This is a genomic window from Agrilactobacillus fermenti (genome assembly GCF_021030645.1).
GTDB lineage: Bacteria > Bacillota > Bacilli > Lactobacillales > Lactobacillaceae > Agrilactobacillus > Agrilactobacillus fermenti.
The window spans coordinates 1-55,289 of sequence record NZ_JACGCJ010000019.1 but is presented as its reverse complement, the minus strand read 5'-3'; the positions used below and the strand labels follow the sequence as shown (position 1 = coordinate 55,289).

At 38.7% G+C, this 55,289-nt stretch carries 56 protein-coding genes and 1 other annotated feature; of the genes, 12 read left to right on the top strand and 44 right to left on the bottom strand.

Annotated features, from left to right (window positions below; all coding sequences use genetic code 11):
* Positions 1–196: 196 nt before the first annotated feature.
* The 7 genes from greA to FHQ08_RS08130 all read right to left on the bottom strand — a co-directional run bounded on the left by greA (position 197) and on the right by FHQ08_RS08130 (position 7,630).
* A complete protein-coding gene (gene greA, locus FHQ08_RS08160) occupies positions 197–670 on the bottom strand; it encodes a transcription elongation factor GreA (RefSeq protein ID WP_230913907.1) in 474 nt (157 codons plus the stop codon).
* 112 nt (positions 671–782) lie between these two features.
* Positions 783–1,928, bottom strand: a complete 1,146-nt coding sequence (gene mltG, locus FHQ08_RS08155) for an endolytic transglycosylase MltG (RefSeq protein ID WP_230913906.1) — start codon at positions 1,926–1,928, stop codon at positions 783–785.
* A gap of 84 nt (positions 1,929–2,012) precedes the next feature.
* Entirely contained in the window at positions 2,013–4,433 is a 2,421-nt protein-coding gene (gene pheT, locus FHQ08_RS08150; RefSeq protein WP_230913905.1) for a phenylalanine--tRNA ligase subunit beta, read from the bottom strand.
* Between the two features lie 6 nt (positions 4,434–4,439).
* Positions 4,440–5,486 carry a phenylalanine--tRNA ligase subunit alpha gene (gene pheS, locus FHQ08_RS08145; protein WP_230913904.1) on the bottom strand — a complete coding sequence of 349 codons (1,047 nt, stop codon included), beginning with the start codon at positions 5,484–5,486 and terminating at the stop codon, positions 4,440–4,442.
* Positions 5,487–5,538: 52 nt separating this feature from the next.
* Positions 5,539–5,760: a binding site (T-box leader), on the bottom strand.
* A 46-nt stretch (positions 5,761–5,806) separates the two neighbouring features.
* The gene (locus tag FHQ08_RS08140; protein WP_407929195.1) at positions 5,807–6,172 is read right to left on the bottom strand and encodes a winged helix-turn-helix transcriptional regulator; all 366 of its coding nucleotides are present in this window, start codon (positions 6,170–6,172) and stop codon (positions 5,807–5,809) included.
* Between the two features lie 76 nt (positions 6,173–6,248).
* Positions 6,249–6,755 (bottom strand): HD domain-containing protein, encoded by a 507-nt coding sequence (locus FHQ08_RS08135; RefSeq protein ID WP_230913903.1) that lies wholly within the window; start codon positions 6,753–6,755, stop codon positions 6,249–6,251.
* Positions 6,756–6,868: 113 nt separating this feature from the next.
* Entirely contained in the window at positions 6,869–7,630 is a 762-nt protein-coding gene (locus FHQ08_RS08130) for a TrmH family RNA methyltransferase (protein ID WP_230913902.1), read from the bottom strand.
* Positions 7,631–7,696: 66 nt separating this feature from the next.
* On the opposite strand from FHQ08_RS08130, the gene FHQ08_RS08125 reads away from it, so the two are divergent.
* Together FHQ08_RS08125 and yidC are read left to right on the top strand one after the other, a co-directional pair.
* Entirely contained in the window at positions 7,697–7,975 is a 279-nt protein-coding gene (locus FHQ08_RS08125; RefSeq protein WP_230913901.1) for an acylphosphatase, read from the top strand.
* A gap of 57 nt (positions 7,976–8,032) precedes the next feature.
* Positions 8,033–9,022, top strand: coding sequence for a membrane protein insertase YidC (yidC, locus tag FHQ08_RS08120; RefSeq protein ID WP_230913900.1), 990 nt, complete (start codon positions 8,033–8,035; stop codon positions 9,020–9,022).
* Between the two features lie 64 nt (positions 9,023–9,086).
* On the opposite strand, the gene FHQ08_RS08115 is transcribed toward yidC, so the two are convergent.
* The 12 genes from FHQ08_RS08115 to FHQ08_RS08060 all read right to left on the bottom strand — a co-directional run bounded on the left by FHQ08_RS08115 (position 9,087) and on the right by FHQ08_RS08060 (position 19,173).
* The gene (locus FHQ08_RS08115; RefSeq protein ID WP_230913914.1) at positions 9,087–10,628 is read right to left on the bottom strand and encodes a HAMP domain-containing sensor histidine kinase; all 1,542 of its coding nucleotides are present in this window, start codon (positions 10,626–10,628) and stop codon (positions 9,087–9,089) included.
* A 25-nt stretch (positions 10,629–10,653) separates the two neighbouring features.
* Entirely contained in the window at positions 10,654–11,340 is a 687-nt protein-coding gene (locus FHQ08_RS08110) for a response regulator transcription factor (RefSeq protein WP_230913899.1), read from the bottom strand.
* A gap of 213 nt (positions 11,341–11,553) precedes the next feature.
* Complete coding sequence (gene gndA, locus FHQ08_RS08105) at positions 11,554–12,975, bottom strand: NADP-dependent phosphogluconate dehydrogenase (protein ID WP_230913898.1); 1,422 nt, start codon at positions 12,973–12,975, stop codon at positions 11,554–11,556.
* A 62-nt stretch (positions 12,976–13,037) separates the two neighbouring features.
* Entirely contained in the window at positions 13,038–13,598 is a 561-nt protein-coding gene (locus FHQ08_RS08100) for a DUF177 domain-containing protein (protein ID WP_230913897.1), read from the bottom strand.
* A gap of 4 nt (positions 13,599–13,602) precedes the next feature.
* Complete coding sequence (locus FHQ08_RS08095) at positions 13,603–14,769, bottom strand: nucleotidyltransferase (protein ID WP_230913896.1); 1,167 nt, start codon at positions 14,767–14,769, stop codon at positions 13,603–13,605.
* Complete coding sequence (locus FHQ08_RS08090; RefSeq protein WP_230913895.1) at positions 14,751–15,503, bottom strand: class I SAM-dependent methyltransferase; 753 nt, start codon at positions 15,501–15,503, stop codon at positions 14,751–14,753. The genes FHQ08_RS08095 and FHQ08_RS08090 overlap by 19 nt, the downstream gene beginning before the upstream one ends.
* Entirely contained in the window at positions 15,500–15,841 is a 342-nt protein-coding gene (gene rsfS / locus FHQ08_RS08085) for a ribosome silencing factor (RefSeq protein ID WP_230913913.1), read from the bottom strand. The genes FHQ08_RS08090 and rsfS overlap by 4 nt, the downstream gene beginning before the upstream one ends.
* Positions 15,842–15,874: 33 nt before the next feature.
* On the bottom strand, positions 15,875–16,474 hold the full coding sequence (gene yqeK, locus FHQ08_RS08080; protein WP_407929194.1) for a bis(5'-nucleosyl)-tetraphosphatase (symmetrical) YqeK: 600 nt from the start codon (positions 16,472–16,474) through the stop codon (positions 15,875–15,877).
* Entirely contained in the window at positions 16,452–17,117 is a 666-nt protein-coding gene (locus FHQ08_RS08075; protein WP_407929196.1) for a nicotinate-nucleotide adenylyltransferase, read from the bottom strand. Before FHQ08_RS08075 ends, yqeK begins: the two co-directional genes overlap by 23 nt.
* Positions 17,118–17,138: 21 nt before the next feature.
* Positions 17,139–17,450 carry a YhbY family RNA-binding protein gene (locus FHQ08_RS08070; RefSeq protein WP_230913893.1) on the bottom strand — a complete coding sequence of 104 codons (312 nt, stop codon included), beginning with the start codon at positions 17,448–17,450 and terminating at the stop codon, positions 17,139–17,141.
* An 11-nt stretch (positions 17,451–17,461) separates the two neighbouring features.
* A complete protein-coding gene (yqeH, locus tag FHQ08_RS08065; RefSeq protein ID WP_230913892.1) occupies positions 17,462–18,583 on the bottom strand; it encodes a ribosome biogenesis GTPase YqeH in 1,122 nt (373 codons plus the stop codon).
* 17 nt (positions 18,584–18,600) lie between these two features.
* Complete coding sequence (locus FHQ08_RS08060; RefSeq protein WP_269073910.1) at positions 18,601–19,173, bottom strand: YqeG family HAD IIIA-type phosphatase; 573 nt, start codon at positions 19,171–19,173, stop codon at positions 18,601–18,603.
* A gap of 126 nt (positions 19,174–19,299) precedes the next feature.
* On the opposite strand from FHQ08_RS08060, the gene FHQ08_RS08055 reads away from it, so the two are divergent.
* From FHQ08_RS08055 to FHQ08_RS08035, 5 genes are read left to right on the top strand one after another with little or no spacing between them, the layout of a single operon-like run.
* Complete coding sequence (locus tag FHQ08_RS08055) at positions 19,300–20,199, top strand: VOC family protein (protein WP_230913890.1); 900 nt, start codon at positions 19,300–19,302, stop codon at positions 20,197–20,199.
* On the top strand, positions 20,192–21,154 hold the full coding sequence (locus tag FHQ08_RS08050; protein ID WP_230913889.1) for a ring-cleaving dioxygenase: 963 nt from the start codon (positions 20,192–20,194) through the stop codon (positions 21,152–21,154). The genes FHQ08_RS08055 and FHQ08_RS08050 overlap by 8 nt, the downstream gene beginning before the upstream one ends.
* Positions 21,155–21,157: 3 nt before the next feature.
* Positions 21,158–21,781 (top strand): alpha/beta hydrolase, encoded by a 624-nt coding sequence (locus FHQ08_RS08045; RefSeq protein WP_230913888.1) that lies wholly within the window; start codon positions 21,158–21,160, stop codon positions 21,779–21,781.
* Entirely contained in the window at positions 21,778–22,398 is a 621-nt protein-coding gene (locus FHQ08_RS08040) for a flavin reductase family protein (RefSeq protein WP_230913887.1), read from the top strand. The genes FHQ08_RS08045 and FHQ08_RS08040 overlap by 4 nt, the downstream gene beginning before the upstream one ends.
* Positions 22,399–22,449: 51 nt before the next feature.
* Positions 22,450–23,430, top strand: coding sequence for an NADP-dependent oxidoreductase (locus FHQ08_RS08035; RefSeq protein WP_230913886.1), 981 nt, complete (start codon positions 22,450–22,452; stop codon positions 23,428–23,430).
* Between the two features lie 61 nt (positions 23,431–23,491).
* On the opposite strand, the gene rplT is transcribed toward FHQ08_RS08035, so the two are convergent.
* The 15 genes from rplT to FHQ08_RS07960 form a co-directional block, all read right to left on the bottom strand.
* Complete coding sequence (gene rplT / locus FHQ08_RS08030; RefSeq protein ID WP_230913885.1) at positions 23,492–23,851, bottom strand: 50S ribosomal protein L20; 360 nt, start codon at positions 23,849–23,851, stop codon at positions 23,492–23,494.
* A 59-nt stretch (positions 23,852–23,910) separates the two neighbouring features.
* Complete coding sequence (gene rpmI, locus FHQ08_RS08025) at positions 23,911–24,111, bottom strand: 50S ribosomal protein L35 (protein ID WP_230913884.1); 201 nt, start codon at positions 24,109–24,111, stop codon at positions 23,911–23,913.
* Between the two features lie 71 nt (positions 24,112–24,182).
* A complete protein-coding gene (gene infC / locus FHQ08_RS08020) occupies positions 24,183–24,692 on the bottom strand; it encodes a translation initiation factor IF-3 (protein ID WP_230913911.1) in 510 nt (169 codons plus the stop codon).
* Positions 24,693–24,884: 192 nt separating this feature from the next.
* On the bottom strand, positions 24,885–26,855 hold the full coding sequence (gene thrS, locus FHQ08_RS08015; protein ID WP_230913883.1) for a threonine--tRNA ligase: 1,971 nt from the start codon (positions 26,853–26,855) through the stop codon (positions 24,885–24,887).
* Positions 26,856–27,212: 357 nt separating this feature from the next.
* Entirely contained in the window at positions 27,213–28,127 is a 915-nt protein-coding gene (gene dnaI, locus FHQ08_RS08010) for a primosomal protein DnaI (RefSeq protein WP_407929193.1), read from the bottom strand.
* On the bottom strand, positions 28,114–29,577 hold the full coding sequence (locus FHQ08_RS08005) for a DnaD domain protein (RefSeq protein WP_230913882.1): 1,464 nt from the start codon (positions 29,575–29,577) through the stop codon (positions 28,114–28,116). Before FHQ08_RS08005 ends, dnaI begins: the two co-directional genes overlap by 14 nt.
* A gap of 14 nt (positions 29,578–29,591) precedes the next feature.
* Positions 29,592–30,071, bottom strand: a complete 480-nt coding sequence (gene nrdR / locus FHQ08_RS08000) for a transcriptional regulator NrdR (RefSeq protein WP_230913881.1) — start codon at positions 30,069–30,071, stop codon at positions 29,592–29,594.
* Between the two features lie 114 nt (positions 30,072–30,185).
* Entirely contained in the window at positions 30,186–30,791 is a 606-nt protein-coding gene (coaE, locus tag FHQ08_RS07995; RefSeq protein ID WP_230913880.1) for a dephospho-CoA kinase, read from the bottom strand.
* Entirely contained in the window at positions 30,788–31,642 is an 855-nt protein-coding gene (gene mutM, locus FHQ08_RS07990; protein ID WP_230913879.1) for a DNA-formamidopyrimidine glycosylase, read from the bottom strand. Before mutM ends, coaE begins: the two co-directional genes overlap by 4 nt.
* A gap of 24 nt (positions 31,643–31,666) precedes the next feature.
* Positions 31,667–34,330, bottom strand: coding sequence for a DNA polymerase I (gene polA, locus FHQ08_RS07985; protein WP_230913878.1), 2,664 nt, complete (start codon positions 34,328–34,330; stop codon positions 31,667–31,669).
* A gap of 143 nt (positions 34,331–34,473) precedes the next feature.
* Positions 34,474–35,199, bottom strand: a complete 726-nt coding sequence (locus tag FHQ08_RS07980; protein WP_230913877.1) for a Bax inhibitor-1/YccA family protein — start codon at positions 35,197–35,199, stop codon at positions 34,474–34,476.
* 76 nt (positions 35,200–35,275) lie between these two features.
* Positions 35,276–36,604: a UDP-N-acetylmuramate--L-alanine ligase gene (murC, locus tag FHQ08_RS07975; protein ID WP_230913876.1), complete on the bottom strand. Its 1,329-nt coding sequence runs from the start codon at positions 36,602–36,604 to the stop codon at positions 35,276–35,278.
* A gap of 29 nt (positions 36,605–36,633) precedes the next feature.
* Positions 36,634–38,952 (bottom strand): DNA translocase FtsK, encoded by a 2,319-nt coding sequence (locus tag FHQ08_RS07970; RefSeq protein WP_230913875.1) that lies wholly within the window; start codon positions 38,950–38,952, stop codon positions 36,634–36,636.
* Between the two features lie 280 nt (positions 38,953–39,232).
* Positions 39,233–39,868, bottom strand: coding sequence for a YtpR family tRNA-binding protein (gene ytpR, locus FHQ08_RS07965; protein ID WP_230913874.1), 636 nt, complete (start codon positions 39,866–39,868; stop codon positions 39,233–39,235).
* 23 nt (positions 39,869–39,891) lie between these two features.
* Complete coding sequence (locus tag FHQ08_RS07960; protein ID WP_230913873.1) at positions 39,892–40,215, bottom strand: thioredoxin family protein; 324 nt, start codon at positions 40,213–40,215, stop codon at positions 39,892–39,894.
* 118 nt (positions 40,216–40,333) lie between these two features.
* Between FHQ08_RS07960 and FHQ08_RS07955 the strand changes: the two genes are divergently transcribed.
* Entirely contained in the window at positions 40,334–40,663 is a 330-nt protein-coding gene (locus tag FHQ08_RS07955; RefSeq protein ID WP_230913872.1) for a hypothetical protein, read from the top strand.
* A gap of 105 nt (positions 40,664–40,768) precedes the next feature.
* On the opposite strand, the gene trmB is transcribed toward FHQ08_RS07955, so the two are convergent.
* The 4 genes from trmB to FHQ08_RS07935 form a co-directional block, all read right to left on the bottom strand.
* Positions 40,769–41,416: a tRNA (guanosine(46)-N7)-methyltransferase TrmB gene (gene trmB, locus FHQ08_RS07950; RefSeq protein WP_230913871.1), complete on the bottom strand. Its 648-nt coding sequence runs from the start codon at positions 41,414–41,416 to the stop codon at positions 40,769–40,771.
* Between the two features lie 15 nt (positions 41,417–41,431).
* Positions 41,432–42,205: a phosphotransferase family protein gene (locus FHQ08_RS07945; protein WP_230913870.1), complete on the bottom strand. Its 774-nt coding sequence runs from the start codon at positions 42,203–42,205 to the stop codon at positions 41,432–41,434.
* 196 nt (positions 42,206–42,401) lie between these two features.
* Positions 42,402–43,622, bottom strand: a complete 1,221-nt coding sequence (locus FHQ08_RS07940; RefSeq protein WP_269073909.1) for an ABC transporter permease — start codon at positions 43,620–43,622, stop codon at positions 42,402–42,404.
* Positions 43,615–44,358: an ABC transporter ATP-binding protein gene (locus FHQ08_RS07935; protein ID WP_230913868.1), complete on the bottom strand. Its 744-nt coding sequence runs from the start codon at positions 44,356–44,358 to the stop codon at positions 43,615–43,617. Before FHQ08_RS07935 ends, FHQ08_RS07940 begins: the two co-directional genes overlap by 8 nt.
* A 116-nt stretch (positions 44,359–44,474) precedes the next feature.
* Here FHQ08_RS07935 and FHQ08_RS07930 point away from each other — a divergent pair, with 116 nt between their 5' ends.
* The 3 genes from FHQ08_RS07930 to FHQ08_RS07920 all read left to right on the top strand — a co-directional run bounded on the left by FHQ08_RS07930 (position 44,475) and on the right by FHQ08_RS07920 (position 46,290).
* Complete coding sequence (locus FHQ08_RS07930) at positions 44,475–44,903, top strand: HIT family protein (protein ID WP_230913867.1); 429 nt, start codon at positions 44,475–44,477, stop codon at positions 44,901–44,903.
* Between the two features lie 2 nt (positions 44,904–44,905).
* Positions 44,906–45,244, top strand: coding sequence for a YtxH domain-containing protein (locus tag FHQ08_RS07925; protein ID WP_230913866.1), 339 nt, complete (start codon positions 44,906–44,908; stop codon positions 45,242–45,244).
* 140 nt (positions 45,245–45,384) lie between these two features.
* On the top strand, positions 45,385–46,290 hold the full coding sequence (locus FHQ08_RS07920; RefSeq protein ID WP_269073908.1) for a peptidylprolyl isomerase PrsA: 906 nt from the start codon (positions 45,385–45,387) through the stop codon (positions 46,288–46,290).
* A gap of 216 nt (positions 46,291–46,506) precedes the next feature.
* On the opposite strand, the gene FHQ08_RS07915 is transcribed toward FHQ08_RS07920, so the two are convergent.
* The 5 genes from FHQ08_RS07915 to FHQ08_RS07895 form a co-directional block, all read right to left on the bottom strand.
* A complete protein-coding gene (locus FHQ08_RS07915; RefSeq protein WP_230913865.1) occupies positions 46,507–47,445 on the bottom strand; it encodes a 3'-5' exoribonuclease YhaM family protein in 939 nt (312 codons plus the stop codon).
* 4 nt (positions 47,446–47,449) lie between these two features.
* Positions 47,450–50,167, bottom strand: coding sequence for an ATP-binding protein (locus tag FHQ08_RS07910; RefSeq protein WP_230913864.1), 2,718 nt, complete (start codon positions 50,165–50,167; stop codon positions 47,450–47,452).
* 25 nt (positions 50,168–50,192) lie between these two features.
* Entirely contained in the window at positions 50,193–51,392 is a 1,200-nt protein-coding gene (locus FHQ08_RS07905; protein WP_230913863.1) for a metallophosphoesterase family protein, read from the bottom strand.
* 179 nt (positions 51,393–51,571) lie between these two features.
* On the bottom strand, positions 51,572–51,922 hold the full coding sequence (locus tag FHQ08_RS07900) for a YlbF family regulator (protein ID WP_230913862.1): 351 nt from the start codon (positions 51,920–51,922) through the stop codon (positions 51,572–51,574).
* Between the two features lie 21 nt (positions 51,923–51,943).
* Complete coding sequence (locus tag FHQ08_RS07895; RefSeq protein WP_230913861.1) at positions 51,944–54,064, bottom strand: PBP1A family penicillin-binding protein; 2,121 nt, start codon at positions 54,062–54,064, stop codon at positions 51,944–51,946.
* A 129-nt stretch (positions 54,065–54,193) separates the two neighbouring features.
* On the opposite strand from FHQ08_RS07895, the gene FHQ08_RS07890 reads away from it, so the two are divergent.
* The gene (locus tag FHQ08_RS07890; RefSeq protein ID WP_230913860.1) at positions 54,194–55,075 is read left to right on the top strand and encodes an RluA family pseudouridine synthase; all 882 of its coding nucleotides are present in this window, start codon (positions 54,194–54,196) and stop codon (positions 55,073–55,075) included.
* A gap of 75 nt (positions 55,076–55,150) precedes the next feature.
* Here FHQ08_RS07890 and FHQ08_RS07885 read toward each other — a convergent pair.
* Positions 55,151–55,289, bottom strand: a 139-nt coding sequence (locus FHQ08_RS07885; protein ID WP_269073911.1) for an IS3 family transposase, incomplete at its 5' end; no start/stop codon positions are given.

Sequence of the window (55,289 nt, the reverse complement as noted above, 5' to 3'; positions counted from 1 at the left end):
GCTTTAGACTTCCTTCAGATTCCACCTCACGGTGGACACCCTTGTCCTCAACTAATAGTTCCGACTACTACGGTCTATAGTGGACTTTCACCACCAAGTTAGCGCCCATGCCGGGCGCACTAAAAAAGCAACCGGTCAAGACTAAATCTTACCAGTTGCTCTTCATTGAACCCTGAGCTATTAAACCTAAATCGGGCTATTCAACCGCTTTAATGGTCACATCCATAGTGCCACCCGGTGTCTGGATCTGAACCTTGTCACCGACGTGCTTACCTAACAAAGCCTGTGCAATCGGCGAATCATTGGAAATTTTTCCAGCAAAGGGATCTGATTCAGCTGCACCAACGATTTGATATTCTTCGGTATCATCTTCACCGTCTTCCAGAAAAGTTACGGTTTTACCAACTGAAACCTCATCTTCATCGACAGCACTTGCATCGACAACGTCGGCAAAACGAATCATCTCTTCAATTTGTGAAATACGCGATTCAACCACGCTTTGTTCATCTTTAGCAGATTCATACTCGGAGTTTTCAGATAAATCACCAAAGCCACGTGCTACTTTGATTCGTTCAATTACTTCGGGTCTTTTTACGGTTTTTAATTCTTCTAACTCTTGTTCGAGTTTGGCTTTTCCTTCAGCGGTCATTGGAAACGACTTTTGAGCCATTATTACACCTCCACATATAATGTGAAATTTAAATATTACAAGTAAACATCATATTTATTTATGAATCGTTTGTCAATGCTGATTTTAAAAAACCACCCACAAGGGGTGATTTTTATTGACCTAAGTTTGAATTCGTATTTAAATGCTCATCGTAGGAATGCGTATAATACACCTTACCCGTCTTTAGATCAGCAACAAAATAGAGATAATCCTGATCTCGATCAGCTGGATTTAAAACAGCTTGAATTGATTCAAGACTCGGTGAATTGAAAGGCCCCGGTCCAAATCCTTTATTCTTATATAAATTATAAGGCGATTTAACTGCTGTATCTTTGTTAGTCAAATGCGTTTTATGTGTATTCAAAGCGTACATGACCGAAATATCTGATTGAATCGGCATATCAATTTCAAGTCGGTTGAAAAATACACCAGCAATTTTACGCCTATCAGTATTTGTCACACCTTCACGTTCAACCAAAGAAGCCAATGTCAATGTTTGCTGCACTGTCAAATCTTTATTTTTAATAGTTTGATAATACGGCGCCATGACTTGATTCATCTTAAGCACCATGCTATCAACCAATTGGCGCAAAGTATCACCTTGATAGATATCATAACGTGCTGGGAATAAGTAACCTTCTAAATGATAACGTACATTTTTTTCAGCCATCGTTGAATTCAACAACTTAGGATACTTCTTTTGTAAAGCCTTAAGATAGGCTTCATTTTTCATCAATTTAAGAAAGTCTGCTTTTTTAAACTTAGTTTCTTTTTCAATTGCATCGCCGATTTGTTCGACAGTAACGCCTTCTTTGACAGTTACACGACTGGCAACTTTCTTAACCGGTCCTTTTTGTAATTCACCAGTGATTTGATCCAACGTTTGTGCTGGCGAAAAAATATAGGTTCCAGCTTGGAAATCAGAGAAATTGTGTGCTTTGACATAATAATTGAAAACGGTGGCACTCTTAATAATATTTTTGTCTTCCAATTTTGCAGCAACTTCTTTAGTTGTCGAGCCGATTGGAATTTTAACAGAAACTTCTGCTTTACTATTACGATCATATGGTTTGAGAGAGCTACTAATGTAGTGATATGTCATCAAACCCAACACAACAACTAAAACAGCTAAAACGGCTAAAATCCAAGTAACAATGCGATTAGCTGCTTTTTTTTCAGTTTGACGTTGCTGTTTACGTTTTTGCGCGGCAGCTTTTAATTCCGTTTTGGAATCTTGATTGTGGTTATTCTCACGCAAAGTTAGCCCCCCTGAATGCTTAATCTTCACAATTATACAAAATTTAGCACGTTTTTGCACGAGCTTAATGAACTTTTAAGAAAATTAACGAATTTCAGCATTCAGTTCAGATTTCAAGTAGTCCAAAATATGAGTCATTTGTTCATTGATCACACCTTCAGTTAAGGTATCCTCAGGATTTTGAAATTGTAAACTATAAGCCATTGATTTATAACCAGTTGCAATATTCTTGCCTTGATAGACATCAAAAAGTTTGATTCGTTGCAGATATTGACCACCGCGTCTACGGATCACAGCATCAATTTGAGCATTCGTGGTATTTTCAGGAACAACTAAAGCTATATCCCGAGAAACAGCAGGATATTTAGGTGCCGGCTGAGAAACAATGCGTTGATTTGGCATTTCAAGTAGCTTTGTTAAATCTAGTTGAAAAACATAAGTTTCGTGAATGTCATATTGTTTGGCAATCAGTGGATGGACTTGCCCAATAAAACCAACAAACTGATCCCCAATGTAAATGTCAGCTGTACGTCCCGGATGCATTTCTGAATACCGATCAGTGGCTCGATAGACCACCGCATCTTTTAATGCCAAAGTCGCCAAGTAATTTGTCACAATGCCCTTCAAAGTATAGAAATCAGCGGCTTGTTTAGGTTCGAGCCAATTTGGAGATTGTGTTAGCCCAGTAATGGCCCCAGCTAAATATTCGACTTCATTTGGTCGAACTTGCTGTTCAGGTTTCGGAAAGACACGACCTTGTTCATAGATTGCTAGATCCGTCTGTTTTCGAGCAACATTATAAGCAATATCATTTAATAGCCCACTTACTAGATTTAATCGTAAATAAGCATGGTCTTCAGTCATTGGCCAATTCAACTTCGTCAATTGATCTAATTGCGTCATTTTAAACTGTGTTGCTTTTACTTCTGTCGTCAATGCATAGCTGATCACTTCTGATAGACCTGCGCTCTGAAGTTGTCGTTTAGCATGTCGAATGAACTTTTGTTGGGGATTAAATTCACCTGGTGTCATGGCAACTTTAGGTAACGAAACTGGTAAACGATCGTAACCATACATACGTGCGATTTCTTCAACCAAATCAGCTTCAATATGTATATCCCAGCGGCGTGGTGGCACGGTTACTTTGATCAGTTCACCATCAGTGACTGCGGTACCAAAGCCTAAGTTATGAAAAATTTCAATAACTTGATCTAATGTTAAACTGGTTCCCAAAATATGATTAATTCGATCTAACTTAATCGGGATAGTAACGGCCTGAGGTTTTATTGCTTGACCGGTCAAATAGCCTTGATCAACTGTAGCTGCTGCATATTTGACTAACAAAGCGGCGGCCGCATTTAAGGCTTCAATGATCGCACTTGTATCAACTCCCTTTTCAAACCGGGTGGAAGCATCCGTCCGTAAATTCTGACGTTGTGCCGTTTTTCGAATTGCTGCCCCATCAAAGACGGCTGATTCTAAAATAACATCAGTCGTGTTGCCATCAATCTCGCTTTGTTTGCCACCCATGATACCGGCTAAAGCAATTGGTGTTTGGCTATCATCAGTAATCACAATGTCATCAGTACTTAATTGACGTGTCACTTCATCAAGTGTTTCCAATGTTTCTTTCTTTTGTGCTTGCCGTACGACAATATGGTCACTGGTTAATTTGTTAGCATCAAACGCATGCAATGGCTGCCCGTAAGTGATCATAACGTAGTTGGTAATGTCAACGACATTATTGATTGGCCGAATACCAGCATTCCAAAGACGTGTTTGCAACCACATCGGACTTGGTTGCAGTTTAACGTTATGAATTCTACGTAAATAATAGGCTGGTACCAAATTTTTATTTGTCACATCAACGCTTAATTCATTGGCAATTGACTGCCCAGTTTCAACTAAATCGTTGGTTTCAAATTTAGGTTTTTCAGCATACATCGCACCAACTTCCCATGCAGCACCATGCATACCCAACGTATCTGCTCGATTTGGTGTAATATCAAAATCCAAAATAATGTCATCCATACCTAAATACTTAAATACCGGTGCACCCACAGTAACTGGCTCTTGAAAGACGTAAATGCCGTTTGCAAATTCTTTAGGTACAACATTTTCGGAAAAACCGATCTCTTGAAGACTGCAAATCATGCCCATGGATTGCACACCACGCATTTTTGACTTTTTAATTTTAGTATTGCCGGCAATACGTGAATTAGGCAAAGCCACGATGACATTCTGGCCAGGTGCGACATTAGGTGCGCCACAAACGATTTGATAATCTTCAGCTTCACCAACATCAACTTGGCAGATATTTAGATGATCTGAATCTGGGTGTGGTGCCATTGCATTAATATGCCCAACGACGATTTTTTTCAAGCCAGTCTCTGGTCGAATGACACTTGCAACCTCGATCCCAGTTCGAGAAACCTTATCGGCTAAGACATCAGGATCTTCAGATAGTGGGATATAATCTTGTAACCATTTATAAGAAATTTTCATTTTGTCTTATCCTTCCGTATTAAATTGATGTAAGAAACGAATATCATTTAGATAGAATTCACGAATATCATCAATACCATATTTCAACATCGCAAAGCGATCAGGTCCTAACCCAAAGGCAAAGCCGCCATAGACATCAGGATCGATTCCAGCATTTTTGATAACATTTGGATGAACCATTCCGGCACCAAGAACCTCGATCCATCCGGTATATTTACAAACAGCACAGCCTTTACCGCCACAGGCAAAACATGAAACATCTACTTCAACTGAAGGCTCAGTAAATGGGAAATAGCTTGGGCGTAAACGAATCGTTCTTTCAGCACCGAAGACATGCTTCGCCAAAACTTCCAATGTTCCCTTTAAATCAGCCATTGTAATATGTTTATCAACAACTAGGCCTTCAATTTGATGGAATTGATGTGAATGGGTGGCATCATCTGTGTCACGACGGAAAACCCGGCCTGGACTGATCATTTTTAGAGGGCCCTGAGAAAAGTCATGTTTTTCTAATGTTCGTGCCTGAACTGGAGAAGTATGTGTCCGCATCAGCAATTCATTTGTAATATAAAACGTATCTTGCATATCACGAGCGGGATGATTCTTAGGAATATTCATCATTTCAAAATTGTAATGATCTTCTTCAACTTCAGGCCCGTCCACAACTTGATAGCCCATACCAATAAATAATTCTTCAATATCATCCATGGTCTGTGTGAGGATGTGGCTCGTGCCCACATGAACCTGCCGACCTGGTAAGGTAACATCGATTGTTTCCGCCGCAAGTTGCTTATTTAGAGCTTCTGCTTCTAAACTATTTTTCCGTGTTTCAATTGCTGTCGTTAATGTATCCCGAATCTCATTAGCAAAAGCACCAACTTTTGGCCGTTCCTCTGGAGATAAGTCTTTCATCCCCCGGAGAACATTCGTAATTGGCCCCTTTTTCCCCAATAATTTGACACGAATATCATTTAGATCTTTCATTGACTCAGTGGCTTTAATTTGGGTTAAGCCCTGATCACGCAATACTTCTAAATCATTTTTTAAACTCATAAGCAATTCCTTTCTTGGGTCATATTAATCACAAAAAAAAGACCTCATCCAACAAAGGGACGAGGTCTACACGCGGTACCACCCTAATTTACAACGTCAAAAACGCTATACACTTCATGTTTAACGGTCACTCAACCGGAGCACCTTCAGCAAGAAAGCCTAAGTGTCAACTCAGGAAGCGAATTCGTACAACCAAACATCGGATAATATTTCAGAAAACGATTATCTCTCTAACCCGCCTAGTTGTATTACTATTTTCCTTCAACGTTTTTCAATATAGCTATCATACCGCAAGCTTGCAGAAAGTCAATACAGAATCACTAAGCGTCACATTCAGCTTCGGTAATGTATTCGTCAGCCCAAGCATGCACTGATGCCATGACTGGTGCTAAAGCCTTGCCTTTTTCAGTTAAATGATATTCTACAAGATTGCTATCATAAAATGAGACACGACTAACAATATTTTCTCGTTCAAGTTCTTTTAAGCGTTCAACTAAGACACGATCACTGCACTTTTCAATTGAATGTGCTAAATCACGAAATCTTAATGTGCCATTCTCGACCAATACATCAATGATCAGGCCGTTCCATTTTTTCCCTAAAATAGAAAAAGTCTTTTGAAAACGTGGACACAATTCAATTTGTTTCTTTTGACATGCTTCAACATTGGTTGTTTTTTGCATCATTCCGATCACCCCTCGCTTACTTAAAATAAGTATACACAAAAAGGCTGCTTAACGCAACCTTTGTTTGATTTTTAAATTATTGTTCTATAGAAACGCCAAAATGCTTTTTAATTCTTGCTGCAGCTCGATGGTATAAAGGATCTCCGACTTCTTCAAGGGCGCAATAGTCATCAACCAGTGTAACAACCCAACTCTCTTTGTACTTTGGTAAAGCCAAGGTAGCACCAAACATATGCTTGATGATAATGTCTTTTTCCATTGGAGATAGATCGGTAATTTTTTCAGCATTTCTTAAGGCGATTCTTGGATGGACATAAGCATGTGTACCCATATCAAACTTCGTATTACGCCAATCGTAATAAAATAAGTCGTGTAAAAGGCCAGCTCTTGCTAAAGCACGCGTATTTAATCCAAGTTTTTTCCCAATCAGATAACTCCGATATGAAACATGAATCGAATGTTCCAATCGGTTAGAATAATAATGTTGGGTAAATTCTGCTAATCTTAATACTTCATCTCTTTGTAATAAATCCGAAACTAATGCGACGTATTCAGAATCATGTTGCCAACTATTTACGGTCATTCACAAACTCCTTTGACAAAGTCACATATTCAAAAACTAACGACATAATATCATTTAAAGTATTTAAGTGCAATGATTTACTTCTAAAAAATTAGTAAATTTATTAAAATAATCTATCCTTGTGAAAAATGGTACATTATAATTGCAGCTGCAACTGCCGCATTCAGTGATTCTGCTTTACCTCTGATCGGAATTACAATATTTTGAGTTGTCTGCGCAAGAATAGCGTCCGAAACACCGTTGCCCTCATTACCGATCACGACGGCGAAATTCGATGTAGCGGGTATTTGCTCAATACCGACCGCATTTGGTGTTAACGCAGTGCCAAAAACCGGAATTTGTTGTTGCTTCAGCGCAGTTAATACAGTCAGTAATGATTGGGTCACTATTTGTAAATGAAACTGACTGCCTTGAAGTGCACGCAATACTTTTGGATTGTATACTGATACTGTACCTTCGCCTAAAATAACACCTTTCAAACCCAAAGCATCTGCTGTTCGAATAATGGTGCCAAGATTTCCTGGATCCTGCAAGGCATCCAGCAAAATCCAACCTCCCGCTAAATCAGTTGGTAAGGTTTGTTCGGCTATTTTGATAACGGCAAAAATACCTTGTGTTGCTTTCGTGTCGGATAAGTAAGCACTGACGCTAGGCTCAATTTGAATCATATCAATTTCAGTTGCTTCAGTCGCAAAGCTCAACTGAATGCCCTCAGTAATCAATAAGTGTTTAATTGGCGCATGTGCCTGAATCGCTTCTTGCACTTCATGAGGGCCTTCCAATAAATAAGCCCCAAATTTTTTTTGATACTTAGTTTGTTTTAATTTATGAATTTGCTTAATCTGATCGTTTTGAGTTGAACGAATTATCTTCATAGTTTCACCTTATTCTATTTCTATCTATTCCATCGTATTATAACATGTTCTCTAGGAGGTCATGTGATGCAAAAGGCATTAGCATTAACTGTTTTTGGTCGTGTTCAAGGTGTTGGCTTTCGTTATACGACTAAAATGTTAGCAGATGAATATCATTTAGCAGGTACCGTCGCAAATAAAAGTGATGGCTCTGTCTATATTGAAGTGGTTGGTCCAAAACAAGCTGTAGATCAGTTTGTAGCCGCAATTAAGGCTTCTCCCACCCCGTTTAGTAAAGTACAAAAAGTTATCGTGCAATCACTCAGTCCTACGCCCGATTTTTCAAAATTTCGCGTGATTGGTTGAATATTGGCTTCCCTTCACGTATAGTAATTTTGTATTCTTATCGGAAGGGAAGCTAACATGAAGCAAAAAAAAATTAAATACTTACTTTTGATTTGTTCAGCCTTTGCACTAATGTTTATTTTAAGCGGTTGTTCATTTCAGAATTTCTACAAGCCAGGGCAAAAACCACCCTCAGGATTCTTTTATGGCACACTTTATAATGGTTTAGCCGTACCAATGCAGCATCTAATCAATTGGACGGCTGATAAGATTGGAGGCCCTAGTGGTTATGGCTGGGGTATCTTGATTATTACTTTTGTGGTCCGTTTGATTATTTTACCGTTGATGTTAGTTCAATCTAAGAAGTCCACCATTCAACAAGAAAAAGTTCAACGGATCCAGCCTCAGTTACAGTTGATTCAAAAGCAAATGAAAAAGAATAATTCTCAAGCAGCGCAAGCAAAGCTTGGTCAACTGCAAATGGATGTTTATAAGAAAAATGATCTTAGTTTGACTGGTGGCATGGGTTGTTTACCCCTGATCATTCAATTTCCAATTATGATCGGGATTTTTCAAGCTGTTATGTACTCACCTGAAATTTCTTCTGCGCATTTCCTGGGTATTAATTTAGGCCGCTCCAACTTGGTTGTTGTAATCGTTGCAACTTTATTTTATGCCTTGCAAAGTTACCTCATGCTTTTATCTGTTCCAGAAGCGCAAAAACAAGCAATGCGTGTTTCTGCGATGATGGGACCAATTACGACATTTATTTTTGCTTTGATTGCACCAGCTGGTTTAGGCCTATATTTCCTAGTCGGTGGTCTAATCGTTGTCATCCAACAAATTATCGTTACATTTTGGATGACCCCACGTATTAAAAAACAAATTGATACAGAACTTAAAAATAAACCAATTGTAGAAGTTGTCAATGAACAAGTCATTGAGTCACTAGATGACAATCCAGCCGCAACTACTCAAACGAATAGTTCTGAAACGGCGGAATCGCTTAAAGCAATTCATGAGCGCAATCGTCAACGTAACGCTGGTAAACAGAATCGACCAAGATAGTAAAAAAAAGAGGTGCCGTAATGGCCCTCTTTTTTGTTATCCTTTGATAAAAAATGTCACAAACTTATTGTTCCTTTTTAGCCAGTTTTTCTTCTTCTTTCTCAGCTTCTGGTACAAATAAAGGCACGTCTATCCGAAAAATCGACCCTGAACCAACGGTACTTTCTACTGAAATGCTACCATGGTAGCTTTCAATCAAGCGTTGAGCAATCGAAAGTCCCAATCCATTACCGCCTTTGTCCCGACTGCGAGCCTTATCAACGCGGTAGAATCGATTGAAAATATTTTTACGATCATTTTCAGGTATACCTGCGCCAAAATCTTGAACTGCAATATTTACAAAACGAGAATCTTGTGAGGCTGATAAGTGAATTTCTTTTCGATTTTCAGAATATTTAACGGCATTATCCATTAAGATGACTAAAATTTGTTCAAGATGATTACGATAAATTCTTACGAAAGTATCCGCCTTTAAATCTAAATCCAAAACAATTGAAAATTCTGGATGTAACATTTTAAAGTTATTATAAATTTGATCGACCAATGGGACTACCTCTGTAGTTTCTTGGCCATAAAGTTCCTCAACCTGATCGGCGCGTGATAGATCTAACATTTCTTGAATCAAATATTTCATCCGTTGTAATTCTTGGATAGAAGCATTTAATGATTCATCCAAAACTTCTGGATCATCCTTGCCCCAGCGATTCAACAATTGTAGATGCCCTTCTAAAACAGCGACAGGCGTCCTTAGTTCGTGAGATACATCTTGGACAAAATTATTTTGAGCATCTACAAAACGTTGGGTTTTATCTAACATATGATTGAATTCATCAGTTAGTTCGGCTAATTCATCGTCACTATTAATTTCTGGCACACGCATTTGAGTATTGGGCTCGACTTTAACCAATTCAATGGCATCACTCAACTTGCGAATCGGCCTAAGAAAATGTCGAATAATCAGAAATGAAGCCAAACCGCCTAGCAGGACAGCTATGGCTGTAAATAGAACCATAAATAAGCGCAAACGCTCCATATTGCGATGATAGCTTACCATACCGTCAACAACTTGAATATAGCCAATCAAACGATTATTGCGCTGTGAATGTATCGCAGCTTTGCCTTGCATCACCGTTTGGTGCTTATATTCGCGCAAAAACACCCCTAAGTCACGCGTATTCTTTAACGGCAAAGAAGTAGCTTTAGTTGTAAAAATTTGTGTACCACGACTATTATAAACACCAACATTAATATCATTCCGTGATAACTTTTGTATGACCGAATCTTGAAAAACATCGGTCTGATCCCAATTCGGTGAGGCTGGATAAAGCGCATTTTTATCTCGTTCAATATTTAAACGCGGCAACACATTATCTGCAGACAATTCATGTGTTTCAGAATCTAATCGATGTTTAACAGCCGTAATTGTTTCTTGAACTGTAATTTTTTCCTGATCCAATAAGACGTTTCGAACCGTATAATAAATCACAAATGAGAACAAGAGTAGCGTTCCCAGTATAATAACAGACATCCCTAAAGTCCATTTGGCCTTTAAAGATGTCTTTAAACTACGGGTGCGCTTTTGTGGTTGAGCAACTTGTTCTTCCATCAAATCAGCATTCCCCCTTCACAGTCTAGGAGCGCATAACGTATCCTGTACCACGAACTGTTTGAATATAGCTTGGCTTGCCAGCAACATCGATTTTATTACGTAAATAGCGAATATAAACATCCACAACGTTTGTTTCAGCGTTGGAATCATAACCCCATACTTTACGCAATAAAAGTTCCCGAGATAAAACGACATTAACGTTTTCCATCAATGTCAAAAGCAATTCATACTCGCGCTTGGTAAGTTCAATGATATCCTCGCCCCGACGCACAACTCGATTTTCTTTTTCAATCGTCAGATCGCGATACGTAATGGTGTGTTGCTTATTTGCATTATGTTCGCCTTCAATGTCGATTCTGCGTAAAAGTGCGCGCAACCGTGCTAAAAGTTCTTCAATAGCAAAAGGTTTGACAATATAGTCATCAGCGCCATGATCTAGTCCAGAAACACGATCAATGACTGAATCCCGAGCTGTCATAATAATAATCGGTGTATTTTTGACTTGGCGAACACGACGAGCAACTTCCAAACCATTCAACTCTGGCAGCATTAAATCTAGTAAAATAGCATCCCAATCCTCATTAAGTGCCGCATCTAATCCAGTACGCCCATTAAAGTAAACTTCAGCGTCATAACCTTCATGTTTTAGCTCCAATTCAACGAATCGTGCTAAATTTTTTTCATCCTCAATTACTAATATTCTACTCATTAAAAAAAGCAGCTCCTTATAATAATCCACTTAGTTGGGCTTAATCATATTATATAAATTAAAAAGTGAAACTTTTCCACATGCCATTTTACCATAAGAACCAACTTAATACAGCAAAACTTCATAAATTATGAGCGAATCGTATTAAATTAGGATAACAAAAAACTGAGATACAAAAGTATCTCAGTCTAATCTCATAAATAATAATTATAATTATTGTTCTTTATACCAAGTATAATGAAAAATACCATCCTTATCGACACGTTGATACGTGTGGGCACCAAAATAATCCCGTTGTGCTTGAATCAAATTAGCTGGTAAAACCTCGCTGCGATAAGAATCATAATAGGAAATAGCTGCACTAAAAGCGGGAACAGGAATACCTGCTTGCGCTGCCAAAGCAACGACATCACGAGTGGCTTGCTGATAGTTTTTAGCAATGTCTAAGAAATAATCATCCAATAACAAGTTTTGAAGGTCTGCTTTGCGGTCGTAAGCATCAGTAATTTTTTGTAAGAACTGAGCACGAATAATACAACCTGCACGCCAGATTTTGGCGATTTCACCATATTGTAAATCCCAATTGTATTTTTCGGAAGCAAAACGCATTTGTTCAAACCCTTGGGCATAACTCATAATTTTACTGAAATAAAGGGCTTGTCGAACCTTGTCAATTGTTGCTTTGACATCAGAGATTTCAGGCATCTTATCTGGACCCGGCAAAACTTTGCTGGCGGCAACCCGTTCTGTCTTTAAAGCAGAAATATAACGCGCATAAACAGCTTCGGTGATAAGTGACTGTGGCACACCTAATTCTAAGGCATTTTGTGAACTCCACTTACCGGTACCTTTATTACCAGCAGCGTCTAGAATCATATCAACGATCGGATCATCAGTGCCTTCGTCATCTTTGCGTGTTAAAATTTCGGCTGTGATCTCAATCAGATAACTTTCAAGTTCACCCTTATTCCACTCATTGAAGACACCTGCAAGATCTTCAACGGAATAATGCAACACATTACGCATAATGTTATAACTTTCAGCGATCAATTCCATATCGCCGTACTCGATACCGTTATGTACCATTTTGACATAATGGCCTGCGCCATTTGGGCCAATATAAGTGACACAGGGTGCGCCATCGTTAGCTTTAGCAGAAATTTGTTCTAGAATAGGCGCTACTAGATCATAAGCCTCTTTTTGACCACCAGGCATCATCGAAGGCCCTTCAAGGGCACCAAGCTCACCACCAGAAACGCCCATACCAATGAAATTAATGCCAGATTGATCTAATTTTTCATTGCGACGCATGGTATCTTCAAAGAAGGTATTACCACCATCGATCAATACATCGCCTTTATCAAGCAAAGGCAATAACTCATCGATCACTGCGTCAGTACCCGCACCAGCCTTGACCATCATTAAAATTCGACGAGGCTTTTCGAGTGATTTAACGAAATCCTCAATTGTGTAACTTGGTACTAATTTCTTTTCACTGTGTTCTTTCATAACAGCTTCTGTTTTAGCGGCAGTCCGATTAAAAATTGCGACTGTGTAGCCCCTGCTTTCAATATTCAAAGCTAAGTTTTTGCCCATTACGGCCATGCCGATAACACCAATTTGTGGTTGATCCATGAAATATACCCTCCTATTTAAATTCTTTGTTTATCCTAGCATATCTACTTCCCAAACTTCAATTAATCTGTGTTTTTTCTGTCTTGCCCAGAGAATAAGTCTTTTAATTTCTCGAATTCAGGGTTGGGTGTGCCCTCTTCTTCAGACTGAGCAGTTTGATAATCTGCTTCGGAAACGACATGCCACCCCTGGCCTTTAGGCATGATATCTGCTGCCTTTTCTTCGGGCGTCAACACTTGTGATGGAATGCTCAAAATAATATTATCTTCGATAGATTGCTGAAGATCTATTTTTTTGTCTTCAATTTCAATGACTACCTCATCTTCAAAATTCTCATCATCAGCATTTTCACTCGTCACATAAACTTCGGAAACGTAACGATCAATTGGTAGAGATACCGGTGCCAAGCTTCGTGTTGACGGCACTGTAATCGTACCAACAAGATGCATATCTAAAATCCAAGCATCATGGTCAAAAGTCAAACTACCCTTAACAGTAAACGGCTGGGCATCGCTAATCTCACTTAATCTCTGATGCAATGCCTGCTTTAAATCCAAAGTTTCATTAAATTGCAACGGTTTTTGCTGAAACTTTGCAAGCTCAGCTAGCGTCCATTGTAACAATATACTACCTCCTGATATAAATCGGTTGACGACCATAATTTTGACTGACATGCGTTAATAATTCAACGAATTGATCTACCCGGTTTTGTAAATAAAAAAGACCATCTGATTTAGTATTCTTTGAATTGGCGCGAGTAATAATTGGTAACGTGATTTGCTTTTTTACCTGATTTAAATAAGCTCGACCACACTCATTAAATCCCAGGGGATGAACAAAATCTTTGGCTAAATGCATTTCAGATTTTGTAACGCCTAATAAAATATAAGTCAATACGCGTTGTAGTCGTGCAAAAGTGTAACGCTTAGTCTTAATAGCATGAAGAAAGTCCGTAAAAGAATCGCAATCTCGGATATGTTGCAGTATTCGATATTCTAGACCTTCGTTGATCTGATAGATTTTTGCCAACCGCTCTAAATCTGTGGACAACAAACGATACTTCAAAAATTCAAAACAGTTGGTCCAATTCAAAAATTTAGGTGCTTGTTTCAATTCAAAGACACTCGTTTGTGGCAAAAAAGCCGTCAATGCTTCTGGCAACACACCCGCTAATAATTGATTGCGTAACGCACTTGCACTTTGATATTTTCCAGTCTTAACAGAACTGTCATGTTCGACACCTACGCGCTGAATTGGTACTAATGACAGCGGCATTGCCAAATCAGCATTAGCCCGAGCATAACTCGCAGCCAATAGCATATTAGGTTGATCAAAACTCAGCCCCAGCTCATTTTGAAAGAACTCATTAATTTGGGTGGCATAAGTTTTCCGATAATCAACAAAATAATCATTTCGGTTTGGTAACTGCCGCAATTTAAAGCCCAGTTGTTGATAATTTATCTCGGCAACTTCAGTGCCAAAAGCCAGATGCTCACATTGCAACGCACTTAAAATTGTCAATGCACCTTTTGCAAACAAGTCTGCTGGTTGGACACTATTAGAAAACGGTAACTCCACAACAAGGTCTGCCCCATTTGCCAAGGCCATCGCCGTTCGTTGATACTTATCGACAATGGCAATCTCACCACGTTGAACAAAATTACCACTCATTACAACGACCAAAACATCCGCGTGCGTTTTGATTCGAGCCATTTTTAACTGATATGCATGTCCAGTATGAAAAGGATTATACTCAGCAATTACCCCACACGCAGTCAATTTTTTTTGTTGCACTTAAAAAAATACCTCTCTGAATCTGATTGAATTTCTGTACGACCGAAATCAGCAGTAGCTACAATATTGACAAAGCCAGCAGCCGTCAATAATTGCTTAAAATCAGATACTGCGTAAGTCCGTTCATGGTGAATTTCTTCAATAGCTTGATAGCCTTGAATACCTTCATCCCAAACAAAAAAAGTCAGTTCATGCACCACAGCATGTGCGCGTTGGTCATCCGCATAACTAGACCACATAAAAGCTAAATCTTCAAATTTAGCATTATACATGTATCCTGGAAAAATATGGTCCATTTGATAAAGCGAATGAACATCAAATAAAAATATGCCGCCAGGTTTTAAGGCACGATAGACGTTGCTAAAGGTCTGTGCCACCGCCTTAGAATCGCGTAAATAACAAAGTGAGTCATCAAAACAAGTGACCACATCAAAATTTGCTGGAAAATCCAGGTCTAACATATCTCCTTGAATTAAAGGAACTTTCAATTGAGCTTCAGAAATTTTCTGATCGGCTAGTGCCAACATTTCTTCAGAAATATCCAGCCCCGTTACCTGATAACCGTGTTGTTGTAAACGAACTGCCAAGTCACCAGTCCCACAGGCCAACTCTAATAGTTTAGGATGGACACCCGTCTCACGTAGTACAGATTGATTGACGTAAGTAGCCCACTCGTCATACATTGCCTCGTCCATGAGTCGATCATAGACGCTAGCAAAGGTTGTATAAATCATTCTGTAACCCACTGTGAAACATTAACTAACGGTGCATCAGACCATAATTTTTCAAGATTGTAGAAATCGCGTTCTTCTTTTAAGAAGACGTGCACGACAATATCGCCTAAATCGATCAAAAACCAGCGAGAGCCCTTCTTGCCTTCCATATGTTTGATTTCAAAACCATGTTTTTCTTCCTTATCGACAATTTCACTAACAATAGCTTCAACTTGCCGTTCGGAATTTCCATGCATGATCAAAAAATAATCTGCCAGGAGACTAACTTCTTGCATATCTAACGCCACAATATCTTCTGCATGCTTGCCGTCAGCGGCCTTAACTGCTACTTCTAACATCTGTTGACTATCCAAGTATTCAAAACCCCTTTATTAATTTTCTAAATATTCCCGCCATGTATTATAACTTATAATTGTTTTCGGATAAATCTTAGCGCCTTGCGTCACCAAATACCTTAAAGTATGTTGCAATTCAAAAGCAACACCGATTGCTAACGATTTTTGAGCTGCTTTTCGAGCTGCGTCAATACCCGGGAAATTGCGGTTTGGTTCAATATAATCAGCAATAAAAATAATTTGATCCAACGCTGACATTTCGACATCAGCTGTCGTATGCTTAGCAACGGCCGATAAAATGGCAGTATCAAAAATACGTAAATCACGTTTGATAAAATAGGTGCCGACGACACCGTGCCAAATCCCGTTGTTATAGCCTAATAACTCTGGCGCTAATTTTTGAGACATAATGACTTGCTTAAACGCTTCGTCTGGAAATTGCTTGGCATAATCATGAACAATCCCAGCAATTCGTGCTTTCACCGGATCAGCTGAATACTGTTGTGCCAATGCTTCAGCCGTATCCGCTACTCGCAAAACATGATTATAGCGGCTATCGGTTAATTTGGCATGAACCTTTTGTAATAATACCTCATAATCATATGGTAGTACTTCATTTATTTTTGTCATGAACATACAGACCCTTATCATAAATATAGTCTTCAACTGCATTTGGTACTAAATAATGAATCGAACGATTGGTACGAACACGTTGCCGAACATTACTAGATGAAATATCAATCAGTGGTGCATCCACCCAGATCACTGGATAGGGTGAATGGACAGCATAGTCTTGACGACGAACCCCTACGAAATGAACCATTTTTATTAATGACTCAATTTTATACCACTTTGGTAAATAGGCTACCATATCGCCGCCGATAATAAAATAATAATCTGTATCCGGATGACGCAGCTTTAGCTCACGAATCGTGTCATAAGTGTAACTTTTACCACCGCGTTCCAATTCAAGCGTTTCTAATTCAAAATTCAAATTATCCAGAATCGCTAAATTGACCATATCTTTTCGAAAAGTGCTTGGGATCGTTTGTTTCTGATCAACATGGGGCGGTTGATTGTCTAGCATAAAAAGAACTTTCTCCAAACCAAGTTGTTTTAAAACTTGATCTGCCATGATTAAATGACCTAAATGTGGTGGGTTAAAAGTCCCCCCGAGAATACCGACCTGTCTTCTCTGATTCAGATAAACCAACTTGCGTTTAACTTCAGTGGATATGACTGGTTGTCGCAGTGTGACTGTCTTTTGCTGCACATTAATCTCTTCCTTATCAATTAAATATTATAATTCAGCAATCGATTTGGAAATGTCTTGAAACTTTTCTTTAGTTGATGGGCGAAAAACTAAAATCGTCCGACCAATAATCTGAGCAATCTCAATTTTATGATCCTGAGCAACTAACCACTCAGCCGTATCCTGAGGTGTTACAGCTGCTGCTTGCAATAAAGATATCTTAATCAGTTCACGTCGTTCTAAAGTCGCGTCGACTTGTGCAAACAAATGCTGTGAGAATTCATTTTTACCGATTTGCATGATTGGCCGCATCGTTTGACCCTTTGAACGTAAGAAACGCTTTTGTTTTCCTGTTAGCATAATAACTCCTTTTAAATAATTGCTGGTCGAACTGCAACATTGACACCTTCAGGTACATAAGCGGCCACTAGTCCTGGATGTTTGACTGTGATCCATCCTAACCCGGCATAAACAATGTCACTCGGTTCTTGAATCGAAAATTCTTGACGAACAAGTTTGGGAAAGTTCTTGAGATCCTCAGTACGGGGTGGTGTTAATAATTGCCCAATCTGTCTCGTATAAAATACATCCGCATTCTCTAGCTTGGTGCGATGGAGATACAGTTGATTATCAGCATAGACGGTAATTCCTTGACGTGCACCTTGTATATAATCAAAACGTGCAATACCCGCCAAAAACAATGTCTGTCTAGCATTTAACTGAAACGTTTTCGGCTTGATTTCTTTTTGCGGTGCGATCAAATTCAAATCTTTGTCATTTAAATAATGCGCCATTTGATGTTCATGAATAATACCTGGCGTATCAATTAGGTAGCGACCATCTTCAAAGGGAATTTCGATTTTATCCAAAGTTGTACCTGGAAATCTTGAAGTTGTGATCAAATCTTTGATGGTCATATTCTGACGAATCACTTGATTGATCAGTGTTGATTTACCTACGTTCGTAGTTCCAACCACATAAACATCTTTATCTTCACGATAACGATCGATCACTTTTAAAAGTCCTTCAACATTTTCACCGGTTTTAGAAGATACCAAAACTGTTTTGATTGGCCGTAGACCTTGAGCATGACTTTGCACTTCTAACCAGTGCCGAATCTTTGGCCTTGAAACTTCTTTGGGTAAAACATCTACCTTATTGCCGACAATAATCACAGGGTTTTGACCCACGAAGCGATGTAAACCTGGGATCACACTACCATCAAAGTCAAAAATGTCAATCACGTTAATGATCAGTGCATCTTTAGTACCAAGTTCATTTAGCAATTTAATAAATTCATCATTTGCAACAGATACTGGCACAATCTCATTATAGTGTCTTAACCTAAAACACCGTTGACAATAAATCGTTTCTGCGTTTTGTGTCAGCTGTTTTTGCAAAGCACTATTAGGAATATACCCTGGAGCAGATTTATCCAAAGTTTGGATCTTAGCACCACAGCCAATACAATATATATCTTCAGTTAAGTCCATGCATACCTCCAAAAAAATTAGCGGTCCGTCAATTTTTGATGCCAAATTAAAGGACCGTTTTGATAACGTAACTTCATAAAAATAAATTGCTCTAAAAAGCGATTAATGCTTGTGTTCCAACCATCAGTTGCTACCAGCGGTTTGACTAGAACTGTACGAATACCTGCAGCATTACCGGCAAAAATATCCGTCATCAACTGATCGCCAACCATTACAGTTTCACTGGGGCGCAAGTTAAATTGTTGAATCGCATGACGAATCCCTTTTGTAGTTGGTTTTAAAGCTCGTGAAATAAATGGTACATCAATATCCTTGAGTGCCAGTTTAACACGCTGATGGTTATTATTAGAAACCACAATAACTTTGATTCCCGCTTGAGTTAAGTGTGCCAACCAATGTTTGAGCTCATCGGTTGCGCGCTTATCATTCCATGGTAATAATGTATTATCTAAATCTGTCAGAATATTTTTAATATCTAATTGTTTAAGTTGATCAGCATCGATATTAAAAATGGACTCAATCATAAATGTTGGCGTAAAACTCACAGAACTTTCTCCTATTTTTCGTTTTATACATATACATTTATACATTATAGTAGATTTTAGCATTTAATGCATGTTTTATGGTAACCTTGTTTTGTAAGCGATTTATTAAGTCCAAAGTTATTGCTTACTTTGTGTAAGTAATATACAATAACTTAAAAGGGAGGATCTAACATGTCAAAATTGCATCACGTCTCCTTATTAACTAAAGATGCTAAAAAGAATATTGCATTCTATACACAAGTCCTTGGCTTTCGTTTCGTTAAAAATACGGTAAATCAAGAAAATATTCATATGCGGCACCTGTTCTATGGTGATTATTTAGGCACACCAGGTACTGTTACTACTTTTTTTGAAGTGCCTAATATCGGTCATCGTTATGACGGCAAAAGCTATTTGAATGGCATCCATTATGCAATCCCCGAAGCTAGCTTATCATTCTGGTATGACCGTTTGAATCATTATCACATTATGACCACACAGGTTGATGATAATTTACAATTCAATGATCCAGATGGTGTCACAATTACGCTCCATCCAAGCTTTAAAGCGCTGGCACCACAACAATATGTTTCTAATAATATTCCGGGCAACTACCAAATCGTCGGCCTTTTAGGTACTGAACTACACGTGCCAGAAATAGCACCGACACTTGACTTTTTTGAACGTTTTTTAAATTTACATTTTGAAGATGATCAATTGCTGCTGGATGATGGTAACTTTTTAAAGATTATGTTTTCTAATTCAACCGATAAGCACCGCTTTGGCCGCGGTAGTATGGACCATGTTGCATTAACGGTAACAGACATTAAATCACTGCAGGCCATGATTCAAAAAGCTCAAGATCAAGGTTGGTCAATTGAAGAGGTCCGCGATCGTGGCTGGTTCACCAGTCTCTATATTCGTGAGCCGAACCATAACCGAATTGAATTTGCAACGATGACACCAGGATTTACCTTAGATGAACCCTTAGCAACGTTAGGCGAAAGCTTAGGCTTGCCCCCTAAATTTGAAAGCAAACGTTCCGAAATTGAAGCATATTTTAAACAAAGGAGTGTCGTTTTTAATGGATAATGAAAATTTACTAGGTTTACATCATGTGACTGCGATTACATCGGACGCACAAAAAATATTTAATTTCATGTCTAAATTATTGGGCTTACATTTAATAAAAAAAACAGTCAACCAGGATGATGTCTCAGCCTACCATCTTTATTTTACGGACGATATGGGCACTGCTGGTACAGATATCACCTTTTTTGAATTTCCCCATCTAGCCAAGGGTAAAAAGGGAACCAATCTAATTTCACGAATTGGCTTTCGTGTGCCTAACGATGCAGCTCTAACTTATTGGACCAAGCGATTCGAAGTAAATCACATTACGCACTCAGAAATCAAAACACAATTCAGAGATAAAATTATCCAATTTGAAGATTTCGATGGTCAACAATATCAGTTGGTATCCGATGAACATAATAGCGGTATTTCTGGCGGTACACCCTTTAAAAAAAGTGACGTCCCTGCCGAATTTGCTATTGTAGGTCTTGGCCCCGTTCAAATTACCGTTTTTAATCAAGGCCATTTAAACTTGATCTTAACTGAACTGATGGGCTTTACTCAAAATGAAACAGAGGGTGCTTTTACTCGGTATGAGTTAAATAATGGTGGCCATGGTGCTGAAGTGATCATGGAACACCGCGAAGATGTTGCTCCCGCTGAAGAAGGCTATGGTAACGTACATCATTTAGCCTTTCGCGTTAGTGATGAAACTGTTTTGCGAACCTGGATTGAAAAAATCAAAGCCTATCGCTTGCCACAATCTGGTTTTGTAGATCGTTTTTACTTCAAATCTGAGTACTTTCGTGCTGCACCACAGATTTTATTTGAGATTGCAACGGATGGCCCTGGATTTCTACAAGATGAAACTTATGATGAAGCAGGTATTCATCTGGAACTACCCCCATTTTTGGAAAATCGGCGTTCTGAAATTGAAGCTGGTTTAACACCAATTAAAACGGAGTTGAAATAATTAATGAAAACTAATGATATCAATTATGAATTTGTTCAGGGATCAGCCAATGCTGCACCTTTACTTCTGCTACATGGGACTGGCGGTGATGAGAAGGACTTACTACCGATTGGACATTTTCTCTCACCAGAAGCAAGCCTTTTATCTATTCGCGGCCGGCTCATTGAGAATGGTCTTACCCGTTACTTCAAACATACAGCAACTGGTGGTTTTGATCTAGATAGCTTAACTCAAGAAACTAACTGGTTATTTAATGCCATCAAAACCCTAACAAACGAGCATGGCTTGTCTATCTCTGAGATGATCGTGGTGGGTTATTCAAATGGCGCAAACGTTGCTGCGAAAGCGATATTGGCTGGTATTAGCCCAATCAAAACTGGGATATTTTTTCATCCGATGGTTTTAGCAGCTAATGAAGCAACACCAGCAATTCCAGATACCAAAGTTTGGTTATCTCACGGCAATCAGGATCCAATCGTTTCGCCAGCAAACTTTAACGCTTTAAAAACAATGTTCCAAAAACAGCAAGCTGATATGACCGCTTATGAAGCCAACCAGTCACATAATCTTTCCGAAAACGAATTAGAAGCGGCTAAGGCTTGGTTAAGTACGAGTGGTCGAATATGATTACCTATGCGGCACAAGATTTATCGCACATAGATCAATATAAACTTTTATCGGGTAGCGTGATTCCACGACCTATTGCCTGGGTCACAACTTTAAATTCAGACACAAAAGTCGTTAATCTAGCGCCCTTTAGTTACTTTTCTGTCGCTAGCAATCAAAAGCCGATTATTAGTTTAGCAATTTTGCGGCAGAATCAGTCTGTTAAGCATACAGCGTTCAATATTTTACACCAAAAAGAAGCTGTCATTCATATTGTCAGCGCAGAATTTGCTGCGGCAATGAATGCTACAGCAGCCGGTATAGCTGCTCAAAATAGTGAGCTGGATCTAATTAATGAACCGCTAATTAAAAGCGATTTTATCGCGGTACCTGGTTTAGTCCGTGCCAAGATTCGTCTAGAAACAACCTTATATCAACATATCCCATTATTAGATAAAAATAAGCAAGTTATGACTGATCTGTTACTCTTAGAAGTACAAGGATTTCATTTTGCCGAACACATCTTGGATGAAACAGCAAAACATATTGATGTCGAGGCATTACAACCACTTGGTCGCCTAGCAGGTCCAAATTACACTTATTTAGGTAAAACTTTTTTCATGCAACGGCCGAAATGAGCTATGATAGAACTATTGTGCCATATTTTAAATTAATTGGAGGTTTTGCTTATGAAATCTTTTGGTTTTAATACTTATGGTGCACCAGAAGTATTTGAAACAATTGAGCGCCCTAAGCCCGAACCTAAAAATAATCAGGTTTTAATCAAAACAGTGGCTTTTGGTGTTAATCCTTATGATGTGAAATTACGCCGAGGTTCAGAACAACAGAACCGGCCGCTGGCCTTCCCCATTATTCCAGGCTCTGATGTTGTCGGTCAAATTGCCGCTATGGGATCAGAAGTCACTGATTTTGAAATTGGTGACTGGGTCATTAATCTACGACCGTTACGTGGTTATAGTGAATACGTCACGGCCACCACATCTAAAATTGTCAAAAAACCTAAAACTATGTCTATTTTAGATGCTGCCAGTCTACCAACACCAGGCGTTGCCGCCTATAATATTATTCATCGATTCTTAAAACGTTTTACGGATACAAACGACAAAACAATTGCTGTAATTGGCGCAAGTGGCACAGTTGGTTCAATTGTTGTCCAAATTGCTAAAAGCTATGGTAATCGAGTCATTGGCATTGGTGCCAAGAAAAATGCCGCATTTATGCATTTGATTGGTGTAGATGAGATGGGATTTTATGATCAAGAAGATGTTGGGGCCAAATTTGAGAATCAAGCTGATTTCGTCGTTAATGCGGCTATGAATGGAACAGACAATGGTTTGATCAACCAACTCGTTAAGGCTGGTGGCGGCTCAATTGCTACTGTGGGTGATATCGCCCCAGTGATTACTAAATCTGGAACTTCACTGGCTTACGTCCATCAAGACAAGAGTTTTGATACCAACCAGGCTTTGCGTTTTCTCACCCACTTATCACGAACATTTGGTTTAATCATTCGCGCTGATGAGGCACTTCCTTTTAATGTTCAAGGTGTCATTACGGCCCACCAGAAACTGGAACAACATACTAATGAAGGTCATTTAGTTATTGCTCAAAAACACGAACGCACAACAACTCATGGCCCGGCTAAATAAGTTAAATATTTTTTATACAAAAAAACCACTCATAATTAAAGAGTGGTTTTTTTGTGCTTTATTAAGCAGCTAAAGCTTTTTTAGCAGCATCAACAAGTGCTGTAAATGCAGCAGCATCACTGATAGCTAAATCAGCAAGCATTTTACGATTGATATCAATACCAGCGACTTTTAAGCCATGCATTAATTTGCTATAGCTAATTTCATTTTGACGTGCAGCAGCATTAATACGTGCGATCCATAATTTACGGAAATCACGTTTACGTTGCCGACGATCTCTAAATGCGTAACGATACGAATTCATTACCTGTGCATTTGCAGATTTGAATAAAAGATGCTTAGCACCTGTATAACCTTTTGCTAATTTTAAGACTTTCTTACGACGTTTGCGGGTAACTGTTCCGCCTTTAACACGAGCCATGGTTTTTCCTCCTTGAAACGATCATCTGACTTGGTCAGGACTGTTAATTTAAAGATTGATTATTTTACTTGTGAAAGCATTTGACGGTAACGACCGCGATCTGCGCTTGATACTAAAGTACCTTTACGTAATTGACGACGTTGTTTAACCGTTTTGCCATGGAAACGATGCCGTGTATAGGCATGGTGTCTGGTTAATTGACCAGTGGCAGTTTTCTTAAAGCGCTTTGCAGAAGCGCGATGTGTTTTTTGCTTTGGCATAATTGAAAAATCCTCCTAAGTACAGAACCTGATTAATAATCAGGTTCGAAAAATGTATGTGACAGTAAAGCTTATTTACTGTCTTTTTCGGCTTTAGGGGCAAGCATTAAGAACATGCTGCGCCCATCCATTTTTGGATGAGATTCGACAGTTGCAACATCACTAGCTTCTTTGGCTAGTTTTTCCAACACTTGACGACCAATGTCCTTATGCGTGATTGCCCGGCCTTTGAAACGAATTGAGACTTTAACCTTATCACCTTTGCTCAAGAACTTACGAGCATTGTTCAATTTCGTATTAAAGTCATTTTCTTCAATAGTTGGACTCAAACGAACTTCTTTAACACTGATGGTCTTCTGTTTCTTACGAGCTTCCCGTTCTTTCTTTTGCATTTCAAAACGGTATTTCCCGTAATCCATGATTCTTGCAACTGGTGGTTTAGCTTTCGGCGCGACAATTACAAGATCTAAGTTGGCTTGGTCTGCTAACTTTAGAGCATCTTGTTTAGATTGAACACCTAATTGATCACCGTTTTCAGCAATAAGACGAACTTCGCGGAAACGAATGTTGTCATTTACCATCATGTCTCTTGCTATGGTCAAGCACCTCCATAAAAGTAGAAAAAAGGCGGATTTCCACAGAAATCCGCTCGTAATCTTCATTCATATAACGTTCAATGAAAAATACAACCCAGAGGCTCAAAAGCATAGGCGAGAAGACGGACTTCTACTTTCTTATTTTTTACAACATCAAACAGTATACTTAACTATCGTTTACTTGTCAAGTTTACTTTCAACGGTATTTTCTTTACCAGTACGACTATAATTATTGATTTCAGCAATAATTGCATCAACAAATAAATTAACATCTTCTGTAGTTGACTTCTCAGAACCGTATTTACGAACAGAAACCGTGGCGTCCTCAACCTCTTGGTCCCCTACAACTAATGTATATGGTATCTTCTGAGTTTGCGCTTCTCGAATCTTATAGCCCATCTTTTCGTTACGCAAATCTACTTTGACTCGGATACCCTTTGCAGCCATGCGTGCCTTCAATGATTGAGCATAATCAGCATGCAAGTCCAAATTGACCGGAATTATTTCAACCTGGTTTGGTGCTAGCCAAGTTGGGAAAGCACCCTTGTAAATCTCAGTTAAGTATGCAATGAAACGTTCCATTGTACTAATTACACCCCGATGAATCATAACTGGCCGATGTTCTTTGCCATCTTCTCCAGTATACACTAAGTTAAATTTCTCAGGCATCATGAAATCTAATTGGATCGTTGATAAGGTTTCGTCATTGCCTAATGCTGTCTTAGTTTGAACATCAAGTTTTGGACCGTAGAAAGCAGCTTCACCTTCAGCTTCATAATAATCTAGGCCTAAATCATCCATGGCACCCTTAAGCATTGATTGTGACTTATTCCACATTTCATCATCATCAAAGTATTTTTCCGTATTTGCTGGATCACGGTAACTGAGCCGGAATGTATAATCTGTAATATCAAAGTCTTCATAAACACTCATCATTAGCTGTAAAATCTTCTTAAATTCATCTTGAATTTGATCTGGGCGCACGAAGGTATGACCATCGTTCAATGTCATTTCACGTACTCGCTGCAGCCCAGACAAAGCTCCAGACTTCTCATAGCGATGCATCATGCCCAATTCGGCAATCCGAATTGGTAATTCCCGGTAACTCCGTAAATGATGTTGGTAGATTTGAATGTGTGACGGGCAATTCATCGGCCGTAATTCCAGCATTTCACCGTCACCCATATCCATTGGTGGGAACATATCTTCCCGATAGTGGTCCCAGTGACCAGATTGTTTATATAGATTTAAATTAGCCAATACTGGCGTATAAACATGTTCATAACCGGCAGCAACTTCGCGGTCAATGATGTAACGTTCAATTGTCCGTCGAATCGTAGCCCCATTTGGCATCCAATATGGTAACCCGGCACCAACTTCTGGATCAACGAAGAAAAGATCCAATTCTCGGCCTAATGTCCGATGATCACGTTCTTTAATTTCTGCCCGCCGTTTAAGATCAGCTTCTAAGTCAGCTTGTTTAAAGAAGGCTGTCCCATAAATTCTTTGCAGCATTGGGTTACTGGATTTACCTTGCCAATAAGCACCGGCAACAGATAACAATTCAAAAATCTTGGCTTCTCCGGCCTTATTCAACAAAGCACGATAGCCAAAGTCAATAAAGTCCCCTAATTGGAAAGCAGCAATCTGCACGCCCGTTTCAGCATTGATCAATGATTCCATATAAGGATCATCAGCGAATTCTTTGAGTAAATCGGCTTTATCAACAAGTACCCGCTTGATTTCACCATTGGCTTTAACTAGCTCTTGCATCTTATTTTTGATATTTTCTAGATCATTAACAGTCACTTGGCCATCAGCATTATCTGTATCATAGAAAAAGCCATCTGAAGTAGAATGACCTTCGCCAAAATGCATTTTAGGATACAAAGATTTTAAAGCAGCAGCCAATAAAAATGCAGCTGTATCATTTAATACGATCAAGGCATCATCGTCTTGTGCCGTTAAAATTTGTAGCTTACCATCTTGTTTGATTGGCCGTTGTAAATCAACCAATTCATCATTAAATTTACCGGCAATTGCTTTTTTACCTAACGAAGTACTGATAGATTTAGCGACATCTAATACAGAAACACCCTCATCAAAAGGCTTCTTTGAACCGTCTGGAAATTCAATTGAAATTGTCATATCTAAAACCCTCCAAGTTTTTGCGTTTTAACGTTGTAGTTGGGTATAAAAAAAGCCCTAGAACAAACTACAATTTGTTCTAGGGACGCTTTATTAAAAGCGCGGTTCCACCCACGTTAAAATCACAAGATTTTCACTCTTAGCTGATATTGGTTGCCAACCAATTTCGATCGAAACTATAATTCATGAAAGTGGTTTTGCAAGTTAGGATTTTTATTGATGTTTCAGCCATGCATCAATTCTCTGCTACCTTTTGCAACATATCTTTCAACTCAAGGACTATTAAAACACGATTTGCATGAAACCGCAAGTTCCTTTTGAAAAACATCTGAAAATTGATAACTGACCAGTGACTAACTAACGCCGATTTTCACCCGCCACTGAAATCTCTTGACTTAAGAAGTGGATGCGTTCCATGATGCGTGCGGCTTTAATAGGTTCATTACCCTTATTGCTATTACTCAAAAAGGTTTTTAACTCAGTCCAGGAAAAGTTTGAAGTAAAACAGGTCGGGAGCTGTTCTTGCATCCGGTATTGCAAGAGCACGCCGAGGACATCATCTCTGATCCAAGCGCTCGGAGATTCAGCACCAATATCGTCTAACATTAAGACAGGGGAACTTTTCAAGCTATCAATACGATCAACCACACCATTAGTACTGATCGCACCACGCATTTCAACGGCCAGTGTTGGAAAATGAATCATTGCAGTTTGAATGTTGCTTTGAGCGAGCTCATTGGCAATTGCGCCAAGTAAATATGTTTTACCAACGCCAAAAGCCCCATAAAGATAAAGCCCTTTGTGAAAAATATTTGGTTTGGTGATCATATCTTTAACAAATTCCATAGCTGCCATCAAGGCTTGCTTGCGGCCAGTAGTAATATCGTAATCTTTAAAACTCGCCGTCTCAATCGCTTTAGGCATATTGACCCGAGTCACACGCTGCTTCAAAGCCGTATTTTGCTGCTGGGCAATCAATGCGGCACTAGGTTCATATGAAACATCGATTAGGCCGTTACTAATGACCAATTTAGGAATATAACCTGGAATTAAACCGGATTTGCCAGCACGTACCTTATTTTTTTCCCGTACGAATTCGTATAGTTTAGAGGCACTGCGTTCGATTGCTGCTTGATTTAAGCTATCATGGTTATTCTGCAGAAAAGTTTGCACATCTGAATCCTGTATCGTCTGTTGAATCACGCGCTGGTAATTTTCATTTAACTTTCGCCGATCCATATAAGCCGCAAACTGGTCACTAAGACTTTTCACGTTTCTCCCTCCTTTGTTTGATATCATTCAATTGATCAAAAAGTTTATCGAACTTAAGGTCATCCTGACTAGCTGACTTAGTGGCAGAAGGCGTGTGTTTACCCTTATTTTGGGTATTGGTTGATTCTTCTGATAACTCTGAACTTTGAGATTCCTGATACCATGCAGGTATTGGCTCAGTAATTTGTTTGGCCTTTGGGGTCCGACTATAACGTTTCCCATTAACTGCTTGATTGGTACGTCCATTGGTTTGGTAATGAGCTTGGATACGTTTTAACGCAGCTTCAGGCGTTTGAATATCATTTTGCTGCCAATCATTGGCTACATTTTCAATGAAAGCCAGCGTCACGGTACTACTTTCAATCAAATTAGCATAGGTCAACATATTGATCAATGCGTCAGAAAAAATATTGCGATGTTGCAATTCCCGTAAGACTCGAGTTTCACCCTTACCTACGAACCCTTTTTTCAATTGTTTTTGCCAAGCAAGAAAATCAGTTACTGATAAAGCCTTTGCTTGACGTAACAAGCGTTGTTCATCATCTGAGTAAGTTTGTGCTGCCTTTGAAGCTGAAGTATCATTTTCAACTGTTTTTGCTTTCACAGTCGTCGATTTAACGCTGCCTTTAGTTTGAGTGTATTCCTGTAACGCTAAACTCTCTAACTTTCGTGGATTAATTTCATTAGTCACAATATCTAAAGTACTTGTGATCAAGTTAGCCATGGCCACTTCATCAATACCATAAAATCGATGCAGTTCATAAATCATTTGCTGATTTTTTGTGAGTTCGGTTTTGGGTATTTGATAACGCTGTAATAAATCTTGTAATAATGCCCAATCAAATGATTGTATTTCTCGCGTTGAAAACGATGTTGGTGTCCGGTCTTTGATCTGAAAATTTGCTTTTGTTTCTTGAATACGGTCGGCATCTGTAACGGCATCTTTGACTGCATTAGGAAAGATACTGGCAAATGGTACTGTAATTTCCTTTAGGTCTTTTGTCACTGGGTGTAACTGAAACTGCGCTTTAATTTGATCAAAGCGTTGAGTCCCTACCGTTTGATAAAGTAATAAACTTAATAAATCCTCATGAAAAAAGTTGCTTGGATCTAAAGGTGCATATAATTCATAGACAAAATAACGCCCCATCATATCTTCAGCCGTATAGGTTCGCAGTAAACTTAAAGCTTCCAATCGACGTCGTGCTGTTTCCACGGCGACAAGATCAACACCCAGTGTATCCAATAAAACCCGATGCAAAGGGCGTTGTGTACGCATCAAATCAGGATTTTCAAGAGATTTTAATGTCGTATATAACGCCGCTGCAACGGGTCCAAGAATTGGTTGATATAAATAAACAAGATATTTATTTTGGGCATCATTATAATAATCCGCATGAGTCACTAAAAAACCATCTTTGGGCGAAAATTGAACATCACTACCATTCATTTTGTCACCTCAAATCATTCTTTTTTATCACTAGCCGGTTTAGCTTTATGCATCATCTCTTGAACTTCCTGCATAAATCCATTCATATCCTTGAATTCACGATAGACACTTGCAAAGCGAATATAAGCCACATCATCAATTTTGGCGAGCAGTTGCATAACATATTCACCAATCTCACCGGATTTGACTTCAGTCTCGCCAGTCGCCCGAATTTTATTTTCAACTTGATCAACTAAATCGCGCATTTGATCCATTGAAATTGGCCGCTTTTCAGCGGCGCGAACGACGCCACGTAATATTTTTTCACGATTGAATTCTTCTCGCGTCCCATTTTTTTTGATTACTAGTAATGGAGTTTGTTCAATACGTTCAAAAGTCGTAAAACGGTAGCCACAATTTTCACATTCGCGACGGCGCCGAATAACTCGACCTTCGTCAGTTGGTCGACTATCGATGACTCGTGAGCTATTGTGATGACAATGGGGACATAACATGATTATCTCTCCTATATTTCAACATAGATTAACAACTACAATGAATAATTATTTAAACTTACAATAAAAATAGCGTAAAGTGACTAACTTTGCAAGTTTATACGATGACGATGCTTAACTGGGGCTAAAATCTTGTTTTACAAGAAATGCTTTAACTTGCTGTTTCAAATCGGCTATCGACCCCGTATTATCCGTATGATAATCCGCACGAGCTAACTTGGTATCAATATCTAGCTGACTATTGATTCGATTCATTGCTGCTTGCCTAGATAAACCGTCTCTGGCCATCAATCTTTTTAATTGCAGCTCACGTGGCACGTAAGCAACCATGACCGCATCGACTATTTTTTCATAATGGTATTCGTATAATAATGGTATATCTAAAATGACTAATGGCACTTGTTTTTTCTGCCAAGAAGTTAACTGGGCCATAATTTCTTGGCGAATCAATTGTCCATTGATTCGATCAAGCAAATGCCGTTTATCTGTATTTGAAAAAACAATTTCACCCAATCGTTGGCGATCCAAACTACCATCGGCTTTAAGAATTTGTGGTCCAAAATTAGCGACAATATTAGTTAAGCCGGGAGAGCCTGGTGCCACAACTTGATGTGCGATTTTATCGGCATCCACTATTGGACAACCATAATCGCGAAATATTTGTGCAACTGTCGTTTTTCCGGTGGCAATGCTTCCTGTTAAACCTAATATATAAGTCATTGAATCACCGCCATGGTTGAATCCGCAGGTAAGACTTGTTCTTGCGGGCAAAAATGAGTGCCCCGACCGCCGACTTTGATTTTTTGGATCAATGCACCACAGCGTTCACAAGGTTGCCCTTCACGACCATAAACATGGAGATTAAATTGAAAGTGTCCTGAATCTCCATTAGCATCTACATACGAGCGGATCGTGGTACCACCAGCAGCCACAGCCTTTTTTAACTCTGCTTGGATGGCAGCATGCAACGATTGAGCTTGAGTAAACGTAACTCGATTTGCTGGTAATAAAGGATGGATTTTGCTTAACCAAAGTACTTCATCACAATAAATATTTCCCAGACCTGCAACTGTATGCTGGTCTAACAAAACAGCTTTAATATTTTTTTTATGTTTCTGTAGTCTCTGATAAAAATCAGCAACTTGAAAATCAGGCGATAATGGCTCTGGCCCTAGAGCATGAATTCCAGACAACTGATTCTCTTGACCAGTTTTTAATAACGTCATCCGTCCAAATTTACGAACATCTGCGTAACGCAATTGTGTCCGATCTGTAAACGCAATAATCACATGGGTATGTTTCGTAACTGGCTCATCAGACTGATTTAAAAAGTATCGTCCTTCCATGCGCAAATGACTGACCATTGTCAAATGGCCTGACAGTCGGAACAACAAATACTTTCCACGCCGATCAATTGCCTCTATGGTCCGACCCGCTAACTGCTGCTTAAATTCTTCACTATCGTTAGTCACAATTTTGGGCCATAAAACTTGGACGTCAACAATTTTTTTACCAACAACTAACGCTTTTAACCCACGTCGAACTGTTTCTACTTCGGGTAATTCTGGCATTGTGCACCTCTTTGTTCTATTAAGTTATGCTTTAACATCGTACCAAGTAGCGCCATGACCACTATCAACCTTCAAAGGCACATCCAGCTGAATTGCTGAATCCATAACACTTGGAACGAGCTTTTCTAAAATTGGCAGTTCACTCTTTGGTGCTTCAAAAATTAATTCATCATGAACCTGTAATAACATTGTGGCCTGAAGTTTTTCAGCTTTCAATTTTTGAGCCATTTGAATCATTGCAATTTTAATAATATCAGCGGCACTTCCTTGAATTGGTGTATTCATTGCCGTGCGTTCTGCAAACGAACGTAGATTGAAATTCTTTGAATGAATATCTGGCAAATAACGGCGCCGATGTAACAAAGTTTCGACATAGCCCTGTTCACGAGCTGTTTGAACAATAGCTTCTGTCCAGGTTTTAACCTTCGGATATTGTTCAAAATAGGCTTCAATAAACTGCTTAGCCTGTTTCCGTGTGATACCAATGTTTTGGGAAAGACCATAATCACTAATACCATAAACAATGCCAAAATTGGTTGCTTTTGCCTGACGACGCATATTTGGGGTAACTTGTTCTGGGCGATCCAAACCAAAAATCTTCATCGCAGTATTGGCATGAATATCGCGGTTTTCCCTAAATGCTGCTTGCATGTTTTCATCACCCGAAATATGAGCCAGCACACGCAATTCAACCTGAGAATAATCAGACGAAAAGATCTCCCAGTCCTTATGCCTAGGGATAAAAGCCTGACGAATTTGGCGGCCTTCTTCTAAACGAGCAGGTATATTCTGCAAATTTGGATCAACAGAAGATAGCCGACCAGTTTGTGTTAATGTCTGTAAATATCGTGTGTGTACCTTATGATCAGGATGGATCTGTTTCAACAAACCTTCAACATACGTAGATTGTATTTTTGAAATTTGGCGATAGTTTAAAATTTCATCAATAATTGGTGAAGCAGACCGTAATTTCTCCAAAACATCAACTGAAGTAGAATAACCAGTTTTAGTCTTTTTAATGACGGGTAACTGCAACTTTTCAAATAAAATTTCAGATAATTGTTTGGGTGAATTGATATTGAACTCTGTACCCGCAATTTCATAGATATTTTTTTGGATTTGTGCTAATCGCTGTTTGAACTCACCTTGCATCGTAGTGAGGCGCTGAGCATCAACCGTAATTCCTGCAATTTCCATATCGGCCAATACAATAGCCAATGGCATTTCTAAGTCTATGAAAAGATCCCATTGTGCATGTTGTTTTAGTTGATCACTTAATGGCAAACGCAAATCAGTGATTGCTCGGGCTTTGTTAGCCAAGTGTGTGAAGAACAGTTTCTGGTCCGCTGGTATTTGTCGCTTGGCGCCTTTACCATAAACGGCTTCATCTGTTTCAACTTGCGTATAATCATGTAATCGTGCAATTTCACCCAAATCATTACTATTATTGTTAGTATTCAATAAATATGATGCCAACAATAAATCAAAATCTACGCCTGCCAATTTGATATCTAAGCGATTTAAAGCCACATAGGTTCGTTTTAAATCAAAAACGGATTTTTTGATTGCCGCATCGGTTAATAGACTCTTGATTGTCGGTTCTTGTAACAAACTGATATCGTTGGAAACATACCAATGTCCCTCACTACCAAGGACAAACCCATCCAAAGTTGCGGTGTGATAATTATCATCTAACATTTCGATGATTAGACTGATTGGTTGCTTTAATTGCTGAAGCACATCTAAATTATCGCCATTTAATAGCGTGTACATTGCATTGTTTTGCATTTGCGGTGTAGCAGTCCCTGTCGTGACATCTAATTGCGCTAAAAAGGCATTAAAATCCATTGCCTTGTAGAACTCAATTAACTTTGCTTGGTCTGGGCCATGATAAATTGTGTCATCGAGTTGAACTTTGAGCGGAGCATCTGTTCTGATTCGCGCTAAGTCTCGGCTCATATATGCCTGATCTTTATCATTGATCAGATTTTCTTTCATTTTACTTTGCTTTAATTCATCAATATGTGCATACAAGTTATCAATACTGTCAAATTGAATTAAAAGTTTTAAAGCTGTCTTTTCGCCAACTTTTGTCACACCGGGATAATTATCAGAAGTATCTCCCATCAAACCTTTAAGATCTACAATTTGACCCGGTTCGATGCCAAGTTTTGCTTTAACATGAGCTGGTGTATAGGTTTCAAGTTGATTGACACCTTTAACAGTCACCTGCACAGTAGTTTTGGTAGTTGTCAACTGCGTCAAGTCCCGATCTCCCGTAACAATTGTTGTACTAAAGCCAACAGCTTCAGCTTCTTTAGCGAGCGTCCCAATGATGTCATCAGCCTCATAATCCTTTAATTCATACCATTTAATACCATAACTATCTAAAAATTCGCGCATATATGGTAGCTGTTCTGCCAATTCACTTGGCATCTTGGCACGCCCACCTTTATAATTCGCATATTTAACGGTTCGAAAAGTCGTTTTGCCTGCATCAAAAGCAACCAAAATATGTGTCGGCTGTTCTTGTTTAATAACCGTTTCCAGCATATTCTTAAATGCATAAATTGCATTAGTATGTAACCCATCATGATTTGTGAAGTGATCCAACGCATTATGCAGTGCAAAAAAAGCACGAAACATCAACGAGTTACCATCAATTAATAAAAGTTTTTTTGCCGTCATATTGACCTCCAATAATTCCTAGTATTATTGTATCAGAGCCCACAGATGATTCAAATTCTAAATTTTAGAATTAAGTAAAATCACCGATTTTAGAGCAAATAAAAACCGGAACAGAAAAATCTATTCCGGACATAGCTGAGCCATTAATTATTTTGCGTATCAAAGCCAAAAATCTGCAAAATATACAGGAAAATATTAATAAAGTCTAGATATAAATTTAACGCTCCCATGACAGCGATATTATTCAAACTAACATCTGCTGACAAATCACCACGGTTGACACTTTGATAATAGACACCCTTCAAGTATTGGTTATCATAAGCCGTCAGCATTGAAAAAATCAAAACGCCAACGTAAGAAAGTATCAGTTGCATGAAACTAGATTGCATAAATAGATTGATCACTGATGCTAAAATCAGGCCAATTAACAAAGCCATACTCATCTGACCCATGCGTGATAAATTCCGTTTTGTTACAAAACCTACGATTGCCAAAGCAACAAACAGTGCCGCAGCAGTCACAAAGGCTGTCGTAATATCTGCAATATTATAAAACGACAATGTTACGGATAATACAAGGCCGTTAATAGCGGCAAAACTTGCAAATAAAGCTAAGTTAATTGCCGTTGATCGCCGCTGGGTTGCTCGAAAACCAAAAACCATTGCAATTTCAGCAATAAATAAAATCCAGAGTGTCATTGGATGTTCTTGTAACAGCTGACTGTACTGATCTCGAAATGTATTCAAAGCCAAAAAAGAAATCAATGCAGAAATAGCAATACCCAAACCCATATAACTATAGACTCGAGTGAAGAAGCGATTTAAACCGACATCTTTGACGTAAACTTCTTTTGAAGGTACCTGTTGCATAAAACTGCCCCCTTTTACATAACTTAATTATATTGTATATGATTCGATGAAACAAATAATCGGTCCAAATACTTATTTATTTCACTTGATTTTGTAATAACTTTTCATAAGCGACTTCATATTTTGGAATATCACCCGCACCCATAAAAATAACTACGGCATTATGATATTGCAATAGTGGTGTCATATCAGCTACTTGTAAAACAGTTCCACCATTCGGTAATTTATCAGCTAAGTCATTAATTGAAATATTGCCAGAATTTTCACGTATAGATCCAAAAATATCTGTCAAATAAACAACATCTGCTTTGCTTAAACTCGTGACAAAACCAGTCAGCAATGCTTTCAGCCGAGAATAAGTGTGTGGTTGAAAAACAGCAATTAGTTTTTTATCTGGGAATTTTTGTCGAGCAGCATCAATTGTTGCTTTAATTTCTGAAGGATGATGTGCATAATCATCAATGATAGTCATATCACCAATATTTTTTTGTGCAAACCGTCGTTTAGCCCCTTGATAAGTCAAAAATTCACGCGCCAATAAACTTGCATTGATTTTTTCGAGATGACTGACGCCAACGACTGCAAGACTATTTAAGATGTTATGCTGGCCAAACAATGGAATTTTAAAATGACCAATTATCTGGCCTTGGTGACGTACATCAAATTCTGAACCAGCGGTTGTTTTTTCAATGTTGACAGCTTGAAAGTCATCGGTATCCCGTAATCCGTATGTGTATATTGGTGCATTAGCGTGCAGCTTCTTTAGATTGACATCATCGCCCCAGACGAATAGACCTTTTTTGACTTGTTCAGCTTCAGTTTGAAAAGCTGAAACCACATCATCTAAATCTTTATAATAATCTGGATGATCAAAATCAATATTAGTCATAATTAAATAATCAGGATGATAGGCTAAAAAATGACGGCGATACTCATCAGCTTCAAAAACAAAGAATCGTGCATCTCTAATACCTTTCCCCATACCGTCACCAATCAAGTAAGCCGTTTTGTCGATACCACTTAAAACATGAGCTAACAGTCCAGTCGTACTTGTTTTACCGTGCGTACCAGCAACACCAATACTCGTATAATTAGTCATTAAATGACCTACGAATTCATGGTAGCGATAAAACGGCAACTTCATTGCTTTAGCTTGTTTAATTTCGATTTGGTCGTCTGTAAATGCATTTCCAGCAATAACGATCATATCTGACTTCAAGTTGGTTGTTGCAAAATCAACTATTGGAATACCTGCTGCTTCTAAAGGCTGCTGTGTAAAAGTATGTTTTGTAATATCTGAACCAGCAACTTTAAGTCCCATATCATGTAAAATTAACGCCAATGCGGCCATCCCAGTACCTTTAATCCCAATAAAATAATACGTTTTTTGTGTTTGAAATTCCATGAATAAACTGCTCCTAACGTTACTTGTTTTTAATTTTTGGCCTGAAGTTTATCCAAGTCACTTTGTGAAAAATAAACCTCTCTAGGTTTAGATCCCTGAGATTGCCCAACATAATTATTAGCTTCTAAATCATCAATGATGTTTGCCGCTCGGTTGTAGCCAATCGAAAACATCCGTTGTAATTTTGATGTCGAAATTGTTTTCTCTTGAACCAAATATTCAAAAACCTGGGGCATCAACTCATCTTCTTGAGACTTAGCTATCGAACGTTTTACTAAATCATCAGGTTTAAACTGATAATCAGGTTCACGCTGTGCTTTCACAGCGGCTATGACTTGATCAATTTCAGATTCAATATACGTCCCTTGAATACGGATCGGGTGGTTTTGCCCATTGCCTAAATACAACATATCACCACGGCCAAGCAAGCGCTCTGCACCACCAGTATCCAAAATTGTTCTGGAATCGATTTGACTGGAAACCATGAAGGCAATTCGTGTTGGAATATTGTTTTTGATTGTTCCAGTCACGACGTCCACGCTAGGCCGCTGAGTTGCAACAATCAAATGAATACCTGCAGCTCTTGCCTTTTGCGTAATTCGAGCAATACTATCTTGAACATCATTAGAAGCTGTCATCATTAGATCAGCTAATTCATCAATGATAACAACGATATAAGGCATCTTAAGACCTGCTTGCTGATTATGTATTGCCTTTTCATTAAATTGTCGAATATTACGAACACCTGCATTAGCAAAACGAGCGTATCTTTTTTCCATTTCAGTGACGACCCATTCTAGAGCGGCCGAAGCTTCACGGGTATCTGAAATCACAGGCGTCAATAGATGTGGCAAGCCGTTATATGGTGCTAATTCAACGACTTTAGGATCGATTAAAATCAGTTTAACTTGATCAGGGTCAGCCTTATACATTAGCGAAGTCAATAGTGAATTGATAAATACACTCTTACCAGATCCAGTGGAGCCGGCAATCAAAGCGTGCGGCATTTTGGCAATATCAGCAATCACAGGTTTTCCAAACAAATCAACACCTAGTGCAATGGTTAGTGGCGATGAACTCGATTTGAATTGCTGTGTTTCAAGCACTTCCGACAACCGAACTTGCCGAGACTTTAGGTTCGGAATCTCTATGCCGACTGTATTTCGTCCCGGGATTGGTGCTTCTATACGAATATCCTTAGCTGCTAAGGCCAATTTTAAATCATCATTTAAATTGGTGATTTTATTGACTTTGACGCCACGTTCCAAATGGACTTCGAATTGGGTCACTGTTGGCCCAATTGTGTAACGCACCACATTGCCCTTAACGTGAAAGGCATTTAACGTTTCATTTAATGTTTTTTGCTGCTGTTCAGCCCATGAGTCAGCGTCAAAAGCTGGTGACACGTCTTTATCTGGCAATAAATTTAACGGCGGTACATGATAAGTCTCCGAGGCAGTAATTTTAGTTGGCGTATCAGAATGATTACTCGTCCCAACTTCTGTTACTGGATGTTTCACTGTAGCCGACTGTTCAGGCAAATGGTCCTTCTCAACGCCAAATTTCACATCGTTAATTGTTGCTTTATTAGCAGTGGTAGTCGTTGCTGCTTGCCTTGCTAAGTTGTTCGCCATATTTTCCATCTGGGATGTGTCAGTAGAGCTTAAAATCATAGCTGCATTATCTTTTTCTTGGTGCTCATGGCGCTTAGCGACTGCTTCCCTGGCGGTTGATTCAATTGTTGGCGCTGTAGTTGCTGATTCTGCCGTGACATTGGTTGGCGTCACCTTCCCCAATTGCTTGGTTATCGATTCAGGTTGCTTAGCCAACATTGCCGGCGCGTGCAATAAACTCGCAGATTTAATCGTGTGCCCGGCATCTACTGATTTAGAAGCCATTGTTTCAGTCGATGTTTTTATTGTTTCCTTTGGTTCTGGTGCAGCTGTTACTATATTTGCTGGTGCTGTAGTTGCTGCTTGTTGGCTTTTTTGGTCTGTTTTTGTACCTTCGCCATAATAAATATTGCTCACATCGGAAGCAGCAAGCAAATAATAACTCTCTAAAGGCTTTTCAAGTTGATTTAATAAATGAGCATAATATTGTTTTTCATGGTTGGCCCGGTGATAGGTAACTGTGTGTTTCTTCGTAAAATTTCTAAAAGCAGCAACATTATCTGTTTCTTTTTTCTCTTTAGTAGTTGTGGCACTATGTTTTACCGTTTGAGCTTTAGGGGAAACAACCGTTACATCATCAGGTTGTGCTTCAATAATTTCCTTTGTCTGTTGCTCATGACGTTGCTTTAAACGTGCAAGCTTGCGGTAAAATGCTGGTCCGTCATAGTGTGTCATGCTTCTCCCCCTTTCTAAAATTGTCACCGTTCATTATATAACAATTTTAACCAAGACAATAGGGTTACCAGTTTTTCTAAATCAATTTAATTCATACTTTGGCGTAATGATGTGTTAAAAAAATAATCGTAGTCTTCAGATGAAACATTAGTCTGAAAACCGCGATTATTTTGTTTTGAACAGCTATGTCCCAGCTATATTGGTTAATTACAGATACTTTTAATTTTAAAATCCATCACAAATTATTGGGAAATATTTTAAATTATCAGCAGCACAATAATTAAATAAACATAGTTTGTGCAGCTTTAAAATCAAACGGACGTCCAACCGGTGCATCGGTATCAAGCACTAAAATACCACGTTGTTTTGGTGCATTGGGAATGCCCAATTCCTTAGCAGAACTGATCATACCATCAGACGCTATACCACGTAATTTACCAGGCCAAATAATACTACCGTCTGGCATCATCGCACCAATTTTAGCAACCACAACATTTTGCCCCTGAGCAATATTAGGTGCACCGCAAACAATCTGCAATTGTACCCCCTGATCCACGGTCACTTTTGTAATGTGCAAGTGATCAGAATCAGGATGATCACTAACTTCGTCCACGTGCCCAACCACAAACTTAGCAGTTTCATCTTGCTGAAGCTGGTCAGACCACCCAGCTGCTACAATCATGTCATTCAACACATCAATCTGCACTTGGTTTAAGAATACTTGCCCAGCACCCTTTAAATCAGGGATATGCTTTGAAATATTGAAAAAGTTAAATCCGATCGGTTCTTGTGTATCTTGATTGACAATCCGAGTTACATCAGCATTCGTTTTCGCCTTCTGCGCAGTACCATCGGGTCCTAAAATGACAACTAGTACATCGCCTAAACCAATAGGATTATAACTTGCAATTAACATGAATATTAAAACTCCTTTAATTTTTATGCAGGTAATGAATTAATAAAATCTTCAACCTGTTTCTTCGTTTTGCGTTCTTTATTCACATAACGCCCAATCTCTTTGCCGTCTTTAATAGCAACAAAAGATGGAATGCCAAAGATTTGCCATTTTTGTGCCAGATCCATATATTGATCACGATCAACTTCAATAAAATCAATTTCAGGGTAGTCAGCTTCAATTTGTGGTAAAAAAGGTGCGAGTGCCCGACAATCCCCACACCAACCTGCTGTAAACACAAAAACGTGGGTGCCCGTCTTAGTTAATGTTTCAAGATTATCATTTTCTAAAGTGCTTAATTGTTTCATTCTCCACACATCCTAACTTTATTTTCCACTTTAGTTTACTATAAGTAAGCAGAAAGTAAAATAATTTTGTTTAACAGTAAAAAACGATATACTAAAAGTACAAAAAGGAGGCCAAAAAATGACAAAACGCGAATCAAATTCAACAAGTTCCTTTGGTTATGGATTATTGACAGGCGCCCTCATAACTGGGGTATGCGCTGCTTATAAAGATTACAATATTAATAAACACCGCAATGAAATCCTAGACCATGTTAAGTCGCTTTTCCTACGTGAGGGTCCGATTGAAGCAGCTTGGATCGAGCATATGCCAGCACCTTATTCAGATAGCCAACATAGTGCAAAAGCCTACTTCGGCGGTGTTACCCGCGATGAAGATGGTACCCTGCAACAGTATCAATTTGCTGTTGATGCGAAAAACGGTGAATTATTGGATATTTACAAAATTTAACACCCAAAACAATAGTTTTTATAACTAACAGTTGTCGGAACGAAACATGAGTTTTGTTGCCGACTTTTTTGTGGCCAAAAACCTAAAATTGTAGCTTTAAAGAACTTAATCTTGTTTAAAATGAGCTTTAACCTGATAAATTGGTTGACCTTTCTGAGTAAACTTTGTTTCATATTCAGTTTCAATATTAAAAGTTACCCTAGTATCATGATGCAAATCTAAAGAAACAAAATCTAAAATTAACCCATACTGGCTAAAACTAACCAGTGAATACTCAAATAAGCCACGATTATCCGTTTTGAATTCGATCCGTCCCTCAACGTCAAGCAAGGTCTGGTATTGTTTAAGAAAAGAACGGTAGGTTAGACGCCTTTTTTCGTGCCGCGTTTTTGGCCAGGGATCGGAAAAATTTAAATAGATGGTCGCAATAGTGTGCGGCATAAAAAAATCCGTTAATTCAGCACCATTAGCATAAAGAATCTGTAGATTTGGTAATTGTAGTGCGACTTGCTTCTTTAAGATCATGGCGACTGCAGCTTCCTGTACTTCAACAGCAACAAAATTGATTTCAGGGAATGCTTGAGCCATTTGGATCACAAATTGACCCTTGCCAGAGCCCACTTCAATGTGAAGTGGTTGTCTCTTTTGAAAACGTTGGTCCCACTCAATTTGAGTTCGATCTTTCGCCTCAACGAGCCATTGTGGATTTTGAGCAATTAATGTTTTTGCCCAGGGTTTATTTCTTAAACGCATAAGACCTCCATTAGTTTAACGATCAATCAACTGATCTAATCGTGACATTTCTTCACGTAAATTCGTTAAATTGGTTGTTTGTTGAATAATTGAAATAATTTCTTGTAAGATACTATACCAACGAATACGACCAATCAAATCGGTATCCAATTGCTGGCCATAATCTGCCAACCAACGCGTCCAAGACGATCTGGGCACATAATTGATCAACACTGTTGTTAAATCGTAGGCAGGATCAGTCAAAATTGCTTGATCCCAATCGACCAAAAAAAGGGTATCGTTGACTGTTTCTAACCAATTTTTTTTATTCAGATCACCGTGACAGACACGATATTCCGTAACCGGGACCTGCAACGTATGGTCTTCTAACCAAGTGATACCTTTAATAATTGACGGTAAGTAACGTAGCTGATCTGGTAGTGTCTGTTCCAATTGGACCAACATTTGATCGGCAGTAACAAAACTACCGCCCATTTTTTCCAACATGCCCTTTAAAAGGTTTGAACTATGAACTTTTGCTAACAATGCCGCTGTTTTTGGTCCATTCATTTGTTCTGCTGTTAAAGTCGTGCCTGCCACCCACTGTTGCGCCGTGATGACATCGCCGTTGGGCATTCTTTTTGTCCATAATAGTTTGGGTGTGATCCCCTCAGCAGATAAAGCTGCCAGAAAAGGTGACGTATTTCGTTTAATAAAAATTTTTTCCTGTGAATGCGAAGCTATAAATGCGTTACCTGTGCTGCCACCTGCTGAATGAATCTCCCAATCCTGACTGAGTCCAAAAGCCATACAGTCAAACCCCTCTAAATCGTCCACTCATTTGGATCAATTCGTCTATTTTGATTTTCCTAGTGGCTTAGACAAAACGAACGCTTTGTTTTCAGCCACTATTTATTTGCGAATAATTAAATTTTAAACAGTCAAATTTAAGATATATACGAATGCTAATTTTAATTTTTTTAAGTGCAAGCGTCAACCGTTCATTTTAGACTTTCTTAATTCTAGTTTTACTATAGCCATAAACAAAAGCCAAAACGAATAACAAACCAACAGCTATGCATACCCAAACAAGGGGGTTCTGATAAAAGTTAATGATCAAAGGCATAGACATAATCAACCATTGAACACTCATTAAACCAACCAGCAATTGTTGGAAACTATGCAATTTAGCTTTAGACGTAACGGGATAAAGTTTGGTAAAAACAATGCCATCATACTGACTATAAAACGGTAATAATTGAAAGCCTGATAAGTATAAGAATAAAAGATACAAAACAGTGCCGACCCAAATTTGATGAATAAAAAATAAAATGATGGTGCCGATAATGACAAATCGTAAATAAAAACCCAGGTATTCTGTCCCTCTCAAAAATCCCCGGAAAAACAGATAGAGAAAGCTATTCTCGTGATTTGGTTTAACTAAGCGTAAAAATGGATCTAAATATTTCCGGCGTTTTGCTGGACTTTGCAAACTTGGAACATCTGTAAATAAATTATAGATTTTTAATATTCTAAACTGACGTGCATTTTCATTGGCAATAACAACTGAAAATCGTAAATTGCCGGAAATGACATAATTGATTACTTGATGCCGTAACCATAAATTACCAATCAGAGCTAACACGACTGTGATGATAGGGGAAACATAAAATCCTAATAAAAATGAAAGCAACGCTAAGCCATACCAAAAAGATTTATTTAAGAGCCAGTTCGTGTTAATGGTATTGCCATCATAGCAATTCATAAGTTCGACCCAGAGTAACACATCTTTAAAAATTAGTGTGCTTAGGGCCATTAAAATAACCGTCCAAACGCTACTCCCCTGTACTAGAACCAATGTGAGCGGTAAAATGGCCAAATTCAATCCGAAAATTACGATTATCGGTAAAATTAAACTGTATTTTCTGGCTGCTAGTAGATAGTGGAAGAACTCGCCTTCCTTTGGTAACAGAAACGTGCTATCGGCTGCTTCAATCAAATTAGCAAAACGCCCAATTGCCAGAATCAACGAATATATTAAACTGAGAACGATGGGCCCCCACCAATAAGCATGGGCAACGAGACGGACCAATGAAGCGTAGCCTACACCCAACGCACCAATCAGAAAAATCAAGGCGATGACAAAGTGATCATTGAAAACAAGTTTCAAGTATTTAAACTGTTCCATTTGATGCTTCCGCAATCGCTTTTTCCATAAATCAAGCATTTGCGTCAACACCCTCTCTTGTCATTTGCATGTAGATATCATCTAAATTTGCATTAGACATGTGGAATTCAGATTTCAACTCGTCTAAACTACCTTGAGCACGAACTTGACCATTATTTAATAATACAAACCGATCAGCATATTGTTGTGCAGTTGCTAAAATGTGGGTAGACATTAAAATAGCCGCCCCTTGTTTTTTCTTGGCTTCCACAATGTCCAATAAATCATGAATGGCTAAAGGATCAAGCCCAGTAAATGGTTCATCAATGATAAATAAGCGGGCGTCAGTCATGAATGCACAAGCAATCATGACCTTTTGCTGCATCCCCTTGGAGAAATTATTAGGGAACCAATCTAATTTGTTATCTAAGCGAAATTTTTTAAGTAGCTCTTGAACCCGAGCCATCGTTTGATTCGCATCTAAATCGTAAGCCATAATTGCCAATTCGATATGTTCTCGCAAGGTTAATTCTGGATACAAAACAGGCGTTTCGGGGACATAAGCAATTTTTTTGTGATAGGCGTCACGATCACTTTTCAATGTTTTGCCATCGACTTTTATCTCACCCTTTTGTGGGGTCAACAAACCAATGACATGTTTGATCGTTGTTGATTTTCCGGCGCCATTCAAGCCAATTAAGCCGGTTATTTGACCATCTTCAGCTTTAAAATTCACATTTTTTAAAACAGCTACATGTGCGTAGCCGCCAGTTAAATTATTAATCTCTAAACTCAAAATATTACCCTCATTTTTTGCTAAGTATTCGCTCTGTATAAGTTAATCACTTTATGATAGCATGAAAAATAAAGTTTAGAAATTGATTTTCTTTATTTTTTAGGAGGGCCATATTTATGGAAGACTGTATTTTTTGCAAGATCATTCGCAACGAAATCCCCAGCACAACTATTTATGAGGATGATTATGTCAAAGTATTTTTGGATATTTCTCAAGTAACACCGGGTCATACTTTACTTGTGCCCAAAGTCCATGTACCGGATATTTTTGCCTACGATGAGACGCTGGCAGCTCAAGTGTTTAGTCGCGTCCCTAAAATTGCTAAGGCAATCAAAGCCAGTGATCCAAACATTGTCGCGATGAATATTGCCAACAATAATGGTGAACTTGCCTACCAATCCGTCTTTCATTCTCACATTCACTTTGTGCCCCGATATTCCAAAAAAGATGACTTTTGGATCCATTGGGGTGACCATACGGATCAGTACACACCGGAGAAGCTGCAAACGATTGCCGATAATATCAAAGCACATTTGGAGGTTTAATCATGGCAAAATTTTCAACTGGATTAACTTGGGGGTTGATCGCCGGTGCCACGTATGGCTTACTAACTGTCAAAAGGACTGGCGCACAACGGATTCAAAGCTTAACCAATTATGTTGCTGACGTTACAATAGCCACCAATGATTTTCAAAAAAGCCTAGGCACATTTAAGACAGCATTACATAATCTTGCCCACGAAACTCAAACAACAGCTGTTTCAGCGGTTGATGACATTCAGAAATCTATGAAAACATTTAATTTTCAAACAGAACCACGTATTAAACAAATCAAAGCTGAGGTCTCAGATTTAACTGATGTGGTGCAAAACGTGAAGCCTTCATAAAAATTACATGTTTTATAAATATTCATGAAAATAGTGTGAATATTCGTGAAGTCATGTCATTATTTTTTCAGTTATGGTATATTAATCAAGGACATTACTGAAGTACAGTAAAATATTATACAATTAGGATGTGTTTTTTGATGTCAAAGGGTTTTAAAAAGCTCTTACTAGCTGTTGCTGGTATCATGCTTGTTCTTGTCGCTGCTGGCTGTTCAAATAACAGTACAGTTGCAACCACTAAAGGTGGCAAAATCACTAAGGATGAATTCTATAATGAAATGAAGAAATCCCAAGCTGGTAAGTCAACCTTACAGACTATGATCATTACCAAAGTTTTGGAAGATCAATATGGTAGTAAAGTTTCTGACAAGCAGGTCAACCAACAATACAATAAGTATAAAGACCAATATGGTTCTTCATTCAGTTCTATTTTGCAACAAAACGGCTTGACTGCTTCTGGTTTAAAGAAAAATATTCGGACTAACTTATTAACAGAAGCTGCTTTAAAAGCTAATAAGCAAGTTACAAATTCTGATCTGAAAACACAATGGAAGTCATATCAACCAAAAGTTACTGTTCAACATATCTTAGTTGCTAAAGAAGACGATGCTAAAGATATTATTAACCAATTAAACAATGGTGCTAAATTTGATGACTTAGCTAAGAAGAGTTCAACTGATTCTTCAACTAAGAACAATGGTGGTAAGTTGCCTGCTTTTGATAATACTGATTCTTCATTACCATCTGCTTTCAAACAAGCTGCTTTCAAATTGAAGAATGGCGAGATCACACAGACACCGGTTAAAACAGACACTGGTTATGATGTTATCAAGATGGTTAAAAATCCTGGTAAAGGCAAGATGTCAGACCACACTGCAGAATTAAAGAACCAAGTCTATGCTAAGTGGATGCAAGATTCTACTGTAATGCAAAGCGTTTTATCTAAAGTGCTTAAACGCGGTGACATTTCCATTAAAGATAATGATTTGAAAGATGTTTTAGCTGGTTACTTATCTTCTTCTAATTCAAGTTCCAGCGCAAAATAGTTTCGTCACTCAAAAAAGATCAATGGCAAAATTGTCATTGATCTTTTTTTATCTAAATACGAGAGTGAGACAAAAGGCGCCCAGCGCCTGAGCACCAACAAGAATTACGAAATACGAAAAATGGTGGACTTGCCATTTGAGTACTGCGTCGTTGAGTGAAGGCGTTACCTTTTGTCTTACTCTCCCCTTTTTTTATCTAAATATCACTACATATCACTACATTTTATGGGGCCGATAGAATTGGCGTTGTTCCAGTGCCGAAATGCGCGGTGTAAAATTTCCAGGCTTTGTGTGCTCAAGATGATTAGAAATCATTGTTATTGAAGCATCTAATTCATCAATTTGGTGCAAAACTTCTGCTTCTAAAAGCTTAGGCCGTTCAGGAGAGCCGAACTCCAATTGACCATGATGGGCCAATACCGTATGTCTCAAAAGCAGTATTTTCTCATCTGTTAAATCATAATTTAGTTCCTGACATGCTAATACGATCTGTTCATCAATTAAAACGATGTGTCCGATTAAGTTGCCACTTAACGAGTATTCAGTTGTTGCCGCACCAGTTAACTCAATAACTTTCCCTAAATCATGTAGAATTGTAGCAGCATATAGTAGTGGCCGATTAATACTCTGGTAGGATTGACTGAGTGTCTGCCCCAACTTTAACATACTCACTGTATGATAAGCCAAACCACCAAGATAAGCATGATGATTGGTTTTGGCAGCTGGAAAAGTAAAAAAATCTGTCTGGTATTTCTTTAATAGTAAGCGAACAATGCGATTCCACTTTGCTTCAGTAATTTCAAGCACAAACTCGTTGATTACAGCTTCAAGATCTGCTTTAGCCATGGGTGCTTGTGGTACTAAGTTATCCGCCGAATGAGTTTGTTCTTCTAAAACAGTTAACTTATCAATTCGCACCTGGGGCTTAGTTTGATAGAGTTCTCGTTTACCCTTCAAATAAACTTGCTTTCCCTGTGTAAATTGGGCAATATCTTCAGGTTTAGCACCCCACATTTTTCCCGTTATAGTCCCAGTCTGATCAGAAAAAACAAAAGCAATGAAAGGCTTGCCATTCTTGGCGGTCCTAATGTCTGCATTTTTGATCAACACTGTTTGATCAATTGTATCGCCAACTTCATAGTCTAATAGTCCCATGTGTTCAACCCCCTTTAGTATCTGTCATCTTAATCACATGTTTGGCGGACAATTCTTGCATGAAAGCATCATGTGCCGTCGTGAAGAACACTTGATTCGTCTGACTGATTTCTTGGATCAACTGAATCATTTGTTGTAATCGTTTTGTATCTGCATTTACTAAGACATCATCCAAAAATACCGGCATTTGAACAAGATCCGACATAGTTTGCATGAAGGCCAGTCGAATGGCCAAAAATAATTGTTCCATCGTACCCAATGATAGTTCACGAACATCAAATAGCAGATTATCTTTAGTTTGAACGGTTAACGAATCATTTTCTAACATAATTTTTTGATATTTATCCAATGTCAGAATACTAAAATAGCGTGTCGCTTTAGCAATAATCTGTGGATAGCGATCTTCGCTTGCTGCGGATAGTGTCGACCGAATCCACTGGGCGGACATTTCAGCCGTTAAGTATTGTTGGGTTAAAGCAACAATTTCCGCCTCAAGATTGGCCTGCTGCTGTTGTAATTGCTGTAGCTGATTATCTGTCGCCAAATGCATCAATTGAACATTTAAATCCTGAATCTCACTTTGCTGTTTAGTCCGCCGCTGTTTTATCTGTTCTGTATCTTGTTGCACCGCTTGCTTTTGCGTCCGAAGGTCTTCAATTTTTTGATATTTCGCTAAGGCCGGAAGATCATTTTCCAGCTGCTGATTCAAAAAACGACGGCGTTCCTGATCGTTCGTTGCTTTTTTAGCTGTTTCCAATTGTGTTTGTAGTTCAGAGAAGTCGCTTAAGTCAGCTTGCTGCAAAATTTGCTGCTGTTGCCATTTCAAATCCGCAAGTTCGACTTTTTGCTGTTTTAACCAGGATTGTAACTGTTCTTGGATCACGGCACTTTCTTGCGACTCGGTCACGTAGTCTTGGTAGTCCGATAACTGCTGTTTTAATACATTGAAATACGCTTCTGAAAAGGTAGAATATTGCCCTAAATCCGACTTTAAAAAAGCAGTTAAATCATCAAAAGTCACCAGCTGTTGGTTGAGTTGTGCCAATTCTTGCTGTTGTTTGTGACTTTCATGGTCCAATTGATGCATTTCTGTTAATAATGGTTGTACTTTTAATAAATCTTGATTTGGTGTCAGATTGTACTGTTGTTCAATTTGCGTTAATTGTTGCTGTTGTTGTTTTAAAGTTTGCTGACTCTTTTGCTGGTTGATTTTTAACTGATCTGCTTGTTTCTTTAACTCATTTAACCGCGACTGCTGTTGTGATTTTGGATCTGCTTCCGCATCTGGTGCCTTAGCCGCTGCATCCGCATCATATTGACGCACCTGACGCTTTTGATAAATTGACAGACCAATGATACCAAGACCGACTAACGATAGCGTTTTAACAAAGCTTGGCAAAAATAAGCCTACAATAAATAACAAACCACCAAAAACAACTAACCCATTTAAAAAGTTATTATTCTCAGCTGCCGAAACTGATTGGTCTTCAGACACTGGAACTTTAATTTGATCTAATGCCCTTAATACTTCTGTTTGCTGTAACTGATTAGCCATTAAAGACTGAGATGTTTGTTGCAGCATACTCTCTGAATTTTTGATTTGGGCATTTAACTGACTGACCGTACTTAGATCTTCCACGGATATCGGTTGCATATCTAATGTAATTGCCGGATTATCACGTTTCAACGTGTTCAAACGCAACTGATTCTCTTGGATACGTGTTTGTAATGTTTTCCGACGCGCAACTTGCGCCTGAATATGGGGCAACTGTTGCTCAATTTCCTGAAAATCCTGCAGGTGCTGACCATAGAAACTATCAGAATCCACATGGCTTAACGTCTCAGTGCGCCGTTGTTCCATAGTTTGAATTTGATAATCGATTTTGGTTTGTAGTTGCTGATATTGATCAAATAACTGCTGTAATTCCGTGACACTTAATTTTTGATTCGTTTGATCAGATGTTTTCAAAGCTTGATACTGTTGATAAAGGGGCCAAAGCTGTTCTAACTTATCAAGCTGTCGCAATTGTTGTGTCTTTATCTGATAATTTGATTTTATTGTTTGTAATTGTGCTTCAGATTGACGTAATTGCGTTTTTATTGCTTCATATTGGGGTAATTTAGCTTGTTGTTTGCTGATCTGAAGCCTGATATCCTGTAGGTCAACTAGCCGCTGATTGATTTCAGGTTTCTTGCCAGTGGGTTTATATAACTGGCCTGCTTGTTTTTCCAAAGCAGCCGACCGTTTGAGCCAATCACCACTGTTAACCGCACCAATAGCCAAGATTTGTGTCACCAAAGCCTCTTTGTCTAATGATTCAATGGTTAACATCGATCGTGTGTCAAAGACGAATAAGGCTCTAAAAAGATCTTTTGTCAGTGGTTTTAAAATATTTAAAAATACGTCATTATCAATTTGCTGATCATTGGCAAAGCAAACCAGTTCACCACCATTTTTACCTTCTGTACGGCGGATTAAATATTGCGTCGATCCTTCCTGTAATAAAACCTCACCGCCATAGCGACCGGAATCCTTAGGAATATACTGTTCACTGGCTCTTTTTTTAGTGGCAAAGCCAAATAAAATACTTGTCAAGAAAGCCAATAAAGTGCTCTTACCAGCTTCATTGGGGCCATAAATCACATTTAGTTCAGTATCGAATTCAAAGCTTTGTTCCACTAAACTGCCAAAGCCATATACTTTTGCACGTTTGATATACATCGCAATTATCCTTCTCGCTTCATCTTTATTGCTTAAAATCTTGTTTGATGCTAAGCATGGCTGCTTGCTGTAATCTTTCAAGATTTTGCTCTGTTAAAATTTGAGTTGCCAGAAATCGTTCTTGGTTTAAGTTGCCTAATAGTTCTTGTACATTGGGCAACTGAAAAACTTTTTTGCCTGCTTTATCCCAATAGGCCTGATCTAACTGTGGCAGGTCTGGCGTCTGATCGATGGTCAAGGTGACATCGATTGGATAATCAAAACGTTGGTCATTACCATTACGAAATTCCTCTTGAAGAATTTGTAATAACTGGTCTTGGCGTAAACTATCCTGTGTGTTGCTGTCAATTGCTGTGTTTTCAATTTTGATTGATAATAAATTACTAGTTGTTCGTGGCAATCCAGTGACCATGTGCTTAATATGGGCCACAACCTCTGGGACATTTAACGGGGTTTTACTGTCCACCGTCAGGCTTTGCCAAAGAAACGGCGCGACATTATGAAACGTTGCTTTAAGTTGTGCACCTTGACTATTAATTTCATAAAATCCTTTTTGACCACGTTCATCTTTATTTCGCCCCTGTAAATTACCCGGATAAATTACTAAGGGTTGCTGGTTCAAGACTTGGCGCTGATGAATATGTCCCAATGCCCAATAATCATAATGTTTCGCAAGCAACTCATCTAATCTAAAGGGCGCATAATCTTTACCACCATAACGCATCTCTGACCCATGTAAGATACCAATGCTAAAATCGGCATCAGAAGCGCGCATCGGATAGTCAGCTAACCGATCCTCGGTCACGTGCATTTGATCATAACTAAAACCGCTCAAGTCTACGATATAACCTTCATCGGTACGTAAACGGAAGGTTTGCACTGTCGCTGGAAAAACAAAGACATTGTCAGGATAATCTAAGTTTTTTTGATTGGCAGTTTTATAATCATGATTCCCATAAATCAAATATACTGGGATTTGAGCATCAGCTAGTTTTTGGAATTGCTGCTGCAAAAACCATTGTACACTCAGACTTTGGTTATTAGCATCAAACGTATCACCAGCAATAATGATAAAATCAACTTGATTGGCGATAGCATAAGTAACCATCTGTTTAAAAGCTTCAAACGGTGCTTGATATAGTTGTTGGCCAATTCTGGCATCAATTTTTCGTAGGCCAATAAAAGGACTATCCAAATGAGCATCTGCAATATGTAAAAATTTCATAATCAACCTCTTAACGAATATATGTTTCCCTATCACATAGTATAAGGAAAATACCGCTTAATTGCATTAAAATTATTTAGATCCAACTAAAAAAGACTGAAAAGCAAACTCTGCTCCCAGTCTTTTAAAGTATTAAGTCATCCTTGCAGCCCGATAGAAATCGTCTGTTTCTAAAATAATTATTGCATTGGTTTATAGATATCTGCAATTGGTTTTGAAATAATGCGGTTTAATTCATCCATTAAAGCACTCATTTTTCGTTCTTGATCCATTAAGTTATTGATCGTATCGAACTTGGAAAGCTGTTCGCTCATCCCTTGCATTGATTGAACGTCTTCATCAGAAAATTCTTCACCATTCATTTGTTTTTGCTGTAATTCAAGTTGCTTATCTTGAAATTTCTTAAATGTTGCAAAAGCAAAATCATCTTTCTTCATATCGGCAAATGCTTTTTGTAATGCTAAAAATTCATCTGTTTGTTGTAATTCTTGTTCTAATTGGTTCGCTGTATCATAAATATTGGCAGCCATAAAACTCTCCTTTAGTTGTGTTTAATTTCCAAAAAATGACTTGATATCATTATACCATTCATTGGCTTTCTCTTGGGCACCTTGAAGCATATTTTTACCATTATCGAGCCCATTTTGAATATTTTTTTGAACATCATCAAACCAATTGCCGGTATTATCAGCATGTTCGGAGGCCGCAATACTAGAGGCGGCTTTCGTATTAAAACTATATGTGGGTGCATTAGGAAGGATATTTTCCATTTCTAATTTAAAAATTGGGGCAACGCCTTGTTCACTGATACCTTTCAAGAAATGGGCTTGATCCGTATTATCAAAACCGATCCAAGTTGCAACGACTACATTCGGGGTATATCCGACGATCCATTGATCTTTTGTCCCATAACCATAACTATCTGGCACCTCTGTACTACCCGTTTTTCCAGCAACCGTATACCCACTAGGTTTGGCAGTCTGTCCGGTACCGTTTTTGAAAACATCTAACATCATACTAGTCATTTCTTTGGCATGTTTACTGGAAATGACCTGCTTGCTTTTCAGATCTGAATTGTCCACAATAACCGCACCAGTAGCATCCACGATTTTGGTAATAAAGTGCGTATCTGCCAATTTACCATTATTGGCAAAAGCGGTGTAAGCTCGGGCCATTTGGTAAGGCGACACGCCCTTACCCCAGCCGCCTAACCCAAAGGCCAAGTTTTGGTCCGCATCTGGAACATTGATCCCAAATTTTTCCACCGAGCCAACCCCTTTTTTAACACCAATTTTATCTAATAGCCATGCAGCTGGTGCATTTTTACTTTGTGCTAAAGCTACATACATCGGCACTTCACCAGCATACTGATTGTCAACATTCCTCGGCTCATAATGATTCTTACCGTAACTCGTTAATTTATCTTGTAACATACTATCATAGTGATAGCCGTTTTCTAGAGCTGGTTCATAGATAGCTAATGGTTTCATAGTCGAGCCCGGCTGACGTTTGATTTGAGTGGCCCGGTTTAGTCCACGAAAAACATGATCCCCACGGCCGCCAACAACAGCCGTAACATAGCCATTTTTCGGATCGATCGCTATGGATCCCGCCTGAACCTTCGTACCATCAGCCGCATCAGCTGGAAAAGCCCAATCTTGTGCAAAAGAACGTTGCATGGCTCGTTGGTATGTTTGATCTAGTGTCGTATAGATTTTATAGCCCTTATTCATGATATCTTCTTCTTTTAGACCATAGCGGTTAATTGCCTCATCTACAACAGCATCAAAAAAATAAGGATAACGGTAACCGTCCTCTTGACTATATGTATCTTTTAAAACTAGATTTTGCTGTTTGGCAAAGTTGGCCTGGCTTTGATCAATTTTTTGATTGTCTACCATCAGTCCAAGCACTAAATTGCGACGACTGATCGCATTATCCATATGATCAATGGGATTATAAAAACTGGGACTACGTAACATTGCGGCTAGCGTTGCGCCTTGAGAGAGCGTCAAATCAGCAGCATCGGTCCCAAAATACTTCCGAGCAGCATCTTGAACCCCCCAAACACCATTTCCAAAGTAGGCATTATTCAAATACATCGTCAATACATCTTTTTTGGAATAAACACGGTTGATTTCAATGGCTAAAAATATCTCTTCAATCTTCCGCGTCACCGTTTGTTTTTGCGTTAACAGTGCATTCTTAGCTAACTGCTGGGTTAACGTACTCCCACCCCCTGAAATTTGACCGTGATGGATCACAACACCAATTGCCGCACGAACAATCCCTTTAATATCAAAACCAGGGTTGCTATAAAAGCTGCGGTCTTCCGTAGAGATAACGGCGTTTTGGACATTTGGACTAATTTTATCCAAAGAGACAAAAGTCCCCTTTTGAGCATATAAAGACCCAGCTTTTTGCCCCTGACCATCATAAATCGTTGTTGTTGTCTGCAGGGCAGATTTCAAATCAGCCACGTCAGAGGTTTTTGCTTTATACGTATAATAAGCACTAATCGTAAAAAAAAGTATCAAAAAGCCTAAGATAAACCATCTGACTAACTGATAGCGATGATTCAGGCGCTTAAAAAAGTGCCAAAAAATCACTGTTTGTTTGCCGATCCAGGTCACAAACCGACGAAAATATAGTTTTATTTGTTTTAAAATCATATGTACACTCCAATTACCATTGGCAAAAATTACTAATGCATTGTACCATTAAAAAATAACTTGAACACCATCCTTAAGATGGATTTTATAAATCTAATAATTGGGATGACTGGAGTGAAGATCAGTCTAATGAAAAGAAACATCTATCTCAATACCCAGACAACTTTTCCTAGTGTCCGGGCGTTATTAAAAGCGTGGTATATCCCCCGTAAATGGCAGCATGAATTACGCGTTAACAAAGCGGTTCTAATTAACGGCCAATATCAGAATTTCAACCTAGCTGTCAAACCAGACAGCCAAGTCACTTTAAACTTCAAAAATATCAGCTCTAATCAACAAAACTATCCAGCAGCATTTAGACACGACCTCGCAATTTTTTATGAAGATCGCGATCTAATCGTTATCAACAAACCAGCTGGCTTAAAAACGCATCCGAATCAACCCAACGAAACCAATACGTTGATCAACTATGTAGCAGGATACTTAGCACCCAAACGGCAACAACCCTATATTCTTCATCGCCTAGACATGTTAACCAGTGGGTTAATTATTTTTGCTAAGAATCCACTTGTCGTGCCCTTAATGAACGCTATGTTGCGTGACAAGGTCATCCAACGCCATTATCTAGCTATCGTTCGTAATAGTTTTACGCTCAAAGACCAGGGCATGATTGATTTACCGATCGATTTTGATCCTAAAGATCAGCGGAAGCGTCGAGTAGCCTCAACTGGTCTACCAGCCATTACAAACTATAAAACATTAAAGCGTCAACAAGGATTGGCTTTAGTTCAGTTAACCCTAGCAACTGGACGGACGCACCAAATCAGAGTTCATTTAAATGCCTTAAATGCACCTATTGTGAATGATCCCTTATATGATGCTTTAACACCTGAAAATACGACTGATCGATTGATGTTATTCGCCCAAGAGATCAACTTGCAGCGTCCCTTTAGTTACAACAAAATAGTCATTCAAGCGCCGATCCCGCGTGCTTTTAAAACATATTTCTAAACTATTAAAAAAACTGAGTTGCAGGATACCTGGAACTACTCCGTGTCAAGTAGACAACCTAAATAATTAAAATGCTTATGCACTTTCCTTAACGGCATGGCACCCATATTCGTTGGGGGTCATGCCGTTAAGTGTTTCTTGGCGACGTTTGTTGTTATACCAATCGATACAACGTGAAATCTGAAGCGCTAGTTCCTCTTGTGAATACGCTTGT

Bases quoted from the DNA above. Each gene is read 5' to 3' on its own strand.
- yqeH (WP_230913892.1), bottom strand. From the start codon at position 18,583: ATGGACTTAACTGAAGATATATATTGTATTGGCTGTGGTGCTAAGATC.
- ytpR (WP_230913874.1), bottom strand. From the start codon at position 39,868: ATGTTAATTGCAAGTTATAATCCTATTGGTTTAGGCGATGTACTAGTT.
- yidC (WP_230913900.1), top strand. From the start codon at position 8,033: ATGAAGCAAAAAAAAATTAAATACTTACTTTTGATTTGTTCAGCCTTT.
- FHQ08_RS07930 (WP_230913867.1), top strand. From the start codon at position 44,475: ATGGAAGACTGTATTTTTTGCAAGATCATTCGCAACGAAATCCCCAGC.
- FHQ08_RS07970 (WP_230913875.1), bottom strand. From the start codon at position 38,952: ATGACACACTATGACGGACCAGCATTTTACCGCAAGCTTGCACGTTTA.
- FHQ08_RS08115 (WP_230913914.1), bottom strand. From the start codon at position 10,628: ATGGAAGAACAAGTTGCTCAACCACAAAAGCGCACCCGTAGTTTAAAG.
- FHQ08_RS07890 (WP_230913860.1), top strand. From the start codon at position 54,194: ATGAAAAGAAACATCTATCTCAATACCCAGACAACTTTTCCTAGTGTC.
- FHQ08_RS07920 (WP_269073908.1), top strand. From the start codon at position 45,385: ATGTCAAAGGGTTTTAAAAAGCTCTTACTAGCTGTTGCTGGTATCATG.
- FHQ08_RS08045 (WP_230913888.1), top strand. From the start codon at position 21,158: ATGAAAACTAATGATATCAATTATGAATTTGTTCAGGGATCAGCCAAT.
- FHQ08_RS08135 (WP_230913903.1), bottom strand. From the start codon at position 6,755: ATGACCGTAAATAGTTGGCAACATGATTCTGAATACGTCGCATTAGTT.
- polA (WP_230913878.1), bottom strand. From the start codon at position 34,330: ATGACGGCAAAAAAACTTTTATTAATTGATGGTAACTCGTTGATGTTT.
- murC (WP_230913876.1), bottom strand. From the start codon at position 36,604: ATGGAATTTCAAACACAAAAAACGTATTATTTTATTGGGATTAAAGGT.
- FHQ08_RS08005 (WP_230913882.1), bottom strand. From the start codon at position 29,577: ATGAATGGTAGTGATGTTCAATTTTCGCCCAAAGATGGTTTTTTAGTG.
- FHQ08_RS08070 (WP_230913893.1), bottom strand. From the start codon at position 17,450: ATGCTAACAGGAAAACAAAAGCGTTTCTTACGTTCAAAGGGTCAAACG.
- FHQ08_RS07925 (WP_230913866.1), top strand. From the start codon at position 44,906: ATGGCAAAATTTTCAACTGGATTAACTTGGGGGTTGATCGCCGGTGCC.
- nrdR (WP_230913881.1), bottom strand. From the start codon at position 30,071: ATGTTATGTCCCCATTGTCATCACAATAGCTCACGAGTCATCGATAGT.
- FHQ08_RS08055 (WP_230913890.1), top strand. From the start codon at position 19,300: ATGTCAAAATTGCATCACGTCTCCTTATTAACTAAAGATGCTAAAAAG.
- infC (WP_230913911.1), bottom strand. From the start codon at position 24,692: ATGGTAAATGACAACATTCGTTTCCGCGAAGTTCGTCTTATTGCTGAA.
- trmB (WP_230913871.1), bottom strand. From the start codon at position 41,416: ATGCGTTTAAGAAATAAACCCTGGGCAAAAACATTAATTGCTCAAAAT.
- rplT (WP_230913885.1), bottom strand. From the start codon at position 23,851: ATGGCTCGTGTTAAAGGCGGAACAGTTACCCGCAAACGTCGTAAGAAA.
- FHQ08_RS07910 (WP_230913864.1), bottom strand. From the start codon at position 50,167: ATGTATATCAAACGTGCAAAAGTATATGGCTTTGGCAGTTTAGTGGAA.
- FHQ08_RS07895 (WP_230913861.1), bottom strand. From the start codon at position 54,064: ATGATTTTAAAACAAATAAAACTATATTTTCGTCGGTTTGTGACCTGG.
- FHQ08_RS07900 (WP_230913862.1), bottom strand. From the start codon at position 51,922: ATGGCTGCCAATATTTATGATACAGCGAACCAATTAGAACAAGAATTA.
- coaE (WP_230913880.1), bottom strand. From the start codon at position 30,791: ATGACTTATATATTAGGTTTAACAGGAAGCATTGCCACCGGAAAAACG.
- FHQ08_RS08125 (WP_230913901.1), top strand. From the start codon at position 7,697: ATGCAAAAGGCATTAGCATTAACTGTTTTTGGTCGTGTTCAAGGTGTT.
- FHQ08_RS07905 (WP_230913863.1), bottom strand. From the start codon at position 51,392: ATGAAATTTTTACATATTGCAGATGCTCATTTGGATAGTCCTTTTATT.
- FHQ08_RS08140 (WP_407929195.1), bottom strand. From the start codon at position 6,172: ATGATGCAAAAAACAACCAATGTTGAAGCATGTCAAAAGAAACAAATT.
- FHQ08_RS08110 (WP_230913899.1), bottom strand. From the start codon at position 11,340: ATGAGTAGAATATTAGTAATTGAGGATGAAAAAAATTTAGCACGATTC.
- FHQ08_RS07960 (WP_230913873.1), bottom strand. From the start codon at position 40,215: ATGAAACAATTAAGCACTTTAGAAAATGATAATCTTGAAACATTAACT.
- rsfS (WP_230913913.1), bottom strand. From the start codon at position 15,841: ATGTTAGAAGTAGCAGTTAAGGCCGCTGACGGCAAGCATGCAGAAGAT.
- FHQ08_RS08130 (WP_230913902.1), bottom strand. From the start codon at position 7,630: ATGAAGATAATTCGTTCAACTCAAAACGATCAGATTAAGCAAATTCAT.
- FHQ08_RS08050 (WP_230913889.1), top strand. From the start codon at position 20,192: ATGGATAATGAAAATTTACTAGGTTTACATCATGTGACTGCGATTACA.
- FHQ08_RS07945 (WP_230913870.1), bottom strand. From the start codon at position 42,205: ATGGCTTTTGGACTCAGTCAGGATTGGGAGATTCATTCAGCAGGTGGC.
- pheS (WP_230913904.1), bottom strand. From the start codon at position 5,486: ATGAGTTTAAAAAATGATTTAGAAGTATTGCGTGATCAGGGCTTAACC.
- FHQ08_RS08090 (WP_230913895.1), bottom strand. From the start codon at position 15,503: ATGATTTATACAACCTTTGCTAGCGTCTATGATCGACTCATGGACGAG.
- FHQ08_RS08035 (WP_230913886.1), top strand. From the start codon at position 22,450: ATGAAATCTTTTGGTTTTAATACTTATGGTGCACCAGAAGTATTTGAA.
- FHQ08_RS08060 (WP_269073910.1), bottom strand. From the start codon at position 19,173: ATGTATAAATGTATATGTATAAAACGAAAAATAGGAGAAAGTTCTGTG.
- greA (WP_230913907.1), bottom strand. From the start codon at position 670: ATGGCTCAAAAGTCGTTTCCAATGACCGCTGAAGGAAAAGCCAAACTC.
- FHQ08_RS08040 (WP_230913887.1), top strand. From the start codon at position 21,778: ATGATTACCTATGCGGCACAAGATTTATCGCACATAGATCAATATAAA.
- rpmI (WP_230913884.1), bottom strand. From the start codon at position 24,111: ATGCCAAAGCAAAAAACACATCGCGCTTCTGCAAAGCGCTTTAAGAAA.
- gndA (WP_230913898.1), bottom strand. From the start codon at position 12,975: ATGGATCAACCACAAATTGGTGTTATCGGCATGGCCGTAATGGGCAAA.
- mutM (WP_230913879.1), bottom strand. From the start codon at position 31,642: ATGCCAGAATTACCCGAAGTAGAAACAGTTCGACGTGGGTTAAAAGCG.
- yqeK (WP_407929194.1), bottom strand. From the start codon at position 16,474: ATGTTCATGACAAAAATAAATGAAGTACTACCATATGATTATGAGGTA.
- FHQ08_RS07980 (WP_230913877.1), bottom strand. From the start codon at position 35,199: ATGCAACAGGTACCTTCAAAAGAAGTTTACGTCAAAGATGTCGGTTTA.
- thrS (WP_230913883.1), bottom strand. From the start codon at position 26,855: ATGACAATTTCAATTGAATTTCCAGACGGTTCAAAGAAGCCTTTTGAT.
- FHQ08_RS07915 (WP_230913865.1), bottom strand. From the start codon at position 47,445: ATGGGACTATTAGACTATGAAGTTGGCGATACAATTGATCAAACAGTG.
- FHQ08_RS07955 (WP_230913872.1), top strand. From the start codon at position 40,334: ATGACAAAACGCGAATCAAATTCAACAAGTTCCTTTGGTTATGGATTA.
- FHQ08_RS07940 (WP_269073909.1), bottom strand. From the start codon at position 43,622: ATGCTTGATTTATGGAAAAAGCGATTGCGGAAGCATCAAATGGAACAG.
- pheT (WP_230913905.1), bottom strand. From the start codon at position 4,433: ATGAAAATTTCTTATAAATGGTTACAAGATTATATCCCACTATCTGAA.